Source organism: Microbacterium resistens NBRC 103078 (assembly GCF_001552355.1).
GTDB lineage: Bacteria > Actinomycetota > Actinomycetes > Actinomycetales > Microbacteriaceae > Microbacterium > Microbacterium resistens.
Genome location: NZ_BCRA01000034.1, coordinates 1 through 51,788, shown reverse-complemented (window position 1 = coordinate 51,788; position 51,788 = coordinate 1). Strand labels below are relative to the sequence as shown.

General features: G+C 71.7%; 53 protein-coding genes, 1 tRNA gene and 1 pseudogene. 28 read left to right on the top strand and 27 right to left on the bottom strand.

Going from position 1 to position 51,788, the window contains the following annotated elements; translation table 11 throughout:
• The 5 genes and pseudogenes from MR1_RS20030 to MR1_RS07510 form a co-directional block, all read left to right on the top strand.
• Nucleotides 1–509 (top strand): annotated as a pseudogene (locus MR1_RS20030) (DNA primase); the annotation flags it as partial.
• Between the two features lie 35 nt (nt 510–544).
• Nucleotides 545–1,327, top strand: a complete 783-nt coding sequence (locus MR1_RS07525) for an ATP-binding cassette domain-containing protein (RefSeq protein WP_067244611.1) — start codon at nt 545–547, stop codon at nt 1,325–1,327.
• 101 nt (nt 1,328–1,428) lie between these two features.
• Nucleotides 1,429–1,504: transfer RNA gene (locus tag MR1_RS07520), tRNA-Asn, on the top strand.
• Between the two features lie 102 nt (nt 1,505–1,606).
• The gene (locus MR1_RS07515) at nt 1,607–2,368 is read left to right on the top strand and encodes a class I SAM-dependent methyltransferase (protein WP_067244608.1); all 762 of its coding nucleotides are present in this window, start codon (nt 1,607–1,609) and stop codon (nt 2,366–2,368) included.
• Nucleotides 2,365–3,432, top strand: a complete 1,068-nt coding sequence (locus MR1_RS07510) for a DUF4037 domain-containing protein (protein WP_067244606.1) — start codon at nt 2,365–2,367, stop codon at nt 3,430–3,432. The genes MR1_RS07515 and MR1_RS07510 overlap by 4 nt, the downstream gene beginning before the upstream one ends.
• A 35-nt stretch (nt 3,433–3,467) precedes the next feature.
• Here the strand turns inward: MR1_RS07510 and MR1_RS07505 are convergent, their stop codons facing one another.
• The 3 genes from MR1_RS07505 to MR1_RS07495 are packed head-to-tail and all read right to left on the bottom strand — an operon-like array spanning nt 3,468 to nt 5,331.
• Nucleotides 3,468–4,262, bottom strand: a complete 795-nt coding sequence (locus MR1_RS07505; protein WP_067244604.1) for an ABC transporter permease — start codon at nt 4,260–4,262, stop codon at nt 3,468–3,470.
• Entirely contained in the window at nt 4,259–4,975 is a 717-nt protein-coding gene (locus MR1_RS07500) for an ABC transporter ATP-binding protein (protein ID WP_067244602.1), read from the bottom strand. The genes MR1_RS07505 and MR1_RS07500 overlap by 4 nt, the downstream gene beginning before the upstream one ends.
• A complete protein-coding gene (locus MR1_RS07495; RefSeq protein ID WP_067244600.1) occupies nt 4,972–5,331 on the bottom strand; it encodes a hypothetical protein in 360 nt (119 codons plus the stop codon). Before MR1_RS07495 ends, MR1_RS07500 begins: the two co-directional genes overlap by 4 nt.
• Before the next feature lie 71 nt (nt 5,332–5,402).
• Here MR1_RS07495 and MR1_RS07490 point away from each other — a divergent pair, with 71 nt between their 5' ends.
• Complete coding sequence (locus tag MR1_RS07490) at nt 5,403–5,945, top strand: helix-turn-helix domain-containing protein (RefSeq protein WP_067244598.1); 543 nt, start codon at nt 5,403–5,405, stop codon at nt 5,943–5,945.
• Between the two features lie 68 nt (nt 5,946–6,013).
• Here the strand turns inward: MR1_RS07490 and MR1_RS07485 are convergent, their stop codons facing one another.
• On the bottom strand, nt 6,014–6,688 hold the full coding sequence (locus MR1_RS07485) for a hypothetical protein (RefSeq protein ID WP_217996197.1): 675 nt from the start codon (nt 6,686–6,688) through the stop codon (nt 6,014–6,016).
• A gap of 302 nt (nt 6,689–6,990) precedes the next feature.
• Between MR1_RS07485 and MR1_RS07480 the strand changes: the two genes are divergently transcribed.
• Both MR1_RS07480 and MR1_RS07475 read left to right on the top strand, forming a co-directional pair.
• Nucleotides 6,991–7,548, top strand: a complete 558-nt coding sequence (locus MR1_RS07480; protein ID WP_067244596.1) for a GNAT family N-acetyltransferase — start codon at nt 6,991–6,993, stop codon at nt 7,546–7,548.
• A 118-nt stretch (nt 7,549–7,666) separates the two neighbouring features.
• Entirely contained in the window at nt 7,667–8,572 is a 906-nt protein-coding gene (locus MR1_RS07475; RefSeq protein WP_067244594.1) for a CPBP family intramembrane glutamic endopeptidase, read from the top strand.
• Nucleotides 8,573–8,584: 12 nt separating this feature from the next.
• Here the strand turns inward: MR1_RS07475 and MR1_RS07470 are convergent, their stop codons facing one another.
• Together MR1_RS07470 and MR1_RS07465 are read right to left on the bottom strand one after the other, a co-directional pair.
• Nucleotides 8,585–8,908 carry a hypothetical protein gene (locus MR1_RS07470; RefSeq protein WP_067244592.1) on the bottom strand — a complete coding sequence of 108 codons (324 nt, stop codon included), beginning with the start codon at nt 8,906–8,908 and terminating at the stop codon, nt 8,585–8,587.
• Entirely contained in the window at nt 8,908–9,090 is a 183-nt protein-coding gene (locus MR1_RS07465; RefSeq protein ID WP_067244590.1) for a hypothetical protein, read from the bottom strand. The genes MR1_RS07470 and MR1_RS07465 overlap by 1 nt, the downstream gene beginning before the upstream one ends.
• 71 nt (nt 9,091–9,161) lie before the next feature.
• On the opposite strand from MR1_RS07465, the gene MR1_RS07460 reads away from it, so the two are divergent.
• From MR1_RS07460 to MR1_RS07450, 3 genes are read left to right on the top strand one after another with little or no spacing between them, the layout of a single operon-like run.
• Nucleotides 9,162–9,803 (top strand): RNA polymerase sigma factor, encoded by a 642-nt coding sequence (locus MR1_RS07460; protein ID WP_306304924.1) that lies wholly within the window; start codon nt 9,162–9,164, stop codon nt 9,801–9,803.
• Nucleotides 9,793–10,779: a hypothetical protein gene (locus MR1_RS07455; protein WP_067244586.1), complete on the top strand. Its 987-nt coding sequence runs from the start codon at nt 9,793–9,795 to the stop codon at nt 10,777–10,779. The genes MR1_RS07460 and MR1_RS07455 overlap by 11 nt, the downstream gene beginning before the upstream one ends.
• Before the next feature lie 36 nt (nt 10,780–10,815).
• On the top strand, nt 10,816–11,298 hold the full coding sequence (locus MR1_RS07450; protein ID WP_067244584.1) for a hypothetical protein: 483 nt from the start codon (nt 10,816–10,818) through the stop codon (nt 11,296–11,298).
• Here the strand turns inward: MR1_RS07450 and MR1_RS07445 are convergent.
• Nucleotides 11,279–12,004: an aspartate/glutamate racemase family protein gene (locus tag MR1_RS07445; protein ID WP_067244581.1), complete on the bottom strand. Its 726-nt coding sequence runs from the start codon at nt 12,002–12,004 to the stop codon at nt 11,279–11,281. The two genes, MR1_RS07450 and MR1_RS07445, sit on opposite strands and share 20 nt — an antisense overlap.
• Before the next feature lie 54 nt (nt 12,005–12,058).
• On the opposite strand from MR1_RS07445, the gene MR1_RS07440 reads away from it, so the two are divergent.
• On the top strand, nt 12,059–12,937 hold the full coding sequence (locus tag MR1_RS07440) for a serine/threonine-protein kinase (protein ID WP_067244579.1): 879 nt from the start codon (nt 12,059–12,061) through the stop codon (nt 12,935–12,937).
• A gap of 29 nt (nt 12,938–12,966) precedes the next feature.
• Here MR1_RS07440 and MR1_RS07435 read toward each other — a convergent pair whose 3' ends face one another.
• The 5 genes from MR1_RS07435 to def form a co-directional block, all read right to left on the bottom strand.
• Nucleotides 12,967–13,668 (bottom strand): response regulator, encoded by a 702-nt coding sequence (locus tag MR1_RS07435; RefSeq protein WP_067244576.1) that lies wholly within the window; start codon nt 13,666–13,668, stop codon nt 12,967–12,969.
• Nucleotides 13,665–14,924 (bottom strand): sensor histidine kinase, encoded by a 1,260-nt coding sequence (locus tag MR1_RS07430; protein ID WP_067244573.1) that lies wholly within the window; start codon nt 14,922–14,924, stop codon nt 13,665–13,667. Before MR1_RS07430 ends, MR1_RS07435 begins: the two co-directional genes overlap by 4 nt.
• Nucleotides 14,921–18,613 carry an efflux RND transporter permease subunit gene (locus MR1_RS07425; RefSeq protein ID WP_067244571.1) on the bottom strand — a complete coding sequence of 1,231 codons (3,693 nt, stop codon included), beginning with the start codon at nt 18,611–18,613 and terminating at the stop codon, nt 14,921–14,923. Before MR1_RS07425 ends, MR1_RS07430 begins: the two co-directional genes overlap by 4 nt.
• 234 nt (nt 18,614–18,847) lie before the next feature.
• Nucleotides 18,848–19,357 (bottom strand): septum formation family protein, encoded by a 510-nt coding sequence (locus MR1_RS07420; protein ID WP_067244568.1) that lies wholly within the window; start codon nt 19,355–19,357, stop codon nt 18,848–18,850.
• Nucleotides 19,358–19,452: 95 nt separating this feature from the next.
• The gene (gene def / locus MR1_RS07415) at nt 19,453–20,019 is read right to left on the bottom strand and encodes a peptide deformylase (RefSeq protein ID WP_084344432.1); all 567 of its coding nucleotides are present in this window, start codon (nt 20,017–20,019) and stop codon (nt 19,453–19,455) included.
• Nucleotides 20,020–20,083: 64 nt separating this feature from the next.
• Here def and MR1_RS07410 point away from each other — a divergent pair, with 64 nt between their 5' ends.
• On the top strand, nt 20,084–21,262 hold the full coding sequence (locus MR1_RS07410; protein ID WP_169797664.1) for a DMT family transporter: 1,179 nt from the start codon (nt 20,084–20,086) through the stop codon (nt 21,260–21,262).
• Here MR1_RS07410 and pgl read toward each other — a convergent pair.
• From pgl to tkt, 6 genes are read right to left on the bottom strand one after another with little or no spacing between them, the layout of a single operon-like run.
• A complete protein-coding gene (pgl, locus tag MR1_RS07405) occupies nt 21,256–22,032 on the bottom strand; it encodes a 6-phosphogluconolactonase (protein WP_067244563.1) in 777 nt (258 codons plus the stop codon). The genes MR1_RS07410 and pgl overlap by 7 nt on opposite strands.
• A 4-nt stretch (nt 22,033–22,036) precedes the next feature.
• On the bottom strand, nt 22,037–22,972 hold the full coding sequence (locus MR1_RS07400; RefSeq protein ID WP_067244561.1) for a glucose-6-phosphate dehydrogenase assembly protein OpcA: 936 nt from the start codon (nt 22,970–22,972) through the stop codon (nt 22,037–22,039).
• Entirely contained in the window at nt 22,969–24,516 is a 1,548-nt protein-coding gene (gene zwf / locus MR1_RS07395; protein WP_067244559.1) for a glucose-6-phosphate dehydrogenase, read from the bottom strand. The genes MR1_RS07400 and zwf overlap by 4 nt, the downstream gene beginning before the upstream one ends.
• 13 nt (nt 24,517–24,529) lie before the next feature.
• Nucleotides 24,530–26,146 (bottom strand): glucose-6-phosphate isomerase, encoded by a 1,617-nt coding sequence (locus MR1_RS07390; protein ID WP_067244557.1) that lies wholly within the window; start codon nt 26,144–26,146, stop codon nt 24,530–24,532.
• On the bottom strand, nt 26,143–27,255 hold the full coding sequence (tal, locus tag MR1_RS07385; RefSeq protein WP_067244554.1) for a transaldolase: 1,113 nt from the start codon (nt 27,253–27,255) through the stop codon (nt 26,143–26,145). Before tal ends, MR1_RS07390 begins: the two co-directional genes overlap by 4 nt.
• Nucleotides 27,252–29,348 (bottom strand): transketolase, encoded by a 2,097-nt coding sequence (tkt, locus tag MR1_RS07380; protein WP_067244552.1) that lies wholly within the window; start codon nt 29,346–29,348, stop codon nt 27,252–27,254. Before tkt ends, tal begins: the two co-directional genes overlap by 4 nt.
• Nucleotides 29,349–29,585: 237 nt before the next feature.
• Here tkt and MR1_RS07375 point away from each other — a divergent pair, with 237 nt between their 5' ends.
• Nucleotides 29,586–30,488, top strand: coding sequence for a heme o synthase (locus MR1_RS07375; protein ID WP_067244618.1), 903 nt, complete (start codon nt 29,586–29,588; stop codon nt 30,486–30,488).
• A gap of 33 nt (nt 30,489–30,521) precedes the next feature.
• Here the strand turns inward: MR1_RS07375 and MR1_RS07370 are convergent, their stop codons facing one another.
• Nucleotides 30,522–32,195, bottom strand: coding sequence for a serine hydrolase (locus tag MR1_RS07370; RefSeq protein ID WP_169797662.1), 1,674 nt, complete (start codon nt 32,193–32,195; stop codon nt 30,522–30,524).
• A 92-nt stretch (nt 32,196–32,287) separates the two neighbouring features.
• Between MR1_RS07370 and MR1_RS07365 the strand changes: the two genes are divergently transcribed.
• Nucleotides 32,288–33,265 carry a hypothetical protein gene (locus tag MR1_RS07365; RefSeq protein WP_067244550.1) on the top strand — a complete coding sequence of 326 codons (978 nt, stop codon included), beginning with the start codon at nt 32,288–32,290 and terminating at the stop codon, nt 33,263–33,265.
• Between the two features lie 25 nt (nt 33,266–33,290).
• Here MR1_RS07365 and MR1_RS07360 read toward each other — a convergent pair whose 3' ends face one another.
• On the bottom strand, nt 33,291–33,953 hold the full coding sequence (locus MR1_RS07360; protein WP_067244548.1) for a response regulator transcription factor: 663 nt from the start codon (nt 33,951–33,953) through the stop codon (nt 33,291–33,293).
• The gene (locus tag MR1_RS07355) at nt 33,934–35,217 is read right to left on the bottom strand and encodes a sensor histidine kinase (protein WP_067244545.1); all 1,284 of its coding nucleotides are present in this window, start codon (nt 35,215–35,217) and stop codon (nt 33,934–33,936) included. The genes MR1_RS07360 and MR1_RS07355 overlap by 20 nt, the downstream gene beginning before the upstream one ends.
• A 125-nt stretch (nt 35,218–35,342) precedes the next feature.
• On the opposite strand from MR1_RS07355, the gene MR1_RS07350 reads away from it, so the two are divergent.
• Nucleotides 35,343–36,083, top strand: a complete 741-nt coding sequence (locus MR1_RS07350) for an ABC transporter ATP-binding protein (RefSeq protein ID WP_067244543.1) — start codon at nt 35,343–35,345, stop codon at nt 36,081–36,083.
• On the top strand, nt 36,080–37,423 hold the full coding sequence (locus tag MR1_RS07345; RefSeq protein ID WP_067244542.1) for an FtsX-like permease family protein: 1,344 nt from the start codon (nt 36,080–36,082) through the stop codon (nt 37,421–37,423). Before MR1_RS07350 ends, MR1_RS07345 begins: the two co-directional genes overlap by 4 nt.
• Nucleotides 37,424–37,553: 130 nt before the next feature.
• On the opposite strand, the gene MR1_RS07340 is transcribed toward MR1_RS07345, so the two are convergent.
• The gene (locus MR1_RS07340) at nt 37,554–38,705 is read right to left on the bottom strand and encodes a COX15/CtaA family protein (protein WP_067244539.1); all 1,152 of its coding nucleotides are present in this window, start codon (nt 38,703–38,705) and stop codon (nt 37,554–37,556) included.
• Nucleotides 38,706–38,935: 230 nt separating this feature from the next.
• On the opposite strand from MR1_RS07340, the gene sufB reads away from it, so the two are divergent.
• From sufB to MR1_RS07305, 7 genes are all read left to right on the top strand, one after another.
• Nucleotides 38,936–40,354: a Fe-S cluster assembly protein SufB gene (sufB, locus tag MR1_RS07335; protein ID WP_067244536.1), complete on the top strand. Its 1,419-nt coding sequence runs from the start codon at nt 38,936–38,938 to the stop codon at nt 40,352–40,354.
• Entirely contained in the window at nt 40,355–41,557 is a 1,203-nt protein-coding gene (sufD, locus tag MR1_RS07330; RefSeq protein ID WP_067244533.1) for a Fe-S cluster assembly protein SufD, read from the top strand. It begins immediately after the preceding gene.
• Nucleotides 41,554–41,889 (top strand): non-heme iron oxygenase ferredoxin subunit, encoded by a 336-nt coding sequence (locus MR1_RS07325; protein ID WP_067244531.1) that lies wholly within the window; start codon nt 41,554–41,556, stop codon nt 41,887–41,889. The genes sufD and MR1_RS07325 overlap by 4 nt, the downstream gene beginning before the upstream one ends.
• 54 nt (nt 41,890–41,943) lie before the next feature.
• Nucleotides 41,944–42,714, top strand: a complete 771-nt coding sequence (sufC, locus tag MR1_RS07320; RefSeq protein WP_067244529.1) for a Fe-S cluster assembly ATPase SufC — start codon at nt 41,944–41,946, stop codon at nt 42,712–42,714.
• A gap of 9 nt (nt 42,715–42,723) precedes the next feature.
• On the top strand, nt 42,724–43,053 hold the full coding sequence (locus MR1_RS07315) for a metal-sulfur cluster assembly factor (RefSeq protein ID WP_067244526.1): 330 nt from the start codon (nt 42,724–42,726) through the stop codon (nt 43,051–43,053).
• Between the two features lie 98 nt (nt 43,054–43,151).
• Nucleotides 43,152–44,312 carry a MalY/PatB family protein gene (locus tag MR1_RS07310; protein WP_067244524.1) on the top strand — a complete coding sequence of 387 codons (1,161 nt, stop codon included), beginning with the start codon at nt 43,152–43,154 and terminating at the stop codon, nt 44,310–44,312.
• A 13-nt stretch (nt 44,313–44,325) separates the two neighbouring features.
• Nucleotides 44,326–45,699: an MFS transporter gene (locus MR1_RS07305; RefSeq protein ID WP_067244522.1), complete on the top strand. Its 1,374-nt coding sequence runs from the start codon at nt 44,326–44,328 to the stop codon at nt 45,697–45,699.
• On the opposite strand, the gene MR1_RS07300 is transcribed toward MR1_RS07305, so the two are convergent.
• The gene (locus tag MR1_RS07300) at nt 45,668–46,276 is read right to left on the bottom strand and encodes a TetR family transcriptional regulator (protein WP_067244520.1); all 609 of its coding nucleotides are present in this window, start codon (nt 46,274–46,276) and stop codon (nt 45,668–45,670) included. The two genes, MR1_RS07305 and MR1_RS07300, sit on opposite strands and share 32 nt — an antisense overlap.
• 85 nt (nt 46,277–46,361) lie before the next feature.
• Here MR1_RS07300 and MR1_RS07295 point away from each other — a divergent pair, with 85 nt between their 5' ends.
• The 4 genes from MR1_RS07295 (at nt 46,362) to MR1_RS07280 (ending at nt 49,929) form a co-directional block, all read left to right on the top strand.
• Nucleotides 46,362–46,949: a biotin transporter BioY gene (locus MR1_RS07295; RefSeq protein ID WP_067244518.1), complete on the top strand. Its 588-nt coding sequence runs from the start codon at nt 46,362–46,364 to the stop codon at nt 46,947–46,949.
• Nucleotides 46,939–47,616, top strand: a complete 678-nt coding sequence (locus tag MR1_RS07290; RefSeq protein ID WP_067244516.1) for an energy-coupling factor ABC transporter ATP-binding protein — start codon at nt 46,939–46,941, stop codon at nt 47,614–47,616. Before MR1_RS07295 ends, MR1_RS07290 begins: the two co-directional genes overlap by 11 nt.
• Before the next feature lie 25 nt (nt 47,617–47,641).
• A complete protein-coding gene (locus MR1_RS07285) occupies nt 47,642–48,238 on the top strand; it encodes a CbiQ family ECF transporter T component (protein ID WP_067244513.1) in 597 nt (198 codons plus the stop codon).
• A 92-nt stretch (nt 48,239–48,330) separates the two neighbouring features.
• Nucleotides 48,331–49,929, top strand: a complete 1,599-nt coding sequence (locus MR1_RS07280) for an ABC-F family ATP-binding cassette domain-containing protein (protein ID WP_067244511.1) — start codon at nt 48,331–48,333, stop codon at nt 49,927–49,929.
• Nucleotides 49,930–49,971: 42 nt separating this feature from the next.
• On the opposite strand, the gene MR1_RS07275 is transcribed toward MR1_RS07280, so the two are convergent.
• The 4 genes from MR1_RS07275 to MR1_RS07260 all read right to left on the bottom strand — a co-directional run.
• On the bottom strand, nt 49,972–50,817 hold the full coding sequence (locus MR1_RS07275; RefSeq protein WP_067244508.1) for an SURF1 family cytochrome oxidase biogenesis protein: 846 nt from the start codon (nt 50,815–50,817) through the stop codon (nt 49,972–49,974).
• Nucleotides 50,814–51,011 (bottom strand): hypothetical protein, encoded by a 198-nt coding sequence (locus MR1_RS07270; protein ID WP_067244506.1) that lies wholly within the window; start codon nt 51,009–51,011, stop codon nt 50,814–50,816. The genes MR1_RS07275 and MR1_RS07270 overlap by 4 nt, the downstream gene beginning before the upstream one ends.
• A complete protein-coding gene (locus tag MR1_RS07265; RefSeq protein ID WP_084344429.1) occupies nt 51,008–51,385 on the bottom strand; it encodes a DUF3099 domain-containing protein in 378 nt (125 codons plus the stop codon). Before MR1_RS07265 ends, MR1_RS07270 begins: the two co-directional genes overlap by 4 nt.
• A gap of 36 nt (nt 51,386–51,421) precedes the next feature.
• Nucleotides 51,422–51,788: DUF4190 domain-containing protein (locus MR1_RS07260; protein ID WP_217996196.1), on the bottom strand; the 367-nt coding region annotated here is incomplete at its 5' end.

The following is a 51,788-nucleotide window of genomic DNA, read 5'->3' as shown; positions in this document are numbered from 1 at the left end:
GCGCCGGCCAGGGCGGCGATACGTCGCCGCAGGCCCTCGCCCCGGTGACCCTGGCGGCCCTTCCGCGCACCGGGGTCGCCTCGCTGGAACGGGATGCTCTGACCGGTGCGCTGCAGTACGGCCATCAGGTGGACCATGAGCTTCTCCAGCGCGCGCTGAGCGCTCCGTTCGAGATCCCCGCGCTCGACGCCGTCCGCGAGGCGGTCGCCGCGGCCGGGGACCGCTCTCGTCCCGGGTGGGTCATCGCGGCGGTCGACGCGGTGCGGGAGCCGTACCGGAGTCTTGCCGGCGAGCTCCTGATGCGGGCGTTCCCGGCTCGGGACGAGGCAGGCGCGGTGGCGTCGACGACGGATCTCGCGCGCCGGCTGATCCAGCGGCACCTCGACCGCGAGAAGCACGAGCTGCTGGGCGCGATCCAGCGGGTCCCGCCGGACTCGGACGGCGGGCGCGCCCTGCGCGTGCGCCTCCGGGACATCGACCTCGAACGGCAGCGTTTCGTCGAGTCGTGACGCGTCGACGCCGTCGAACAGGCAGGATGGAGGACATGGCGCGTTTCGAGGGGGACGAGTCGATCGCGATCGACTGCGACGACATCGTGATCGACCGACAGGGACACAGCACGCCCACCCGCGCCGTGGACGGGGTGAGCTTCCGTCTGCAGGCGGGGGAGCTCATGTGCATCGCGGGTGCGACCGGCTCCGGGAAGACGACCCTGGTCGGGGCGCTCGCGGGTTCCACCGACCCCTCGTTGCGGGTGGTCGGCGGAGACGCGCGCGTGTGCGGGATCTCGATCCGTCGCCCCGGGCGTCGGCATCGCGAGCTCACGTACCTCACCGGCTACGTCCCGCAGAACGGCGGGGCGGACCTGAACCCGCAGTTGACCGTTCAGGAGATCATCGCCGAGCCGATCCTTCAGCGGGAGCGTCGCGTGAACACGAAGGCGCTGGCGATCCGGGTGGCGACGCTCCTCGACGAGCTGCACCTGCCGCTCGGCGCGGCGGCGAAGTTCCCCTATGAGCTGAGCGCGGGCATGCGCCAGCGCGTCGCGATCGCCCGGTCCTTCGTGCTGGAGCCGCGCGTCCTGATCGCGGACGAGCCCCTGGCGAACCTGGACCTCGAGGTCCGTCACGTCGTCTTCGACGCCATCTCCCGGCGCCGTGCGGACGAGGGCATGGCTGCGCTCCTGGTCAGCAACGACGCCGCCTTCGCCCGGGAACTGGGCGCCGAGACCCTGATGATCCGGGAGGGTCACGTGGTCGCGCGGGGCGCCGGTGCCGATCTCGTCTGGACGCCGGGGACGGAGCCGGACCGGGCATCGTCGCGGTGAGCAGGACGCCGCGCGGACGACACGCGCGAGGCGCGGCCCGGTTCGGGAGCACGACGCGGATCCTGCTATGATCGATGAGTTGTCCGCGCAGCGGTGAACATTCCCCTGTAGCTCAATTGGCAGAGCAGCCGGCTGTTAACCGGCAGGTTGTTGGTTCGAGTCCAACCGGGGGAGCCAGCAGAAGGCGCCTCGTCCCGTTCGGGACGAGGCGCCTTTCGCCTGTCGCAGAGAAGGTCACAGGGCGACGCCCCGCTCCCGCGCGGATGCGAGACTCGAGGGATGACGGATTCCTTCGAGGCCTTGATCGAGATCGGCGACACGGCCGACGTCTCGGGATGGGACTTCTCCTGGCTCGAGGGTCGTGCGAGCGAGGAGCGGCCGCCGTGGGGATATGCCCGGCTCCTCGCCGAACGCCTGACGAAGGCGACGGCATCGCTCGACATCCAGACCGGCGGCGGGGAGGTTCTCGCGGAGGCCGGCGTCTTTCCGCCGGTCGCCGTCGCGACGGAGTCCTGGCCGCCGAACGTCGCTCGGGCATCGCGTCTGCTGCACCCTCGTGGGGTGGTCGTCGTCGCTGATCCGGACGAGCCGCCGCTGCCGTTCGCGGATGAGGCGTTCGACCTGGTGACCAGCCGGCATCCGGCGACGATCTGGTGGGACGAGATCGCCCGGGTTCTCCGGCCGGGCGGGACCTATCTCGCGCAGCATGTGGGGCCGGCGAGCGTGTTCGAGCTCATCGAGTTCTTCCTCGGGCCCCAGCCCGAGGGGCGGCGCCACCGGCGTCCGGAAGACGAGGCGGCGGACGCGGAGTCCGCCGGGCTGCAGATCACCGATCTGAGGACGGCGACCCTGCGCATCGAGATCCACGATGTCGCGGCGGTCGTCTACCTGCTGAGAAAGGTCGTCTGGTGGGTTCCGGGGTTCTCCGTCGAGCGGTTCCGCCCTCGGCTGCGCGAGCTCCATGACCTCCTTCGCCGAGAGGGCCCGTTCGTCGCGCACGCGACGCGCCATCTCATCGAGGCCCGGAAGCCCCGGCGATGACGGACGACTCGGTCTCCGGCCTCGATCTGGCCCGACGGTTCTACGCCGAGGCGGTCGAGCCTCTCGTCGATGTGCCGCACGCCGCGGCCCTCCTGGGGGAGGGATCCGAGGTGCTCGGCTTCGACACCCTGCGTTCCCGGGACCATGAATGGGGGCCGAGAGTTCAGATCCTCGTGGCGGACGAGCACGTCTCGTCGGTCGACGGTCGGATGCGGGACCTGCCCGCCGAGTTCGCCGGGTTCCCGACTCGCTGGTTCTCGTTGTCCGCGGGCACCGTGACCCACCACGTCGAGGTGGTCACCGTCGACGACTGGGTGGTCCGCACCGTCGGGTTCGACCCGAGACGCGGCATGGATGCGGCCGACTGGCTCGGCGTGCCCCAGCAGCGGTTGCTCCATGCGACCGCCGGGGAGGTCTTCCGGGACGACGACGGCGCCCTCACCGACATCCGCGACCTGCTCACGTGGTATCCGGACGATGTCTGGGCCTGGATGATGCTCACGACCTGGCACTTGATCGGTGCGGCCGAGCCGCTGCGCGGGCGGTGCATCGAGACGGGCGACGTGATCGGATCGCGTCTGCTGACCGCGAGGCTCTGTCGCCTGGCCATGGAGCTCGTGTTCCTGCAGGAGCGCGCGTACTGGCCCTACGACAAGTGGTTCGGGGCGGCCTTCGCCCGTCTCCTTCCCGCCGCCCAGCTCGCACCGCTTCTCGATCGCGCTCTCACCGCGCACGGGCAGGAGGCGGCGACGGCTGCGCTTCACGAGCTGTTCACCCGACTCGGGGAGCGGCAGAGCCGCCTGTCCTTGGGGTCCCCGGTGCGACCCCGCCTCGCGCCGTTCGACGTCGGCATCAACGGCGCGATCCGTCCGTATCTCACGATCAACGCGGGCGAGTTCGTGGAGAGCCTCCGCGGGAGCATCTCGGACCCGTCATTGCGCGCGCTCGTCCCGGTGGGGTCCCTCGATCAGCTCACGCACGCCGATGATGCCGTCGTCACGCACACCGACTGGCCGGCTCGGCTCTCTCGCGAGTATCGCGACGCCCTGACGGGGGAGACCTGACCCGAGGCGCGCCCCGCAGCCGTTGACCGTGCGCCTCAACGGAGATCCCGGCGCAGCGGCGCGATGACCGCGATCCCCGCGGCCCCCAACGCGTAGGCGACGAGGACGCCGGCGCCGGCCATGGGGGGAAGCAACGGAGCCGGCCCCAGAGACGTCTCGGCCGCGATCGCGTCGGTCAGGAAGGTGAACCGCGTGAGGGACGCGGTGGCGCCGCCGGGCAGGAACGGGTACAGGACGTTGACGCCCGGGATGACCATCAGGATGTACTCGACCAGATAGAAGTATCCCAGGACGATGCCCATGGCGACGAGGGTATGCCGGGCCAGTGCCCCGACCGCGACTCCGATCAGCATGTAGGCGGCCGCAGCGAGGGCGAGCTGGGTGAGGATCGTCACGAGCGGTCCCGTCGGCATTCCAAGGCGCACGCCCCGCAGTTGCGCCGCCCCGACGAGGACGAGTCCCGCCGTCACCGACGCGGTCACGCCGTACAGGAGGCCGAGGCCGGTGTAGACGACGAGCTTCGCGGCCAGGACCCGGCCACGGCGCGGGATCATCAGGAACGTCGTGGCGATGGTGCGATGACGGTACTCGGCGGTCACGGCGAGAGTGCCGATCAGCGCCGGGACGAACAGCAGCACGCCGCCGAGGCCGAGGAGGAGAGCAGCCCCTTCCGTCGTGTCCAGACCGGGCATCGGCGGCGAGGCGTTCTCCGGGCCGATGAGCGCGAGGAGTCCGGGGAGCACCCCGCCGACGCCCATCGCGGCCAGGACGGTCCAGAGAGGCAGGTGTGTCGCCGCAAGCCGAGCGATCTCTCCGCGCACGGCGTTCACGCGGCGACCTCCGCCCCGGTCAGGCGGAGGAACGCGCTCTCGAGCGTTTCACCGTCGGACACCAGATCCGCGATCGGCCCCGACCAGGCGACCGCGCCCTGGTCGAGGAGGACGACGTCATCCGCGCTCTGCTGGACCTCCCCGAGCAGGTGGCTGGAGACGAGCACGGTCCCCCCACGTGCGGCGAAGTCGCGCAGGACGCCGCGCAGCCATGCGACCCCGGCCGGATCGAGGCCGTTGGCCGGTTCGTCCAGCACGAGGGCCTCGGGCTCTCCGAGGAGAGCGGCGGCCAGCGCGAGCCGCTGCCGCATGCCGGTGGAGAAGCCGCCGACACGCCGGTCGGCGTACTGTTCGGCGCCGACCGCGCCGAGCACCGCATCGACGCGGGCGCGAGGCAGTCCGCCGAGCGCGCACAGCGTCCGCAGGTGTGCCCGAGCGGTCATCCGGGGGTGGGCGCCGGCGATGTCGAGGACCGCCCCGACGGTGCGAGCGGGCGCGACGAGGTCGCGATACGTGTATCCCGAGATCGTGGCGGCCCCGGCATCCGGGCGAATGAGGCCGAGGAGCATGCGGAGGGTCGTCGACTTCCCGGCGCCGTTGGGGCCGAGGAACCCGGTGACGCGCCCAGGGCGGGCGACGAAGCCGACGTCTGCCACGGCGACGACGTCGCCGAAGGACTTACGCAGCCCGACGAGGCGGATCTCGGTGCTCACCGGTCGCTCCCTTCACGGATCGATCGGGCGAGGGCGTCGGCGTCCGGGGTGCTCACGAGCAGCTCGTCGAATCCCGTCTCGGCACGGTCGAGCAGGATCCGCAGCAGAGGCAGACCCCGCTTCATCGACACCAGCCGCCGCACTCCGGACGGATGGGTGAAGACGCCGAGCTTCCGGAACCCCGACACCACGAGACCGGAACGCATGCCGAGGATCTCGGAGGTCCAGCCGGGCGCTGCCGCGGCGTCCCGGACGACGTCGTTCGATGCGGTGAACGACGCCCGGCCGGCCATCGCGGACTCCCACCCCGGGAACAGCACCCGAACGGCGCGTCCCGTGTACTCCACCTCGGTCATGATCCGTTCCCTTCGTAGAATCGATGCAGTGTCGAGAACATTATCATGCTGATAATAATGGAGGTCGCGACGTGACGGAAGCAACCCCGATCGCCGATGTCGTGCTGCATCCGGTGCGGCTGCGGATCGTGCAGCAGCTGGGCGGACGACAGCTCACGACGGCCCAGCTGCGCGCCGCGCTGCCGGATGTGACGCAGGCCACGCTGTACCGCCATGTGGCGACGCTGGTGGAGGCGGGCATCCTCGTCGTCGTGGACGAACGGAAGGTGCGCGGTGCGGTCGAACGCACGCTGGCGCTGGGCGAGCGGATGGCCCACGTGGACCGGGAGGAGCTGCGTCAGGTGGACGAGGCTGTGCTGAGGACAGCGTTCCTCACCTTCCTCGGCGAGATGTCGGCGGACTTCGATCGGTTCCTCGCCGCGGATCCCGGTCTCCGAGACTTCTCGGGTTTCGGACGGACGGTGCTGTACGTCGACGAGGATGACCTCGCCCGCATCCAGGCAGGCCTGGCCGAACTCCTGTCGCCCTACTTCGAGGCGCGATCGGGTCGGCGCCGGGTCACGCTCTCGACGGTGCTGACGCCCGATCCTGGCGCGACGGTCGAGCTCCGGTAGGCGGTCGGAGCGCTGGCTCTCCGTCATCCGACGCGCGCGATCGACGACGGATGCGCCGCGTGCACCTGTCAGAGGACGGGGAACCCGTGCGGCTCCCCGGTGCACGGGGCGAGCCAGGTGAAGGCGTGTTGGCAGCCCGCTTCTGTCGCGCGGACTGGTGAGCGTACCCGATAGACGACGTAGGCGTCCGCCGCCAGAGGCTCATCGACGCCCATACTGACCAGGGTCGAATCCGGGTCCTCAGGAGAGGGCAGAGCACACCGAGTCGGTTGATGCGCCGGCGGGTCGCCGCTCGGCGTAGTCCACCACAGGCTCGTCGCGTAATCGTCCTTCCCGCCGGCCCCGATGTCTGGGGAGAGAACGTCGAAGAGCGTCTCCGCGCAGGTGGGGGTGCCGGCGGTGTGGCCGCCGAGACGAGCCGCGACCTCGGCGGCGTCGCCGGCTCCGGGGGCGAGCGGGTAGATCTCGTAGGCCACGAGCGCGCACTCCTGCCAGTAGAACATGATCAGATCCTGCTCGCCGTCTCCATCGCTGTACCGCGGCGTGAGCCAGCACGACACTGCGGTCCAGGAACGCGCCGGCGCGCCCAGCACTCGGATCGGGCCGCGGATCTGGGACTGCCGCGACAGCAGCCCCGCTTGCTCCTGCGCGAGTTCGTCGACCAGTCGATGGGCGTTGTTCGTGTTGATGACCCGCAGAATCGGGTCGGGCGCGAATGCGATGACGGCCAGCAGCGCGAACACGCTGATGGTGCCGACGATCCGGCGACGACGCGGGGACCACGGCGCAGACGGAATGCGATCCGGTGTCCCGGTGTCGGTCGCTGGCGACGCGGTCGGAGGATACATGTCGTCTCCCTTCTCCCGGAAGCGGACCACGGCCCCATGCGGGTGCCCTCCCGTTCCTTCCACCGTGCACCGTCGTCGGTCCTCCCGATCACAGGACCGCCCCGACGCGGGCGCGCGGAGCCGATCCCGAAGTTCCGGGGAGAACCGCGTCCGGGAGCCATTGCGCGCGGGGACGGCACTCGGCTACGGTGCGGACCATGACCCCTGCCCCCGTCGTTCGTCTTCGTGCCCGCACCGACGAGGACCTCGACGCGCTCTACGAGATCGCGTCGGATCTGGACACCTGGGAGGAGCGCAACCCGGGCCGGCCCGTGACCGTGACGCGCGAGGCCTGGCGGTCGCGTCTCGCCGAGCGCGAGGCCGAGCCCGGCGGCAACGTCAGCTTCGTGATCGACGAGGCGGGCCAGGCCGTCGGGACGATCGGGCTCTTCGACTTCGACGGGCTCTCCGGGCATGCGGAGGTGGGGATCGCGCTCACGCCGTCGGCACGAGGGCGCGGGATCGGCACGGAGGCCATCGCGCAGATCCTCGAGTTCGCGTTCGTGCGCTGCAACCTGCACCGGGTGCACCTGGAGGTGATCGGGTCGAACGCGCCGGCGATCCGCGCCTACGAGAAGTCGGGGTTCGTCGTGGAAGGTCGCCAGCGTGAGCACGCGTGGGTCCGCGGCGCGTACACGGACATCGTGCGCATGGGGATTCTCCGCGCGGAGTGGTTCGCGCGCCGGACCGACGGCTCCGGCGCCCGGACGGCGTGATCGACAAGAGCCCCGAGGATCCCGTCCCGCGCGAGCTTGCCGCCGCGGGAGGTCGTCTGGTCCCCGCGCGCTGAGCCCGGGGGCGCCGTATCCTGGTTCCGGCGAACGGAGGAGCGCGGTGCGGGCGGACGAGACCGGGAGCGCCCGCAGGACGGAGCTCCGCGAGGACCGAGGCTACTACGCGGGTCTGCGAGGCGTCCGCCATGCCGGCCGTCGCGGGATGCTCGCCGTCGCGGTCGTCCTCGCCGCGTACTTCGCGCTGGCCGGAGCCGGATCCGCTCTCGTGATCCCCACCGTGGAATCGGCGGGATTCCCGGGGGCGCGCACACCGCTGTCCCTGCTGATGATCGCCCTCATGCTCCCCGTCGTCTGGGGGACGCAGCGTCTCGTCTTCGGCGTGCCCGGGCGGTGGCTGCACTCCGTCTCCGGGCGTTTTCGGGCACGGCTCGCGCGGACGGCGGCGCTGGTCACGGTCCCCGCGTTCGGCATCGTGATCGGCACGGACTGGCTGATGGAGGGCGCACCCGCGTTCGCGCCGATCGCGCCCTCGTCCCTGCTCGCCCTCCTCTTGGGGATCCTTGTCGCGCCGTTCCAGGCGGCGGCCGAGGAGTACATGTTCCGCGGACTGATCGGCCGGTCGGTCGCGACCTGGTTCCATCCCGCCTTCGTCGGAACCGCGATGAGCATGGTCGTCACCACCATCCTTTTCGCCTCGTTCCACGGCACCGCGGATCCTTGGCGCCTGGCCTTCTACGCGGTGTTCGGCGCGTGCGCATCGCTCATGACGTGGCGCAGCGGCGGCGTGGAGGCCGCGGTCGTGATGCACACCGTGAACAACATCGCCGCTCTCGTCGGGATGATCGGCGACGGCGGCGCACCGGGATCCTCGGATCAGACCGGCCCGGGGTCGCCGCGTCTTCTTGTGGCGATGGCGGCCTGCGCGGTCGTCACGGGCGTGGTCTGGTGGGCCTCCACACGGGCGGCGCGTCGCGGAACGCCGTCTCGGGCCGAGACGACACCGTAAGACGGATGGGTCTCAGCCCTGCGCGGCCCACATCGCGATCGCGGAGGCGATCGCCAGGGCGAGGGCGACGACGAGGGTGATCCGCGGGATCGCCTTTCGCGCTCGGGGCGAGCGGCGCCCGACGAGCAGGGCTGTGACGGACGCCGCGAGCAGGAGCAGGCCTCCCTGGAGCGCGGCGAGGATCGCGACGTTCTGGGTCGTGGCGCCCGCGCCGATCGTGGGCAGCGCCAGAAGCATGAGGAGGACCGGAGCGACGACGATGACTCCGAGGGAGAGCGACCAGGCACGGCTCGTCCCGTCCTCGGCGCCATCGTCGTGGGGGTGAACGGCGGCCATCACACCGCAGACACGGCCATGGTCGCTCCCAGGCCCACCGTCCCCGCCGCGCCGACGACGGACAGGGCGGCGAACCAGCCCTGCCCCGTCATCATCACCGCGAGCAGCCCGCCGACGGCGACGAGGGCGAACGCTCCGAAGGCGATCCACCAGATGATCCCGCGTCGATCGGCTGCCTGCATGCTGTCCTCCTGGATAACCCACGGCGCCGCCGGGGAGACGGCCCTCACCCTGGTTGTTGCCGGATGAGAGGGTGGGGTTACATCGGATTCCGGATGTAACCTTCCGGGCCGATCCGGCAACAACCAGAAGTGTGGGGTTCGAGATCACGGGTTCACGCCTTCCGCGGCCGGCGTCGGCGGCGGTCGCGCGTGCGTTCGAGGATCTGTTCCGGGCCTACCATGCCGTGATCGTGACGGCGGGCTTCAACCGCCTCGGCGATCTCGGGGCGGCCGAGGACGCCGCCGCAGAGGTGTTCACGGCCGCGTGGCGGCGGCGGAGCGAGCACGAGACCGTGTTCACTCTGCCGTGGCTGTACACGACGCTGCGGAACGTGACCGGGAGCGAGTACCGCCGCCGGGGGAGGGCGTCGCGTCGCTATCAGCGACTGGCGGCGGAGGCTCCCGGTCATCCGACCGTCCTCATCGACGACGACGCCATCGCCGTGCGCCAGGCGGTGGCCCGGATGCGCTCCGACGACCGCGAGGTCATCTGGATGGCGTACTGGGAGGAACTGAGCCGCGAGGAGATGGCGGAGATCCTCGGGTGCTCCGTCGCCGCCGTGAAGGTGCGGCTGCACCGGGCGCGAGAGCGGCTGCGACGGCGGCTCGGCACTGACGAGACGGCGGGCGAGGGGCCCGTCGAGGAGCGGAAGGGGGTGCACGATGGACGATGACGAGCTGACGCGGCGTCTTCGCGCGGCACGCCCCGAGACGCCCCGCCGCAACGCTCCGCCGTCCGTCGCGGCCGAGCGCGTCCTGCGACGGATCGTCGCGGACCCCACGGAGCACCGGGGCGCCGCACGCGGCCGGGTCCCCGCGCGTGGTCGGGTCGGCGGGCCCGTCTGGTTCGCGGCGGCCTCTGTGCTGATCCTGGTCGCCGTCGCCGTCCTGGGAGGGATATCGCTGCTGCGGCCGCCGGCCGCGGTCGCCGCCACTCCCGCCCTGCTCGTGGCGGAGCCCGTCCCCGGAACCGCAAGGGAGAACCTGATGAGCATCAGCGAATCGGTCCGTGCCGACGGCATCGGAGCGAGCGACGTCGTCCGCTTCCAGACCTGGGCGCTCTCGTTCGACCCGGAGTCGGGCGAGCCTCCCTCCCAGATCTTCCCCGAAGAGCATCTGATCCGCCGGTCGGCCGATGGGGCGGTCGAGATCGAGGTCCGCGCAGGGACGCCGACCGCCGCCGACGGCACCGCGGTGCCGGATCCCACGCCCGCGCCCGGCGCCGTCCTGTGGACCGACACCCGGCCGGCGGGAGAGGGAGCGGGCTTCTTCGGCGATGTTCCGGGCTCCGCGGCGGAGATGGCGGAGTTCTTCCGGGCCAGCGGCGTGCTCGTCGGCGAGAGCAGCGGGGAGTACTTCTCGGCCGTGCGCCTCCTCCTCTCGGAACGCACCCTCGACGCCGAACAGCAGGCGGCGCTCGTCGAGTTCCTCGCCACGCTCCCGGATGTCGCGGTCGACGGGAGCGTGACGGACCGTCTCGGACGCCGAGGCGTCTCCGTCAGCACGGACTCTCGTGCCCCGGGGGAGTATCGGGATACCCTGGTGCTCAGCGCCGCTCAGGGTGTTCTCGCATACGAGGCGACCTACATCGGCTCCTCGCGCACGGACATCCCCTCCCCGGCGGTGATCGAATACGTGGCCTGGAGATGACCGAACGCCGGGCGGCCCGAACGGAAGGTCCCGGGTATGCATCGGTTGCGGTCTCTGCTCACCGTCGCGGCGGCTGCGCTGCTCGTCGTCGGCGGACTGTTCGCCCCCATGGCGGCACAAGCGTCCTCGGACGACCTGCAGGAACGAGTGGATCAGGTCTTGGCCGCCTATCCGGGCGGCGAGCAGACCGGTCCCGGGGAGATCACGTGGGACGATGGCGCGGTCGTGCTGACGCTTCTCCCGGGGACGGCGGACTCGGCGTTCGCGCGGGGAGTGGGCTCGTGCGCCGACGGGACGTTCTGCGCCTTCAGCGGCTCCTCGCTCTCCGGCGCCCGGATCTCCTTCACCAGCTGTTCGGGGGCCAACTCCGTCGCTCCGCTGGGGAGCCCCGTCCGCAGCATCGCGAACGCCCGCTCCTCCGGTGTGGTCGTCGCCTACAACGGCTCGTCGGCGGTCGCCTCCGTCGGAGCCGGCGCCTGGACCAACACCTCCGCGACGATCACGCGCCTGGGCTGCTGACCGCGTCCCTTTCACGACCGTCCAGGGCGAGCGACATCGCCGCCTCCACATGGATGGCCGTCGTCGGGAAGACCGGGACGGGGGCGTCCTCGGCCCGGATGAGGAGCTCGATCTCGGTGCATCCCAGGAGGATCCCCTCCGCCCCCTCCCGGACCAGGCGATCGATCACGACCTGGAACCGCCGTCGGGACTCCTCGCGCACCACACCGTGCACCAGTTCGGCGTAGATCACGTCGTGGACGACGGCGCGTTCGCCGGCGCTCGGCACGATGGCGGCGATGCCGTGCCGGGCGAGGCGATCGCGATAGAAGGACTGCTCCATCGTGAATGCTGTGCCGAGCAGGCCCACCGTGCGGAGCCCGGCCGCGGCCACCGCAGCCGCGGCGGCGTCCGCGATGTGCAGGAACGGAATCGCGACCGCCTCCTCGATCCGGTCGGCGACGAGGTGCATCGTATTCGTGCAGAGCACGAGGAGGTCGGCCCCGGCGGCTTCGAGTCGGCGGGCCCGCTCCGCGAGCAGATCCCCGGCAGCCTCCCAGTCACCCCGGGACTGGAGGGCCTCGACCTCGGCGAAATCGACGGAGTCCAGGACGATCCGCGCCGAGTGATGTCCGCCGAGCTCCCGCCGGACGAGTTCGTTCGCCAGGCGGTACCACTCCGCTGACGACTCCCAGCTCATCCCGCCCAGCACGCCCACCGTCTTCATGTCGCCCACGCTACCGTCCTGCGCCCTCCTGACGCCGGTCGCTATCGTCGAGTCATGACCGCGCACGACGCCGCCGGTGCCGAGGATCCGCGCCTGATCGAGATCGCCGTCGAGCTCTATACCGCCCCGCCTGGAGAGTTCGTCGCACGACGCAACTCCCTGGCGCAGGAGGACGGGGAGCGCGACCGCGCCGCGAGGATCCGGGCCTTGAGGAAGCCGTCCGTCGCGGCGTGGGCGGTGAACGTCTTCGCCACGGAGCGCGCGGACCGGCTCGCCACCGCGCTGGAGCTGGCGGCCGAGCTGCGAGAGGCGCAGGAGGACCTCGACGCCAGGTCGCTCGCGGAGCTGGGAAGACAGCGCCGCGCGCTGACGACCCAGCTCGCGCGCGAGGCCGCCGCGCTCGCCACCGCGCGAGGGGAGCGGGTGACGGAGTCCACCGTCGAGGCGGTGCGCCAGACGATCGCCGCGGCGTTCTTCGATCCGCAGGCCGCCATGGCGGTGGCGTCCGGTCGACTCGTCCGGGAGCTCGAGGCCTCCTCGGGAACCCCGGTCGACCCCGCGTCGGTCGTCGGAGGCGGCGCGCCGTCTGTGATCACCGCGGCCGCGGAGGGCCCGCCGACCGACGAGCTCCGCGCACGCCGGGAGCGCAAGGCGGCCGAGCGGGAGGTCCGTGAGGCGGAACAGGAGCTGCAGCGGGCACAGCGCACGCAGGACCGAGCGGAACGGGACCACGCCGAGGCCGTGACCCGGACGGAGCGGCTGACGGCCCGGGCTGCGGAGCTGGAGCAGGAGTTGGCCCGCGTCCGTGCCGACATCGAGGCGAACGCCGCCGCGGTGGAGGGGGTGAGCGCGGAACGCGCGTCCGCCGCGGAACGGGTGGCGCAGGCGCAGGACCGCCTCGACGCGGCACGGTCCGCGCTGCCGGAGCAGTAGTCGCCGGCCGGCGACAGGCCGGAGCAGTGTCAGACGTCGGGCGACGGATCCGTCAGGCCGTTGCGGAACGCGTAGACGACCGCCTGCACGCGGTCGCGCATGCCCAGCTTCTGCAGGACGCGTCCGACGTGCGTCTTCACGGTCGACTCGGAGAGCCAGAGGCGCTCGGCGATCTCGCCGTTCGACAGTCCCTCCACCAGCGCGTCGAACACGTCCCGCTCGCGGTCCGTGAGCACGCGGAGGCGGTCCGATGCGGCGTCTCGCGCCGCCTTCTGGGCGCGCCGGACGGGGTCGTCGGCGGCGCGGGAGAGGGCGCCGAAGCGCCGCAGCAGCTCCGAGGTCACCCGGGGCGCGAGGACGGCGTCGCCGTCGGCGACCGCCTGGATCGCCGCGATGATGTCCTGAGCGTCCGAGTCCTTCAGGAGGAAGCCGCTCGCCCCCGCCTCGATCGCGCCGAACGCATACGCGTCGAGGTCGAAGGTCGTGAGCACCAGCACCCGACCGAGCTCGGCGGACGTGATCTGCCGGGTGGCCTCGATGCCGTCCATCCGTGGCATCTGGACGTCCATGAGGACGACGTCGGGCCGGTGCACCCCGGCCAGAGCGACGGCCTCGATGCCGTCCGAGGCCTCGCCGACGATCTCGATCCCGGTGGTCGCGCCGAGAACCATCGCCAGTCCGGTCCGGATGAGCGCCTGGTCGTCGACGAGCAGGACGCGGATGTCGCTCATCGGTCGTCTCCCGGGAGGATGAGCCGCACGACCCATCCGGCCCCGTTGCGCGGGTCCAGCGGCCCCGCGTCGAGCGAACCGCCGTAGAGGAGCGCCCTCTCGCGCATCCCCACCAGGCCACGGCCGACGCGCGCCTCCTCGTCCGGCGGCGCGGAGACCGGGCGGCCGTCGTCGTGCACCGTCGCGGTCACCTCGGCTCCGTCCACCCGCACCTCGACACCCACGACACCCGGCGCGACGGCATGGCGCATGGCGTTGGTCAACGACTCCTGCACGACGCGGAAGACCGTCATCTGCTTGCCCGCAGAGACCTCGGCCGTGCCGTCGGAGACGACCGACAGCTCCACGGGCAGACCGATGCCGCGGTACACCTCGACCAGCCTCGGCAGATCCTCGATCCCGGTGCTGGTGCGGGATCCGGCGTCGTCCGCGGCACGCTCCAGAACCCCGAGGGCGCGCCGCATCTCGTCCAGGGAGGACCGCGCGACGCCGCCGATCTGCGTCACGGCCATGCCGGCGCGGTCGGGGTCGGCAGCCAGCACGGCCGTGGCGCCGTCGGCGAGCCGGACGATGACCGAGAGCGAGTGCGAGACGATGTCGTGCACGTCCCGAGCGATGCGCGAGCGCTCCGCGAGCGCCGCGAGCTGCGCCTCCTGGTCGCGCTCGTGCTCGAGGATCCGTGCCCGTTCCAGCAGCGCCTCGACGTAGCGCCGGCGATTGCCGGCGTTCTGGCCCCACAGGAGAGCGACCAGGAGCAGGAGCAGGTCGAACACGAGGTAGGAGACGACGGTCGCGATCACGTTCCCGTCGCGGGTCACCGGCAGCAGACCGATCCCGGTCAGCAGGTGGATCCCCGACTGGGCGACCGTGAGCGCGTAGGCGGCTGCGGCGGCGACCCAGGCGCGCCGCACCGAGTCGTAGACCGCCACCGCGAACACGGCGTAGGCCGCGCCGACCGTGCCCGCATTGCTCCAGAAGGGCATCAGCAGCACCGAGGAGACGAACGCCACCGCGAACACCAGCAGCGGACGCCGGCGTCGGAACAGCACGAGCACGGTGGAGAACACGACCACGACGAGGCCCAGCAGGACATAGGCGAGGACGCCCGGCTGCAGGTCCTCGCCGACGCCGGCTCCGAGCGCGGGGAGCACCGTCAGCACCACCCAGCTCAGCGCCGTGACGGCATCCACCGCCCGGGGGTGACGCTGCCAGCGCCCGGCCGCGCGATCCAGCGGGCTCGGCGGGGCGGATGTCACGTCGCCAGTCTCCCACGCGCGGGGTCGGTCCCGTCGTCCGAGGCCCCCTCGATCCCGGCCGCCGCGTCCGTCTGCGTGGTCCTGAAGCCGACCTCCGCCAGCTCTTCGGGGATGTCCTCCCGGCTCTCCGCCTCGGCGCCACGAGCCGCACGCCGCGCCCGACGCTGCCGGCGCCGCTCTCCCCGGCGCTCGTGCAGGACCACGAGGGCGGGCACGAGCAGCAGCGTCAGCAGGGTCGAGGAGACGAGGCCGCCGATGACGACGATCGCGAGGGACTGCGAGATGAACGCGCCCCCGCCCGTGATCCCGAAGGCCATCGGAAGCAGCGCGAAGATCGTCGCGCACGCGGTCATGATGATCGGGCGCAGGCGCAGGCGGGCGCCGTGGACGACGGCATCGTCGAGGGAGGACCCGGCCCGGCGGTAGTGGTTGATGAGATCGATCAGCACGATCGCGTTCGTCACCACGATGCCGATGAGCATGAGCATGCCGATCATGGCCGGGATGCCCAGCGGCGTCCCGGTGAGCAGGAGCCCGCCGATGGCGCCCGTCGCGGCGAACGGGACCGAGACGAGCAGCAGGAGCGGCTGCATCAGGGAGCGGAACGTCGCCACCAGGACGATGTACACCAGCGCGATCGCCGCGAGCATCGCGACGCCGAGCTCGCCGAAGGACTGGGCCTGCTCGGCGGCCGCGCCGCCCTCGTCGAGGGTCACCCCGGCCGGCAGCTCTACGTCGTCCAGCGCGGTCTGGACCGCGAGCGCCGCCGCACCGAGATCCTCGCCCGAGGGGGTGACGGAGACGGTCACGGCACGCGCGCCGTCGATCCGCGTGATCGTCGCGGGGGCGGTGACCACCTCGACACTCGCGACGTCGCCGACGCGGATCGGGGTCGCACGCACGTGCTCCAGGTCGCGCTGCGCTTGCGCGAGCCGATCCGCCTCGGCCTGCTGTGCGGCGCCCTCGTCGATCCCCTCGCGGACCGCGCGGATCTGCTCGTCCAGCCCGGTCAGGCTGCCCTCCGCGGCAGCGACGCCCTGCGACAGCTGCTGCACGGCCTTCTGGTACTCGATCGCCGTGATCGTTCCCTGCGCAGCGGGGTGGGGATCGAACGGCGGGGGAGAGGCGAGGAGGGCGGCGAGCTGATCGCGCAGCGCCGCGAGGTCCTGTTCGCCCTGCGCGCGCGCGTCATACAGGTCGTCCAGCTGTTCCTGGGTCTTCGCCTCGGCGTCGGCGCGCGCGTTCGCGGACATCTCCTCCTGCTCGCGCTGGAGGGCATCGGCGGCGTCCTTCTGGGTCCGCTGCGCCTGCAGGGCCGAGACCGGCAGGGTGAGCGCGCGGATCGCGTCGGGATCGGTCGCCGAGGACTGGGCGCGAAGCACGAGGTCCCTGTTCTTCCCGTCGATCCCGACCTCGCCGAGACGCTCGCCCTCGACGGCCGCGGCGATGGCGCTGCCGATCTCGGGGACCGTGAAGCCCTGCGCCGCGGCGGCGGTGCGGTCCACGGAGACGGCGAGGATCGGAAGCTCGGCCGCGAGGTCGTCGCGCACCTCGCCGACGCCCGAGGCCCCGTCCAGGGCCGCGCTGATGCGCTCGGCCGCCGTCGTGAGCGCCGCCTCGTCCGCGCTCTTCACGATGACGTCGATGGTGGAGGAGGTGGTCTGCGTCGCCTGCGTGGACACGGTGATGTCGTCGGCCGCCGGGAGACCGCGGACGGCCTCGCGGATGCGCGTGAGCGTGCGATCCGGATCCGCGGCCGGTGCGATCACGACGTCGAGCAGGACCGATGCCCCCTGCTCGCCGGCGGTGGTGCGGTAGGAGGCCACCCCGTCCACGGAGTCGATCGCCTTCTCCAGCGCGCCCGCGGCCTCGTCGGCGACGGCGAGTGTCGTGTCCAGCGGCATCTTCTGCTCCACCTGGACGGCGCGCGCGTCGGCGAAGCTGCCGAGCATGTCGGTCTTCAGGAAGCCCGCCGCGACGACGGTGCCCGCGAACACGAGGATCGAGACCATCAGGACCGTGACCGGTCGGCGCAGCGAGAACCGGAGCGCGGGGAGGTAGGCGCGCTGCATCCGGGTGACCCGCTCGGAGGAGTCGGTCTCGCCGAGAGGCGCCGTCGCGCTCGCGCCGGCGTCATCGGGGACGTCCGTGTTCTCCGTCGTCCGAACGGCGTCGCCCTCCGTGCCCTCCAGGACCGAGGCGGGCTCCGTGCGCCGCGAGGGGCGCCGCAGGAACCAGTAGGCGAGCACCGGGACGATCGTCAGCGAGACGATCAGGGACGCGAGCAGCGCGATCGTCACGGTGAGGGCGAACGGCCGGAACAGCTCCCCGGCGACGCCGCCGACGAGCGCGACGGGGAGGAACACGGCGACGGTCGTGAGCGTGGAGGCGGTGACGGCGCCCGCCACCTGCCCGACGGCCGTGCGGACGTCGTCGGTGCTGAGCCCTCCCGGCCCTCGCCGGCGGGCGATGTTCTCGATCACGACGATGGAGTCGTCGACGACGCGCCCGACCGCGACCGTCAGCGCCGCGAGCGTGAAGATGTTGAACGAGAACCCGCCCATGCGCAGCCCGATGACCGCGATCAGCAGCGACAGCGGGATCGACACCGCGGTGATGACGGTCGCCTTCGGCGACAGCAGGAACACCAGGATGATGAGAACGGCGAAGAGCAGGCCGAGACCGCCCTCGACAGCGAGGTCGTGAGTGGACTTCTCGATCATGGTGGACTGGTCGAACAGCGTCGTGACCTTCGCGTCGCCGCCCAGCCCGGGCAGCGCCTCGTCGATCGTCGCCGCGACGGCGTGCGACACCTGGACGGCGTTGGCATCCGGGGTCTTGGTGATCGTCAGCCCGAGCGCCGCGCGTCCGTCGGCGCGCGACAGCGTGGTCTGCGGCACGGGAGCGAGCTCCACGGTCGCCACGGCCGAGAGGGGGACAGGACCGTCCATGGTCGGCAGCGGCAGAGCGGCGAGCTCCTCCAGCGTCGTCCCCTCCTGACCGACCTCGATCGCCATGGCCGTCGTCCCGTCGTCACTCGTTCCGGCGGGGACGACGACACCGGCGGTGCGCAGCAGTGCGGAGACCGCGGACGGGTCGATCGATCGCGCCGAGAGCTCGCCGGGGTTCAGCGTCACGAGCACCCGCTCCTGCACCTGTCCGGTCACCTGGACCTTCCGCACCCCGGGCACATGCTCGATCGCGGGGACCAGGGACGCCTCGACGCGCTCGGCGAAGGCGTCGAGATCCTCGGCGCTGGTGAGGGCCAGGCTGAGCACCGGGATGTCGGAAGAGCTGCCCGCGTAGACCTCGGACTGGACGCCGTCAGGACCGGAGGCGATCACGGAGGAGGTCGTGGTGCGCACGTCCGCGAGGATCTTCTCGTCGTCGGCGCCGAACTTCCACGTCACCGTCACCTGTCCGGATCCGCTCGAGGCGCTCGCGCGGACCTCCTCGACGTCGCCGACCGCCGACAGCGCGTCCGACAGCGGCGCCACGACCTCGCGGTCCAGCGTCTCCGCGGACGCGCCCGGCTTCATGACCGCGACGACGGCCGCCGGCTGCGACATCGACGGCAACAGTTCCTGCGTGGTCGAGGCCGTGGCCCACAGGCCGATCCCCACGACGAGGATGCTGAAGAGGGCGACGACGGCGCGGTTGGCGAGGCTGAGTCTGGTCAGCAGGGTCACGGAACCTCCAGGGCAGGGCGCACCGACGACGCGGACGCGGGGGTGGACTCTGCCACGTTAGGGAGAGGAGGCGACCCGGCACATCGGCTGAGCGGCGGATCCGCCGCCCGCCGGAATGGTCCTTTGGTACCACGGTGGCCGCGCCGGCACGCCCTGAGGACCAGGCGGCGGGGACGACGAAGGGGACCCGCCACGGCGGGTCCCCTTCGTGTGCGGTGCGACGACCGCAGGTTCTTACCGGGCGCTGCCCTTCAGGGAACCGGTGGTCTGCCCTGCCGGGTCGGCGATGATGCACTGCACGACACGGTCGTTGAGCTGCTCCCAGGTGTCCTTGGACGGGGAGATGTAGGCCGCGTCCAGCGACGACGAGTTGTAGTCGAGGCCGACGAAGTCGGTGAACGGCTGGCCGTAGCACTGCGTCTCGGCCGCGGCGGTGATGGCGGCGTCGTCGTACTCCCCGTCATCGACCTTGAACTCGAAGAAGACCTCTTCGTCGTGCGGCTGGTCGCACGGCACCACATCGGTGTCCTCGATCATGCCGGTGCCGCTGGCCATCTTGCAGTCGCCCACCTTGAGGCTGAAGATGTCGATGTTGGAGCTCTCGGTGACCTGACCGCTCTCCTCGTCGCGCGGGGCGTCGCCCTTCCCGCCGAGAATGCCGTCGATCACGCTGCAGCCGCTCAGTGCGACCGCCAGGATCGCCGCCGATCCGGCCATCGCCAGGCGCGTGCGCGTCTTCATCATGTGAGTTTCCCCTCCCAAAGCTGTGAAACAGGACTGAATGTCCCCGGAGAACCGTACCGGTGAGAGGGAGCGAACTCAATTCGTTGAACGGAGATTCAGCCTTCGAGGTCGTCGACGCCGGGAACCCAGCTCGCTCCGGGACGCCCCCAGCCCCGCTTGCGGGCGATCTTCTGGACGGTCTTCCATTCCGAATCGGAGAGACGGTCGATGTAGAGCACCCCGTCGAGATGGTCGAACTCGTGCTGCATGATCCGGGCGCGCCAGCCGTCGACCTCGATCACGACGTCTCGCCCGTCGAGGTCGGTGCCCGTGACTCGCACGCGATCCGATCGCCGCAGCGGGAATCGCTCTCCCGGGAAGGAGAGGCACCCCTCGGACTCCTCGTCCGGGTCCGGGGAGCCGGGCTCCAGCGGTGCCATCCAGAGCACGGGGTTGATGATGACGCCGCGCCAGGGGTTGTCGTCGTCATCGACGTAGGAGTAGGTGAACAGGCGCAGCGGCACGCCCACCTGCGGGGCCGCGAGCCCCACCCCGGGGGCGAGGTCCATGGTCTCGAACATGTCCGCGACGAGGGTGCGGATCTCGTCGGTGATCTCGCCGACGGGGGCGGCGGGGGAGTGCAGGACGGGATCGCCCATGATGCGAATGGGAAGAACGGCCACGCCACAACCCTAGTGCGCGCCCCGAGGCCGGTAGGCTCGACGCGTGCACTGGGACGCGACACGGATGATGACGGAAGACGTCGGGGAGCAGCTCGTCGGCGCCTTCCAGAACCCGGGCCTGCTGATGGGCATCCCGCTCGCGCTGGCCGGGGCCGTGTTCATGTCGTTGGGCGCGCAGTACCAGCACCGCGGTGTCGAGAAGGTGGAGCGCCTCAGCGGCGCCGACGGCGCGACCGGACTCTCGATGACCCAGATCAAGGGTCTGCTCACGCGCCCGTCGTGGATCATCGGCACCCTGATGCTCGGGTTCGCGATCGTCTGCCAGCTCGCGGCGCTCTCCGTCGCCCCGCTGATCGTCGTCCAGCCGCTGGGCGCCATCGCCCTGGTCATGACCACGCTGCTGAACGCGCGGGTGTCCGGGCATTCGCCCACGAAGAAGTCCCTGATCGCGATCGCCGCCTGTGTCGGCGGGATCTTCCTCTTCGTGATGGTGGCCGCGCTGTTCGCCACCGAGCACCAGATCACCCAGACCCAGCTCTTCGTGATCCTGACGATCCTGCTGCTGGTCATCATCCTGCTCGGCGCGTGCTTCCTGGTCCTGCGCCGACGGATGCGGGCATTGTTCTACATCACGGGCGCCGGCATCCTGTACGGCTTCGTCGCGACCCTCGCCAAGGTCGTCATCACGCGGATCAAGGACCAGGACTTCGACTGGCTCACGGTGGTGTGCGTGATCGCGCTCCTCGCGGCCGGCGCCGTGGGCGCCTACTTCGTGCAGACCGCGTACAGCTCCGGCCCGCCGGATCTTGTGATCGCCGGGCTCACCGTCATCGACCCGATGATCGCTGTCCTCATCGGTCTGCTGGTGCTCGGCGAGGCCTCCGCCGCGCCGCTGTGGGCGCTGATCGCCTTCGGCATCTTCGGCGCGGTCGCCACCTGGGGCGTCGTGAGCCTCGCCCGATACCATCCGCAGGTCCTCAGCGAGAGCCAGGAACTGCCCATCGAGCGCGGAGGCGGCTCCGCCGGAGGAGCCACGGGGACGACGTCGTCGTCGCGGGCGCCGCTGTCGCCCGAGTCGCCGATCGAGACCTCCGCCCCGGAGGGCGACGGGGAGGGGCGCCCGCCCGGGGGGCACACCGACGCCGGTGCCTGGCCGAACAACGTCGCACCGCTCCGTCGGACCGAGCAGAGCGGGTACTCCGACGATCCCGGACGCGGGTCGGGCACCCGCGGAGGTCAGTAGCTCGGGTCGATGAGGTCGGGGGAGACCTCGCTGGCCGCCGCCTCGTCGATGAAGAAGACCGTGCGCTTGCGCCCCTTGGCTCCGGCCGCGGGCACGTTCGCGTAGTTGGCGCCGGCGAGGGCGAGTCCCAGCGCAGACGCCTTCTCCGCCCCGGTCGCGACGAGCCAGATCCGCTTCGAGGCGTTGATCACCGGGCGGGTCAGGGTGACGCGCTCGGGCGGCGGCTTGGGGGAGTCCCGCACGGCGAGGGCGGCGCGGTCGGTCTCGTTGATCTCCTCCCGATCCGGGAAGAGCGAGGCGATGTGCCCGTCCGGACCGACGCCGAGGAAGCAGACGGCGAACGAGGGCCAGCGCTGTTCGTCGGTGCCGAAGCGGCCGAGCTCGGCGGCGTAGGCCTCGGCGGCCTCGTCGAGGCCGAGCCCGGAGTCGCTCGCCGCGATCTCGTGGATGTTGGCGGCGGGGACCTCGATGCGATCCAGCAGCGCGGCCCGCGCCTGTCCGGCATTGCGCTCCGGGTCGTCCGCGGGGACGTACCGTTCGTCCCCCCACCAGAAGTGGACGAGTGACCAGTCGATCTCGCCGGCGTCGGGACGCTCCGCGACCTCGCGCAGGACGGCGGCGCCCATGGATCCGCCGGTGAGGGCGACGTGCGCGAGGCGTCCGTCCTTGGTGCGGGCACGGATGCGGACGAGGAAGCGTTCGGCGACGAGGCGAGCGAGCTCGGCGGGGTCGTCCGCGATCACGACGCGGCGCGCGGTGGAGTCGGCCATGCGGTCAGGCCCCCGACTCCGGCGGAGCGAGACGCTCCCAGCCCTCCGTGATGACCCGGCCGTAGAGCAGGTCGGGGTCGAGCCGGCGCAGCTCCTCGGCGAGGCACTCACGAAGCGTCCGCCGGGGCAGGTGCAGTTCGTGGTCGGGCTGCCCGGGCTGCGTGAGGACCGCCGTCCCGGGAATGGGGCGCTCCAGGAGGATGTCGCCGCCCGCGCGCGTCAGACGGACGGACTTGATCCCCTCCTGCCAGTGCTCGGGATCCTCGTAGGACCAGCGGACGGGGACGTCGAGCGCGAGCTGGAGCCAGCCGGCCAGCAGCGCGGTCGAGGGAGACGCCGCCGCGCCCCGGACCTCGACCGCCGTGACCTCCTGGAAAGGCGGCTGATCGAGCACGGCGGCCAGCTGCTCGCGCCAGTGGGTGAGCCGGGTCCAGGCCAGGTCCGTGTCGCCGGGGGCGTGTGTGCGGCCCAGCAGCGCGAGGCGATCGCGCACGTCGGGTGTCGTCGCCGCATCCGTGATGCGGCGCTGGGCGATGCGTCCCAGGGGCGAGGCAGCCGGGTCGGTGGGCGCCTCCTCGGGCCACCAGGCCACGACGGGCGCGTCCGGGAGCAGGAGGCCCGTGACCAGGCTCTCCTGGTTGCTCGCGGCGTCGCCGTAGGCGTGGAGGACGACCACCTCGCTGGCGCCGGCGTCGCCGCCGACGCGGATCTGCGCGTCGAGGTGCGCGTCGCCGTCGCTCGTGGTCAGCACGATCACGCGCATGGGGTGCTCGCGGGAGGCGTCGTTGGCGGCGTCGATCGCGGCCTCTGCCACGCCGTTGCGCGCGGAGATCACCAGGGTGAGCACGCGGCCGAGGGCGACGGCGCCGCCCTCCTCCCTCACCTTGACGAGCTGCTTCGCGACCTGACTGACGGTGGTGTCGGGAAGGTCGATGATCACGGTCGTCTCCAGACTCGTCCGTCGCGGGCCAGCAGGGCGTCCGCCGAGGCGGGGCCCCAGGACCCGGGGGCGTACTGCTCGAGCGGGCCGCTCTGCGCGGCCCAGTACTCCTCGACCGGGTCGAGGATCTTCCAGGACAGCTCGACCTCCTCGTGCCGCGGGAACAGCGGCGGGTCGCCGAGCAGCACGTCGAGGATGAGACGCTCGTACGCCTCGGGGCTGGCCTCGGTGAAGGCGTGGCCGTAGCCGAAGTCCATCGTGACGTCGCGGACGTTGGAACCCGCGCCGGGAACCTTGGAGCCGAACCGGATCGTGACGCCCTCGTCGGGCTGCACCCGGATCACCAGCGCGTTCTGCCCCAGCTCGGAGGTCTGGGAGCGGCCGAACAGGTGCTCCGGCGCGCGCTTGAAGACGACGGCGATCTCCGTCACTCGGCGCCCGAGCCGCTTGCCGGTGCGCAGGTAGAACGGGACGCCGGCCCACCGGCGGGTGTTGATCTCCAGCTTGACGGCCGCATACGTCTCCGTCGTGGAGTCGGGGTTCATCCCTTCCTCGGCGAGGAAGCCGGCGACCTTCTCGCCGCCCTGCCATCCGCCGGCGTACTGGCCGCGGGCGGTGGCCTCGGCGAGGTCGTCGGGAAGGCTCACCGCGGCGAGCACCTTCTCCTTCTCCGCGCGCAGGTGATCGGCGCCCAGGCTGATCGGCTCCTCCATGGCGGTCAGCGCGAGCAGCTGCAGCAGGTGGTTCTGGATGACGTCGCGGGCGGCGCCGATCCCGTCGTAGTAGCCCGCGCGGCCGCCCACGCCGATGTCCTCGGCCATGGTGATCTGGACGTGATCGACGTAGTTGCGGTTCCAGATCGGCTCGTACAGCTCGTTGGCGAAGCGCAGAGCCAGGATGTTCTGGACCGTCTCCTTGCCCAGATAGTGGTCGATCCGGAAGATGGAGTCGGCCGGGAACGTCCCTTCCAGCGCGTCGTTGAGAGCGCGCGCGGAGGCGAGGTCGTGCCCGAACGGCTTCTCGATGACCACGCGGCGCCATCCCTGGGTCCCGCGCCTCTCGTCCACCAGGCCGGAGTCCCGCAGCTGCTTGGCCACGAGGGGGAAGTCCTTCGGCGGGATGGACAGGTAATAGGCGTGGTTGCCCATCGTTCCGCGCTCGACGTCGAGCTTCTCGACGGTCTCGCGCAGGCGCCGGAACGCGTCCTGGTCGCCGAACTCGCCCTGCACGAAACGGATGCCCTGCAGGAGCTGCTGCCAGGTCTCGTCACGGAACGGCGTGCGCGCGTGCTCCTTGACGGCCTCGTACACGACCTGGGCGAAGTCCTGGTCCTCCCAGTCGCGCCGGGCGAACCCGACCAGCGCGAAACCGGGGGGCAGGAGCCCCCGGTTCGCGAGGTCGTAAACCGCCGGCATCAGCTTCTTGCGGGACAGGTCGCCGGTGACGCCGAAGATCACGAGCGCGCTCGGGCCCGCGATGCGGCTCAACCGCCGGTCGTCGGGATCACGCAGCGGGTTGTTCCCGGCGGAGATGGGGACGGTCATCGGGAGGCTTCTCCTACTGGGCTGCTTCGAACAGGTCGAGCACGTCGTCCTGCGCCTCGGTCAGGGTGAGGGTCACCACCGGGCGGCCGTGGTCGGCCAGGACCGCGGCGTCGCCGGCGGCCTGGGCCTCGATGAGCTGGCCGAAGGTGAACGGCCGCTCGGGGATCTCCAGGTCCACGTCGGTGCGCTCGAGGATCTGCAGGAACACGCCCTGCGCGGGACCGCCCTTGTGATACTGACCGGTGGAGTGCAGGAACCGCGGGCCCCAGCCGAAGGTGGTGGGCCGGCCGGAGTCGGCGGCGACCATCTCGCGCAGCCCCTGCAGCTGCGGCATCTCGAGGCGGTTCACGTAGGCCTGGATCGAGACGTAGCCGTCCGCCGGGAGCTGCGCCCACAGCGCGTCGAGCACGCCGGCGATCGTCCCGGACGCGGCGAGGGCGGGATCCGTCACGCGGACCTCGACGCCGTCGACCGTGAACGCCGGCGCGGCCGGCTCGGGGCGGGCGTCCAGCAGGCCGCGGGCAGCGATCTTCGCGGACTCCACGTCGGGCTGGTCGAACGGGTTGATCCCGAGCAGGAAGCCGGCGACCGCCGTCGCGTACTCCCACACGACGAACTGGGCGCCGAGCGTGCCCGAGACGAGGATCTCGCCGGGATGACGCTCGCGCAGGTGGAACTCGTCCGCCTCGTCGACGATCCGGACGATCTGGAGGTCGTCGGGGCGTTCCTCGACCTCCGGGGAGACGGGGAGGAGCACGACCGGCAGGACGCCGGTCCCCTCCTTGCCGGTGGACTCGGCGACGAGCTGCTCGATCCAGTCCGGCAGCCCGACGATGTGGGTGCCGTCGGTGATCAGGCCGATCTTGTCGCGCCGGGCGCCGCCGGCGCCGACGGTGCGGGCGATCGCCGCGCCGAGGCGGAGTCCGGGGTTCTCGGCGGAGTCCACGGCGACCTGGAGGAGCGTGGCCTCGGCCTCGTCCAGCAGCTCGGCGATGTCCGCGCCGGCGAGGCCGGAGGGCACGAGGCCGAAGGCGGTGAGCGCCGAGTAGCGCCCGCCCACGTTCGGATCGGCGTTGAACACCCGGTAGCCGGCGGCGCGCGCCGACTCGTCGAGCGGCGAGCCCGGATCGGTGACGACCACGATGCGGCCGCGCGGGTCGATGCCGATGTCGCGGAACGCGGCCTCGAAGGTGCGCCGCTGCGAGTCGGTCTCGACGGTCGAGCCGGACTTGGACGAGACCACCAGGACGGTGCGGTCCAGCCCCGCGTCCAGCGCGGCGAGGACCTGCCCCGGGGACGTCGAGTCGAGAATCGTGAGCTCGACGCCGGCGGTCTGGGAGATCACCTCGGGCGCGAGCGAGGAGCCGCCCATCCCGGCGAGGACGACGCGGTCGACGCCCTGGGCGCGCAGCTCGTCGCGCAGGGCGACGATCTCGGCGACGAGCGGGCGGGACACGCTCACCGCGTCCACCCAGCCGAGCCGCTTGCTCGCCTCCTCCTCGGCGGCCGCGCCCCAGATCGTCGCGTCCCCGCTCGTGATCCGCGACGCGATCAGGTCGCCGACGAGGCCGGGGACGACCGTCTCGATCGCCTCGGCCGGGGCGCCGGTCGTGTGGATCTCGAAGCTCATCGCTGAGCCTCCAGGCCCTGCTCGACCTGGGCGAGCAGACCGTGCCAGGAGTCGATGAACTTCGCGACACCCTCGTCCTCGAGCACCTGCGTGACGTCGGCGAAGTCGATGCCCGCCTCCGCCAGGGCGGCGAAGACCTCGCGGGAGGCCTCGTACTCGCCGGTGATCGTGTCGCCCACGACCTCGCCGTGGTCGAACGTCGCCTCCAGCGTCTTCTCCGGCATGGTGTTGACCACGCCCTCGGCGACGAGACCGGTCACGTACAGCGTGTCGGGCAGCGACGGGTCCTTGACGCCCGTGGAGGCCCACAGAGGGCGCTGGGCGTTGGCCCCCGCCTCGAGCAGCGCGGTGGCACGGTCGCCGGCGAACGTCTTCTCGTAGAGCTCGTAGGCAAGACGTGCGTTGGCCAGGCCCGCCTTGCCGCGCAGGGCCGTCGCCGCCTCGGTCCCGATCGCGTCCAGGCGCTTGTCGGTCTCGGTGTCCACACGGGAGACGAAGAACGACGCGACGGAGTGGATCGTCGACAGGTCGATGCCTGCGGCCTTGGCCTGCTCCAGGCCGGTCAGGTAGGCATCGATGACCTCGGCGTAGCGCTCGAGGCTGAAGATCAGGGTCACGTTGACGCTGATGCCCGCCGCCGTCGCGGCGGTGATCGCCGGGAGCCCGGCCTTGGTGGCGGGGATCTTCACCAGGAGGTTCGGACGGTCCACCTTGGCCCACAGCTGCTCGGCTTGGGCGATCGTGCCCTCGGTGTCGTGGGCCAGGTCGGGGGAGACCTCGATGGAGACGCGTCCGTCGACGCGGCCGGTGGACTCCCACACGGGGCGGAAGACGTCCAGCGCGTCCCGGACGTCCTGGGTCGTCGCCTCGAAGATGGCCTCCTCGGCGGTGGCGCCGCGGCCGGCCAGCTCGGCGACCTGCGCGTCATACGAGGTGTCGTCAGGGTTGGTGATGGCGCCGGCGAAGATCGTCGGGTTGGTCGTGACGCCGACCACGTTGCGGGACGCGATCAGCTCCGCGAGGTTCCCGGAGGTGATGCGGGTCCGGGACAGGTCGTCCAGCCAGATGCTGACGCCGGCGGCGGCGAGCTCGGAGGTGGGGGTGCTCATGCGTTCTCCTTGAGGGTCTCGCGGGCCGCCTCGACGACGGCGTCGGCGGTGATGCCGAACTTCTGGAACAGGGTCTTGTAGTCCGCCGAGGCGCCGAAGTGATCGATGCCGACCGAGCGACCGCGGTCGCCCACGATGCCCCGCCAGCTGAGCGGAGAGCCGGCCTCGACGGAGACGCGGGCCGTGACGGCGGCGGGGAGGACCGACTCGCGGTACGCCTCGTCCTGCTCGGCGAACCACTCCAGCGACGGCGCCGACACCACGCGGGCGTTCACGCCCTCGGCGGCCAGCGTCTCGCGGGCGCTGAGGGCCAGCTGGACCTCGGAGCCCGTGGCGATGAGCAGCACGTCGGGGGTGCCGCTCGGCGCCTCGGCGAGGACGTAGGCGCCCTTGGCCACGTGATCGGCGGAGGCGAGGACGTCGCCGCTCGCCTCACCGTCGCCGCGCTCGAACACGGGGATGTTCTGGCGCGTCAGGGCGATGCCGGCCGGCCCCTCGTGTCGGCGGAGGATCTCCAGCCAGGCGGCTGCCGTCTCGTTGGCGTCCGCCGGACGCACCACCGTGAAGTTCGGGATCGCGCGGAGCGTCGCGAGCTGCTCGATCGGCTGGTGGGTCGGGCCGTCCTCGCCGAGCGCGACGGAGTCGTGCGTCCAGACGAAGATGCTCGGCACGTTCATCAGCGCGGCCAGACGCACCGCCGGGCGCATGTAGTCGCTGAAGATGAGGAACGTGCCGCCGAAGGGCCGGGTGGGGCCGTGCAGGACGATGCCGTTCACGATCGCGCCCATGGCGTGCTCGCGGATCCCGAAGTGCATCACACGGCCGTACGGGTTCCCCGACCACTCGTGGGTCGACCACTGCTCCGGGATGAAGGACGGGGCGTCCTTGATGGTCGTCAGGTTCGACTCGGCGAGATCCGCCGAACCGCCCCAGAGCTCCGGCAGGCGTGCGGCCAGGGCGTTGATCACCTGGCCGGACGCGGCGCGCGTGGACACGTCCTTGCCCGCCTCGAAGACCGGGAGCGCGGAGGACACGTCGTCCGGCAGGGCGTGGGCCTCGAGCCGGTCGAGGAGCGCCTTGCGCTCGGGGTTGGCCGCCGCCCATGCGTCGAAGGAGCGCTGCCACTGCGCCCGCTCCTCGGCCGCCCGCTCGGCGAGGCCGCGCGTGCGGGCGAGGACGTCGTCGGCGACGACGAACGTCTTCTCCGGGTCGAAGCCGAGCACCTTCTTCGTAGCGGCGAGCTCGTCGGCGCCGAGGGCGGAGCCGTGGATCTTGCCCGTGTTCTGCTTGCCGGGGGAGGGCCAGCCGATGATCGTCTTGAGGATGATGAGCGACGGGCGGTCGGTCTCGCCCTGGGCCGCCGTGATCGCGGCGTGCAGCTCGGCGACGTCCTCGACGTACTCGCCGGACTTCTTCCAGTCCACGACCTGCACGTGCCAGCCGTAGGCGGCGTAGCGCGCGGCGACGTCCTCGGTGAAGGCGACGTTCGTGTCGTCCTCGATCGAGATCTGGTTGGAGTCGTAGATGGCGATCAGGTTGCCGAGCTGCTGGTGGCCGGCGAGGGACGACGCCTCGCTCGTCACGCCCTCCTGGAGGTCGCCATCGCCGGCGATGACGTAGACGCGGTGGTCGAAGGGGCTCTGCCCGGCCGGGGTCTCCGGGTCGAACAGGCCGCGCTCGTAACGGGCGGCGTAGGCGAACCCGACCGCGGAGGCCAGCCCCTGACCGAGCGGTCCGGTCGTGATCTCGACACCGGCGGTGTGTCCGTACTCCGGGTGGCCGGGCGTCTTCGACCCCCACGTGCGCAGTGCCTTGAGGTCGTCGAGCTCGAGCCCGAAGCCGCCCAGGTAGAGCTGCACGTACTGCGTCAGGGAGGAGTGCCCCGCGGAGAGGATGAACCGGTCCCGGCCGATCCAGCCGGTGTCGGCGGGATCGTGGCGCATCACCCGCTGATACAGCAGGTACGCGGCGGGGGCGAGACTCATCGCCGTTCCGGGGTGGCCGTTGCCGACCTTCTCCACGGCGTCCGCTGCCAGCACGCGGGCGGTGTCCACCGCGCGCCGATCGATCTCATCCCACTGCAGTTCCGACACGCCAGAGCCCTTTCTGAGAGTTTCGAGAGCACCCGCGTCCCTGCGCGTTCCGCGACATCACGGAATGGCCTGGGGACGATCATCGGGCGCGCAAGCGGTTCTCAGCATAGTGCGGATGGATCCGGCGGTCGCCGGTGCGACGCGAACTGTTTCGGCGGTTCGACCCCGCATTCCGGTGGCCTAGACTGGGAATGTTCCGTGTATGCGCAGGAGGAGGCGATCAGCATCTCGACGATCATGAAGCCGGTCGGTGCAGATCGCTCACTGAAGCGGACGATCAAGGCGTACATCGTTCTGACCAAGCCGCGCGTCCTTGAGCTTCTGCTCGTGTCCACGGTGCCCGTGATGTTCCTCGCCCAGGGCGGCCTGCCGAACCTCTGGCTCGTCGCGGCGACCGTCATCGGCGGCTCGCTCAGCGCCGGCTCGGCGGCCGCCTTCAACATGTACCTCGACCGGGACATCGACGCCCACATGCAGCGCACGGAGAACCGACCGCTGGTCACCGGGGAGGTCTCGCCGCGCGGAGCGCTCATCTTCTCGTGGGCCCTCGCCATCGTCTCCACGGTCTGGCTGTGGCTGACGACGAACCTGCTCACGGCGGCGCTGTCCGCGACCGCGATCTTCTTCTACGTCGTCATCTACACGATGATCCTCAAACGGCGCACGGAGCAGAACATCGTCTGGGGCGGGATCGCGGGCTGCTTCCCGGTGCTCATCGGGTGGAGCGCGGTCACCGGCTCGCTGGACTGGCCGCCGTTCGTGCTGTTCATGCTGGTGTTCCTGTGGACGCCGCCGCACTACTGGCCGCTGTCGATGAAGTACAAGAACGACTACGACGACGTCGACGTGCCGATGCTGGGCGTCACGCGCTCGGCCCCGCAGGTCGGGCTGCAGGTCATCCTCTACGCGTGGGCGACGGTCGCCTGCTCGTTGCTGCTGGTCCCGGTCGCCGGCATGGGCCTCGTGTACACGGTGTCCGCGGCGGTCTTCGGCGGCTGGTTCATCTATGAGTCGCACAGGCTCTACGCCCAGGCCGTGCGGGGCACCTCCCCGAAGCCGATGCGCGTCTTCCACGCCTCCATCACGTACCTGACGCTCATCTTCCTGGCTGTCGCCGTCGATCCGCTCCTGCCGTTCTGACGCGGGCCGGGCCGTGCCATCGGCCCGATCCGCTCAGCCGGCCCTGGTCCACGTCCCGAAGCCCTGCGCGTCGAAGGACGACAGACGCAGGGTGCGGGCCGTGCCCCCGTCGAGGACGAACTCGGCGGACGCCCGCGATCCCGCCGGCTCGTTCTCGGCGGACGGGGAGTATGCGAACACGGGGCCGTCCCAGTCCTCGAGGAGGAGCCGAGCCCTGCCGTCCGGGCCGATCGACGCCACCAGGCCGTCGTCCGTGCGACGGACCGTCGCCTCCCCGAAGTACGGATTGAGGTAGCGACCGACGAGGGCGGAGTCCGGGGCGGCCGGTGCGGGATCCGCGGGGCGCGGAACGCCCACGAGATCACCGTCGGGCGCCGTGTACGGGGCGAACGCGGCCTCGGCGTCGGCAACCCAGTCGCGGGTGACCTTGCCGAACTGCACGAGATCGAGGAACGCGGCGGCGACGGCCTCCGGCAGGCCCACCGGAGCGCCGTTCGTGAGCACGACGATCCCGAGGTCGAGGTCCGGGACCACCTGGAAGGCGGTGGCGGCGCCGAGCGAGAAGGCTCCGGAGTGGGACACCGCCATGCGGCCGCTGACGAGCGGCGAGGCGTTGAAGCCGAAGCCGTAGTGCCCGGGCCGCTGATCGGTCGACCCGGAGGGGGAATTGACGATCTGCGGCGTCATGGCCTCTCGGAGCAGATCCGGATCGGCCACGGTGCGGGTGCCGAACGAGCCGCCGGCGAGCAGCAGGCGCATCCAGGCGCTCATGTCGTTCGCCGTCGAGGAGACCCCGCCGGCGGGCGACTGCGGGTCCGGGTCACGGTCGTACAGCGGCTCGAAGGAGCCGTCCACGAGGGCGTGGAGCCGGGCGCGATCCGGGTGCGAGAGGTAGTCCTCGTGGCGGGCGCTGCTCGAGGTCATGGCGAGCGGCTCGAAGACGGCTCGGTCGATGAGGTCCTCCCACGGCTCGCCGGCGGCCTCGGCCACCGCCTCGGCGCCGACCGTCAGGCCGAAGTTGGAGTAGTGGTACGAGGAGCGGAACGGGGCCAGGGGAAGCAGGCGGAGGCGCGACAGGATGGTGTCGCGGTCGTAGCCGATGTCCTCGAGGTCGTCGCCGGATCCGGTCGCGAGGCCCATGCGGTGGCTGAACGCGTCGCCGATCGTCGCCCGCTCGGACACGACGGGATCGGACAGCTCGAAGTCGGGGAGCACGGATGAGATCGGCGTCGACCAGTCCACGCCGATCTCGCGTCCCACCGCGGCGACGGCGGTGGCCGAGAGCGGCTTGGAGATCGAGGCGATCTGGAACACGGTGTCGGCGGTGACGGGCTGTTCGCCGCCCTTCTCGATGAGGCCGTAGCCGTCCGAGAAGAGCAGTCGATCGTCGTGCACGACGGCGATCGACATCCCGGGGACACCGGTGCGGTCGAGACCGTCCCTGGCGAGCTGGGGCAACGCCCGCACAGCGTCGGCGATGCGCTCCTCGAGCGGCGCCCCCAGGGACACCGCGTCCTGGGCGGGGCTGTCGCCGGTCGCGACCGCAGGGCCCGTGACGGGAGCGGTGCACGCGGTCATTCCGCTCGTGAGGATCACCAGGACGAGGGCGGCGCTGAGGGTCCGTCGCGGTCGCCGCGACGCGTGGTCCCGGCGGTGGAGTGCCGGGACCTGCGTCCCCAGCGGATGCCGTCGGAGCCCTATCCCCATCTCGATCCTCCTGCTAGCGTCCAGACTCATCCAAGTGACCGGAACAGGACGATGCAAGGACCCTTTCGTGCATTGTCCGCTTGAGGACAGACATGTCGGACGACGACCTCCTCGATCTGCTCCACCGCGATCGGCTTCCCGACGTGCCGACGGTGACGGCACGCACCGGGATGGACACGGAACGGACGGTGCAGGCGCTGCGCCGGCTGTCCGCGGAAGGGCACCTGACGCTCCAGGAGGGCGTGATCCTCCTGCACGCGCCGGCGCAGGCCGCCGCGCTCGCGATCGAACGACTGCTCCACCGCGAGCGGGCCGAGGCCGAGGCGCGCAGCATGCGCCTGGCGTCGATCGTGGACGGCGTGGCTCGCCGGACGGCGTCGTGGACGTTCGGCGAGGCCGTGGCGCGGGGGCGGCTCCCGATCCAGACGGCGCACGGCCCGCACGCGGCGGAGGACCTGTGGTTCGCCGTGCAGGCGTCGCGCGTGGCCCCCGGTGGGAGGGTCAGTGCGGTCCTCACCGACATCGACCGGTACCGGGTCAGTAGTCCGGAGCGCTCTCGCGCGTTCGCCCAGGCGATGGGGGCGTACGCGTCGGTGCGCGCGATCATCCCCGCCGTCGAGCTGGACGACCGCCTCACCGCGATGGTCGAGGCCTTCCGGGCATCGGACGTCGAGTTCCGGGTGCTGCCGAGCCCGCCGGGTTGGTTCTGGGTCGACGACGAGGGCGTCACGGCGCTTCCGCTCGTCTGGGGCGAGACCGCGCCGCAGAGCGTGCTGGCCGTGTCGAGTCCCGTCATCGCGGGACTCGCGCAGGACTACTTCGCGCGCCTCTGGCAGCAGGCGCAGCCCGTCGCAGCCGACACCGCCGGATACGGAACGCTGCTGCACCGCATGCGGCGGGGGATGACGCTGGACGCGGCCTCCCGATCCCTGGGGATCACTCCCCGCACCGGACGCCGCCGGATCGCCGCGGCGATGGAGCGGTACGGCGTGGAGACGCTGTTCGCCCTCGGCGTCGCCTGGGCGGAGGACGGCTGTCCCGGTGCGCCGGTGCGCGCGACGCCTCGGTGAGGGGCACGGGAGGCCCTCCTGTCCGTCAGCCCGTCGTGGACTGCAGGTAGGCGAGGACGGCCTTGACGCGGCGGTTCTCATCGACGGGGGTCAGGTCGAGTCCGCGGAACACGTTGCCGACGTGCTTGCTCACGGCCGCGTCGCTGAGGACCAGCCTGCCGGCGATCTCGGCGTTCGACAGGCCGTCCGCCATGAGGGCGAGGACCTCCCGCTCGCGCGGCGTCAGCCGGGTCAGCGGTCCCTCGCGGCGCGGCCGGAGAAGATGCTGCACCACCTCCGGGTCGATCACGGTGCCGCCGCTGCGGACACGCTCGAGAGACCGGTCGAAGTCGCGGACGCGGTTCACCCGGTCCTTGAGGAGGTACCCCACCGCTCCCTCGGGCAGCGTGAGGAGTTCCCGCGCGTACGTGTCCGCGATGTACTGAGACAGCACGAGCACCGGCTGCCCCGGGTTCCGCCCGCGGATCCGCAGGGCGGCGGCGAGGCCGTCGTCGCGGTCGCCGGGCGGCATCCGGACATCGGTGAGCACGAGCTCGGGAGGGGACCCGTCCCGCTCCAGCGAGAGATAGGCGTCCAGGAGCTCGGTGGCGGAGGCCGCGGTCGCCACGATCCGGTGACCGAGGCGTTCCAGCAGAGCCACCAGCGCCTCGCGGAGCAGGCCGGAGTCCTCAGCGAACAGGATGCGCATGCGTGTCCTCTCCCGCTGTCGGGATCCGCATCCCCACCCGCGTCGGCCCGCCGCGAGGGCTGCTCACCTGGAACTCGCCGCCGATCGTCTCCACCCGCTCGCGGAGTCCCCGCAGCCCCGTCCCCGCGTCCTCGGCGACCCCGCCGGGCCCCTGGTCCACCACGTCGAGCGCGAACACGGCGGCGTCCCATCGAGCGGTCACGTCCACCCGGGCGGATGCGGTGTGCTTGGCGGCGTTGGTGACGGCCTCCGTCACGAGGTAGTAGGCGGCGGTCTCGACCGGCGCCGGGAGCCGCCGCGCATCGAGGCCGGTCAGGTCGAGGGTCATCGGGACCGGGGTGCGGTCCGCGAGCTCCGACAACGCCGCGCGGAGCCCGTGGTCGGTGAGGACGGCGGGATGGATCCCTCGGACGGTCCGGCGCAGCGTCCCCAGTGCGTGCTCGGTCTGCTGCTGCGCCGCCGTCAAGGCCTGGAGCGCCGCGTCGGCGTCCGCTCCCGCGGTCTGCAGCTGTTCCAGCTCCAGGCCGACCATCCCGAGCCGGGCGGCGACGGTGACGAGCTCCTGCTGCACGCCGTCGTGGAGGTCGCGCTCGATCCGCCGGCGCTCGTCCTCCAGGGCCTGCACCAGCACGATCCGGGAGCGGGTGAGCCGTTCGACGTTCCGCGTCAGCTCCTCCTCGCGCGGACCGCAGAGGAACCGCAGCAGCGACGCATGGCCGCCGGCGAGCGCGGCGTTCAGATAGCCGAACAGCCCGAGCGCCGCCAGGCCGAGAGGGATCGTCAGCCACCAGGTGCTCGGCGAGGGCGAGACGACGCCGCCCTCCCACAGGGTGATGGTCGTCTCGCGGCGGATCCCGGTCGCGCCGACGGCGACGAGGAGGACGAGGGCGACGGCCTCGGCGAAGAGAAGCGCGAGGGAGACGCCGCCCAGCAGCACGTCCAGCAACAGCGCGCCGACCTCCCGCCAGGTGGCGGCCTCGGACAGCCGTACGGACAGCCAGATGTGGCGCTGCTCCGGCTCGAGGCGCACATGCGCGGAGCGTTGCACGGGAAAGCCGAGGATCCGGGTCCTCCGGCGCTCGAGCGCCCCGAGCGGCAGGGCCCAGAGCGGCACCAGCAGGAGGGTGAGGACGACCACGGGGAGCAGGATCACGGCGAGCGCGGCGCTGGTCAGCAGGTACAGCAGCGCGCGCCACGGCCAGGCGCTCCCCAGGAACCGCCAGGGCGAGCGCACCAGCGCGCTCCACAGCCGGGGTCCGTTCATGCGATCAGCCTACGGATGGCGCTGGTCGGGAGCGGTCCCGTCGAGCAGAAGGTAGAACCTGCTCTACCCCGAGGGAGGAGCCTGCCCGGTGGCCCCGCCGGAGGCGCCCGGGATCGAATGGCGGCATGAACCGACACCTCGTCCAGGCGCACGACCTCCGCAAGTCCTTCCCGGGAGCCGGCCGCGGCGCGACGGCCACAGAGGTGCTCCGCGGGGTCTCGCTCACGGTGGCGCCGGGGGAGATGGTGAGCATCGTGGGCCCGAGCGGATCCGGCAAGAGCACGCTGCTGTACTGCCTCGCCGGGCTGGAGCCGTACGACGGCGGGTCGGTCCGCCTCCTCGGGACCGAGCTGGGCGGGCTGCGTCGCCGAGCGCTGGCCGCGCTGCGCCGGGAGCACGTCGGATTCGTGTTCCAGTCGTACAACCTCATCCCGTCGTTGAGCGCCGGGGACAACGTCGCGCTGCCGGCGCGCCTCGCCCGGCGCGGCGTCCGGGCGGCGGAGGTGGATCGCGCGCTGGAGGAGGTCGGGCTCGCCGGCCGCTCCTCGGTCCTTCCCGGCCGCCTCTCCGGAGGGCAGCAGCAGCGGGTGGCCCTGGCCCGCGTCCTCGCGCAGCGTCCCGACGTCGTCTTCGCCGACGAGCCGACCGGCGCGCTCGACACGCGCACGGGCGCGTCGGTTCTGCGGCTGTTGAGGACGGCCGCGGCAGAGGAGCGGAGCGTCGTCCTCGTGACGCACGACCTGGAGGCCGCCGCCCAGGCCGATCGCGTCCTGGTGCTCCGGGACGGCGAGATCCATCGCGAGCTCGGGCGCGCGACGCCGGATGAGGTTCTCGACGCTCTCGCCGCCGCGGGGGAGCGGCCATGATCCGGCTCATGGCGGCGGACCTCGTCCGTCAGGCACGGATCTGGAGCGGGCTGTTGCTCCTGGCCGTCGTGGTGGGGTTCGTGGCCGGCTTCGCCGCGATGCTGGTGGAGACCGGGCTGGTCCAGGGCGGCGCGGTCAGGCAGACCCTGGAGGGCGCGAGCAGCATGGTTCTGGTCTTCACCGGGATCAGCGCCGTCGTCGTGATCGCGGGCGCGGCGAACCTGACCGTGGCCCTCCAGCAGCGCGGCTACGCCCTCTGGCAGGTCGTCGGGGTGTCACCCTCGCGCGTCGGCGTCGTGGTGCGGGCCCAGCTCGGCCTCGTCGGGATCGGCGGCGGTCTTCTCGGCTGCGCGCTCACGACGACGGTCATGCGGCCGCTGTTCGCGTACTTCTTCCAGACCTGGGGCGACGAGGTGCTGTCGACCCCGCTGCGCCTGGGGCCGGTCTCGTTCCTCTGCGTCGGGGTCGGCGTCGGCGTCCTCTGCATGACCGGAGGGCACGGCGCGGCGCGCCGGGCGAGCCGTGTCCCGCCGGTCGAGGCGCTGCGCGAACCCGAACCGCCCCGGATCCGCATGGGCGTCCTGCGTGGAGTGCTGGTCGTCGCGACCCTCGGCGGGGTGACCGCCCTTGCCTGGCGGCTCGGCGACGGGGACTTCTCATCGATCGTGAACCGAGGGATGTTCCTGACGCCTGCCGTCGTCGCGCTGATGGCGGCGTGGGGGCCCGTGCTGTATCCCGCGGCCCAGCGGATCTGGTCGGCGCTGGTGCCGGCCCGGATGTCGGGGGCGTGGTTCCTCGCCCGGCACGATGCCCGCTCCCGCGTGAGCCAGAGCACCGCGGTGATCGCACCGCTGATGGTCGCGATCGCCCTGGTCGGCGGGCTCTACAGCGGAGCGGCGACGCTCGGGGCGGCGGCGCCGACGTGGACGGGGCAGCAGGGCGACTGGACGATCCAGACCGAGGCGGTCGCCGTGATGCTGGGCGGCCCGCTGCTGGTGGGGACGACGGGGGCGGCGGTCGCGGTGTTCATGGCCTCCGGGGCCCGCGAGCGCCAGGTCGCGCTGTTGCAGGCGGCCGGCGCCGACCGCGGCGTCATTCTGCGGGCGGCGTGGGGGGAGGCGACGATCCACGCGGCGACGGCGGTTCTCCTCGGCGCGGCGGCGACGGTGATCGGCAGCGGGTTCCTGGCTGCGGGCCTGGGGTTGTCGGCCCCGGTCGTGGCGTGGGGACCGATCCTGCTGGTCGGCGCGGTCGGCGCCGGGCTGATCACGCTCGCGACGCTCGTCCCGACGGCCGCCGCGCTGCGCATGCCGGTGTCGCGGGTGCTCGCCGCTGAGTGACGGCAGCCCGGATCCTCGCTCCTCCACACCGCCGAAACCCCCTCTCCCCGTCGAAACCCCCTCTGGGATACGTGTGCCCGAGGGGGTCTCGACGGGGAGAGGGGGTTTCGAGGAAGGGGACGCCGGAGGATCAGGGGGCGGCAGGGGCGTCCGGGGCGGTGGAAGCGACGGGGCGCTTCAGGCGCAGGACGACGACGGTGTAGGCGGCGGCGGACAGCGCGGCGAGCACCATGTGGGTCCCGACGAGCACCTCGGGCAGCCCCGTCCGCGCCTGGATCACGCCGACGGCGACCTGGACGCCGATCGCGACGATCAGGGCCAGGAGCCAGGCGCGGGGCCGGAGCCGGCGGACCCCGGCGATCACCGCCAGGAGCAGCACGAGCGCCGCGAGCACGTACCCGGGCCAGGAGTGCACGTGCGCCATCACGGACGCGTCGAACCCGCGCCGGACGATGTCCGCATCGCCGGAGTGGGGTCCGGATCCGGTGGTGAGGACTCCCACGACGATCGTCACGGCGAGCACGAGCCCCGTGACGTGGGTGAGCGCGGCGAACCAGGACGGGACGACCCGCTCTCGCGGCCCGGCCGGTTCGCGCATCCGGACGAGGAACGCGGCGGTGATGCAGACGAGGACGAGGGAGGAGGCGTAGTGGAAGCCGACGATGAAGGGATTGAGTCCCGTGACGACCGTGATGCCTCCGACGAAGGCCTGGGCGATGATGCCGATCACCGTGAGCCACGCGAGGGCGGTGAGGTCGCGTCGGGTGCCGTTCGCGCGGAGCGAGAAGACTGCCGCGACCACGACGGCGAGGAGCAGGGTCGCGTTGAGGAACATGAAACCGGGAAGGCCCGCCGCGGTGCCGATCCCGTAGGCGATCAGTGCGGCGACGATGCCGCCGCCGGCGAACCAGAGGGTGGAGCGCACCGCGCGGCGGCCACCGACCGCGTGCAGGAGCAGCAGCAGGACGGCGAGCGCCAGCAGGCCCACGACGCCCGTCATGGTTCGGTTCCCGAACTCGATGATCCCGTGATAGCCCTGCTCGGGCGTCGGCACGAGCGAGTCCGGGGTGCACATCGGCCACTCCGAGCAGCCGAGGCCGGAACCGCTGAGCCGCACGGCGCCGCCGGTCCCGATGATGATGACCTCCGCGAGGAACGAGAGCCATGCGAACACGCGCAGGGGCCTGGCCGGGAACGGTGCGGCCTCCGCGCCGCCGCCGGGACGGGGAGGAGCCTCGCGGAGGCGGTGCGGGGCGGCAGGCGAAACGGTGCTCTCGGGCATGGGTCCTCCGGATCCCGCCGGCGGGACGGAAACGGTCCGCATGTCGGAGGGAACCTGTAGAATCGGGGGTGTTGCGATGCGCGCGCTCGTGCGCGTGACATCGAGAACAGTCTAGGCGCGAAGCGTCCATGAGAGGGCCCACCAGCGGCACCCCCATCCCCGCAGACACGACGGGGATGCGGCGTGCCGGGGCGGATGACACCGTTGCGGCCCGATGAGGAGAGTGTGTGATGTCGGATGTGCTGATCGATCGCCCGGAGCTCGATGGTCTGGGGGTGTACGAGTTCGGCTGGCACGACCCCGATGCCGCCGGCGCCAGCGCGAAACGCGGTCTGAGCGAGGCGGTCGTCCGGGACATCTCGGCCCTCAAGAACGAGCCCGAGTGGATGCTGAAGACCCGTCTCAAGGGGCTCCAGCTCTTCGGGCGCAAGCCGATGCCGACCTGGGGCGCCGACCTCAGCGAGATCGACTTCGACAACATCAAGTACTTCGTGCGCTCCACCGAGAAGCAGGCCCAGTCCTGGGAGGACTTGCCCGCGGACATCCGTGAGACCTACGAGCGCCTCGGCATCCCGGAGGCGGAGCGTCAGCGCCTCGTCGCGGGCGTCGCCGCACAGTACGAGTCCGAGGTCGTCTATCACCAGATCCGCGAGGACCTGGAGCAGCAGGGCGTCATCTTCATGGACACCGACACGGCGCTGCGGGAGCACCCCGAGTTCTTCGAGGAGTACTTCGGGACCGTCATCCCGGCCGGCGACAACAAGTTCGCGGCGCTGAACACGGCCGTCTGGTCGGGTGGCTCGTTCGTGTACGTGCCGAAGGGCGTGCACGTGGAGATCCCGCTGCAGGCCTACTTCCGCATCAACACGGAGAACATGGGCCAGTTCGAGCGGACGCTCATCATCGCCGACGAGGGCAGCTACGTCCACTACATCGAGGGCTGCACCGCGCCGATCTACAAGAGCGACTCGCTGCACTCGGCCGTCGTCGAGATCATCGTGAAGAAGAACGCCCGCGTGCGCTACACGACGATCCAGAACTGGTCGAACAACGTCTACAACCTCGTCACCAAGCGTGCGGTCGCCCACGAGGGCGCGACCATGGAGTGGGTCGACGGCAACATCGGCTCCAAGGTCACCATGAAGTACCCGTCCATCTACCTGATGGGCGAGCACGCCAAGGGCGAGACCCTCTCGGTCGCGTTCGCGGGCCCGGGCCAGCACCAGGACGCTGGCGCGAAGATGATCCACATGGCGCCCTACACGCAGTCGTCGATCGTCTCGAAGTCGATCGCCCGCGGCGGCGGACGCGCGGGGTATCGCGGCGAGGTCCGTGTGGACGCGAACGCCCACCACTCGGCGAACACGGTGCGCTGCGACGCTCTGCTCGTGGACACGAAGTCCCGCTCCGACACCTACCCGGCGATCGACATCCGGGTCGACGACGTGCAGCTCGGGCACGAGGCCACGGTGTCGAAGGTCAGTGAGGAGCAGCTCTTCTACCTGCAGTCCCGCGGCATGCCCGAGGACGAGGCGATGGCGATGATCGTGCGCGGCTTCATCGAGCCGATCGCGCGGGAGCTGCCCATGGAGTACGCGATGGAACTGAACAAGCTCATCGAGATGGGCATGGAAGGATCGGTCGGCTAGATGACGGCCTCGACGACGGCGCCCTCTGCGGCGCAGGACACGCACGCCCACATCGACCCCGCGGCACAGGTCGCCGCGGCGGGGAGCTTCGTCCCCGTCCAGACCCGCTCGGAGCGCCCGCACTCGTTCGATCCCGCGGACTTCGACGCTCCGACGGGCCGCGAGGTCAACTGGAAGCACACGCCGGTGGAGCGCCTGCGCGCGCTGCTCGCGGACGAGCCGGGTGACGACGACGCGGTCTCGATCGACCTCGACGCGGCGGAGGCCTTCCTCGTCCCCGACGAGGAGGACGCATACGGGCAGTTCTTCCGTCCGGAGGACCGTGTCAGCGCCCTCGCCTGGAAGCACGCCCGCCGCGGTCTGCACCTGCGCATCGAGGAGAGCGACGAGGTGGCGGAGCCGATCGTGCTCCGCATCGACGGGACGGGCGCCGGCAAGCGCGCCTTCGGCCAGCTCCTCATCGAGGCGATGCCGAACGCGCAGGCCACGGTCGTGCTCGACCACCACGGGTCGGCGCAGTACGCGCAGAACGTCGAGATCATCGCGCGGGAGGGATCCCGCCTCACGGTGGTCTCCGTGCAGCGCTGGGCGGACGACGCGATCCACGCCGCGGCGCACCAGGCGCGGGTGGACCGCGATGCGGCGCTCACGCACTTCGTGGTGAGCTTCGGCGGGGGCGTCGTGCGCGTCAACCCCAGCCTGGAGCTCGCCGGCGCGGGCTCCGAGGGCCGTATGTACGGGCTCTCCTACGCGGACGCCGGTCAGCACCTGGAGAGCCAGGTGTACCTGCACCACAAGGGCCCGCACACGACCGGCGACGTCCTCTACAAGGGCGCCCTCCAGGGGGAGAGCGCCCACAGCGTGTGGATCGGTGACGTCCTGATCGGCCCGGACGCGACCGGCACCGACTCGTACGAGGCGAACCGCAACCTGGTCCTCACCGAGGGCGCCCACGCGGACTCGATCCCGAACCTCGAGATCGAGACCGGCGACATCCTCGGTGCGGGGCACGCGAGCGCCACGGGGCGTTTCGACGACGAGCAGCTGTTCTACCTCCAGGCCCGGGGCATTCCGGAAGAGGAGGCGCGCCGGCTGGTCGTGCTCGGCTTCCTGAGCGACATCGTGCAGCGGCTGCGCATCCCCGCCCTTGAGGAGGAGCTGCTCGCCGCGATCGAGGCGGAGCTCGCCGAGGTCTCCGCATGAGCGCCCAGCGCGCCTGCGGAGTGAGCGACCTCGAACAGGACACCCCGCTGCGGGTCGAGCTCGACGGCGTCCCGATCGCCGTCGTGCTCGACGCGGAGGGCACGATCCACGCGATCGGCGACACCTGCACGCACGGCGACATCTCGCTGTCCGAGGGGTTCGTCGAGGGGCAGACCCTCGAGTGCTGGGCGCACGGCTCGGCGTTCTCGCTGTGCACGGGCAAGCCGCTCAACCTCCCCGCCTACGAGCCCGTCCCCGTCTACGTCGTCGAGATCGATGGCGACGACGTGCTCATCGACCCCGCCGTCACGAAGGACGTCTCCGCGCTCTGACCAGCGCGCCGTCCCGACGCACCACGACGTAAAGAACCGACGAAGGAGAACAGAATGTCTGTCCTCGAGATCCGCGACCTCCACGTGACGGTCGAGACCGATGCAGGGACCACCCCGATCCTCAACGGGATCACCCTGACCATGCGCACGGGCGAGACCCACGCGATCATGGGCCCCAACGGCTCCGGGAAGTCCACGCTGGCCTACACGATCGCAGGCCACCCGAAGTACACCGTCACGAGCGGATCGATCACGCTCGACGGCGAGGACGTGCTGGAGATGAGCGTGGACGAGCGCGCCCGCGCGGGCCTGTTCCTCGCGATGCAGTACCCGGTGGAGATCCCCGGCGTCACCGTGACGAACTTCCTGCGCACGGCCAAGACCGCCCTCGACGGCGAGGCGCCGTCGATCCGGCAGTGGACCAAGGACGTCAAGGCCGCGATGGCGAACCTGCGCATGGACGGCAAGTTCGCGCAGCGCAACGTCAACGAGGGCTTCTCCGGCGGCGAGAAGAAGCGCCACGAGATCCTTCAGCTCGAGGTGCTCAAGCCGAAGATCGCCGTGCTCGACGAGACCGACTCGGGCCTCGACGTCGACGCGCTCAAGATCGTGTCGGAGGGCGTCAACCGCGCCAAGGCGGAGACGAACCTCGGTGTGCTGCTCATCACGCACTACACCCGGATCCTCCGTTACATCCGCCCGGACTTCGTGCACGTGGTCGTCGCGGGCAAGATCGTCGAGGAGGGCGGCCCCGAGCTGGCCGACCGGCTCGAGGACGAGGGCTACGACCGGTTCCTCGACCCCTCCGCGCCGATCGAGGCGTAGGCTGAAGCCATGACCGCGACCCTCACCGAGGAGAAGTACGACGAGGTCACCGAGGCGCTCAAGGACGTCATGGATCCGGAGCTCGGGATCAACGTCGTCGACCTCGGACTCATCTACGACCTCGCCTGGGACGACGAGAACGACGCCCTCGTGATCCACATGACGCTCACGAGCGCCGGCTGCCCGCTCACGGACGTGCTCGAGGAGCAGACCGCGCAGGCGCTGGACTCCGTCGTCGAGCGATTCCGCATCAACTGGGTGTGGATGCCGCCGTGGGGTCCGGAGCGGATCACCGACGACGGGCGCGACATGATGCGCGCGCTCGGCTTCGCGATCTGACCCGGCCCTGACGAAGGCCCGACGCCGCCTGGGCGTCGGGCCTTCGTCATGCTCCGTCCGCGCGGTCGCGACCGCTCCCGGATCGCTAGGCTCGGAGGATGACGTCCGCTCCGCTCCAGGCCCTGCCGATCGACCAGCTCCGTCAACGATCCAGCACCAAATGGCGGACGTATCCCGATGACGTCCTGCCGCTGTTCGTCGCGGAGTCCGACTTCCCCCTCGCCCCGGCGATCACGGAACGCCTCATGCGCGCGGTGGAGCTGGGCGACACGGGTTACACGCCGCCGGACCCGGGCGTCCGCTCCGCGTTCTCCGCGTTCGCGGCGCGCCGATTCGGCTGGACCGTGGACCCGACGCAGGTCCGCACCACGGGCGACGTGATGATGGGCGTCGTCGAGATCCTCCGCGCGGCGCTGCAGCCGGGCGACCGCGTCGTGATCGCACCGCCGGTCTACCCGCCCTTCGTCGACTGCATCGAGGAATCGGGGGCGGTCGTCGAGCCGGTGCCGCTGCGCGACACGGGCGACGGATGGGAGCTGGACACGGCGGGCATCGAACGCGCCCTCGCCGGCGGCGCGCGGGCGGTGCTGCTCAGCAATCCGCACAACCCGACCGGCACCGTGCACGCGCGGGAGGCGCTCGCACGGGTGGCTGAGATTGCGGCCGCGCACGGTGCGATCGTCGTGAGCGACGAGATCCACGCGCCGCTGGTGCAGCCGGGCGTCGCGTTCACACCGTTCCTCGCCGCCTCCGCGCAGGCGGCGGAGGTCGGCTTCACCGTCACGAGCGCGAGCAAGGCGTACAACCTCGCAGGACTCAAGTGCGCCGTGATGGTGACCGCGGGGGAGCGCCCCGCAGCCGTCGTCCGGGGTCTTCCCGCCGAGGTCGAGTGGCGGACCGGCCTGTTCGGCGCGCTGGCCGCCGTCGCGGCGTGGGCGCCGGAGAGCGACGCCTGGTTGGACGGACTCCTCGCGGCGCTCGATCAGAACCGCCGACTCCTCGCGCGCCTGCTGACCGAGCTGCTGCCCGAGGCGGAGTACCGCATCCCCGATGCCGGCTATCTCGCCTGGGTCGACCTGCGCCCGCTCGGCTGGGGCGACGACCCGGCCGGACGGATCCTGCGGGAGGCGAAGGTCGCCCTGAACCGCGGCCCGACCTTCGGCGCGGAGGGCGCCGGACACGTCCGGATCAACATCGCCTGCTCTCCCGAGGTGCTGACGGAGGCCGTCACGCGGATCGCCGCGCTGCGGTCGTCATGAGCACGAGGGCGTCGTGACGGCGGCCGAGGCCGCGCCCCGCGCGGACTCGATCTGGAGCGCGCGATACGCCGGCGTCACGCTCGGGGCCGTCGCACTGATCTTCCTCGCCGCGATCGAGGCGCTCGCGGTCACGACGGTGATGCCGGTGGTGAGCGCCGAGCTGCACGGCGAGTCGCTCTACGCCGTCGCGTTCGCCGGGACGCTCGCGACCGGGGTGATCGGCATGGTCGCCACGGGCGCCTGGTGCGATCGCGCCGGTCCCCGGCTCCCGGTGTACACGGCGACCGCGCTGTTCGTCGTCGGGCTCGTGATCGCCGGATCCGCGACGGACATGACGGTGTTCCTGATCGGCCGCCTCGTGCAGGGGCTCGGCGCCGGAGGCCAGACCGTGGCGCTGTACGTGGTGGTCGCGCGGCTGTACCCGTCGAGACTGCACGGGGCGATCTTCGGCGCCTTCGCCGCCGCGTGGGTGGTCCCCTCCATGATCGGTCCCTTCCTGGCGGGCGCGGTGACCGAGTACCTGCACTGGCGCTGGATGTTCCTCGGCGTCGCGGTCCTCGCGCTGCTGGCGCTGCTCCTGGTGGCGCTCCGCCTGCACGGCGTGGACCTCGGGCAGGGGGAGGCGGAGGGCACCCGAGGGATCGGGTCCCGGCTGATGCTCGCGGTCGTCGTCGCGGTCGCCGCCGTCGCGGTCGGGCTGGCCGTGGACGCGCCGCCGCAGTGGCGCTGGCCCGGGGCCGTCCTCGCCGTCGCCGTGATCGGGGTCGCGATCCTTCCCCTCCTGCCGCGGGGGACCCTGCGAGCCGGGAAGGGACTCCCCAGCGTGATCCTCATGCGCGGGCTCGTCGCCGGGGCGTTCTTCGCCGCGGAGGCCTACATCCCGTACGCCCTGATGGACCGCTTCGCGTTCCCACCGACCCTGGCCGGGCTCGCGCTCACCGGGGCGGCGCTCGCGTGGTCGGGGGCGTCCTGGCTCCAGGGGCGGATCGGGGATCGGCTGGGCAGCACGCGCATCGCGGTGATCAGCCTCGCCGCCGTGCTTGCGGGCGTCCTCATCGTTCTCGCGACGGTGAGCGTACCGCTGCCGCCGTGGCTCATCGTCGTGGGCTGGACCTTCGCCGGCGGAGGCATGGGCCTGGTCTATCCGCGCCTCAACGTGCTCATGCTCGCGTACTCCACCCGAGGGAACGAGGGCTTCCACTCCTCGGCGCTGTCCATCGCCGACTCGACGGGATCGGCGGTGGCGTTGGCGGTCGCCGGCCTGCTGTTCGGGGCTGCCGCGGCCGGCGCTGCCGCGTTCTCGGCCGTGTTCCTGCTGTCGATCGCGATGCTCCTGATCGCGCTCCTCCCCGGGCTCAGGCTCGGGAATCCGCCGTTGCGGGACTGACCGCCGAAGCCGCCTCGCCTCGGAGGCCCGCGCCGAGCATCCGGATCCCGAGGTCGAAGACGACGGCGTCGGCGGCGGCGCCGTCGTGCTCCGCCGCCGCACCGTGGCTCTCGGCGTGCATGCGCTGCTGCACGAGATTGGTGTGCCCGAGGATGAACTGCAGGATCGCCGTCGCGGCCGGAGCGTTTCGGGCGTCGACCCCCGGGAGGGCGTCGACGATGGCGTCGTGCGCGCGGGAGGCTCCCCGTCGCATCGCCGCCGTGCTGAGGACGACCTCGGCGCCGTCGCGACAGGCGAGCAGCGCGTCACGGATGCCCCGGGCGACCGTGAGGAGCCGGTCGTCGGGCCCTGCGCCCGGAGGCGACGGCGGAAGCGGCCGTTCGAGGATGCGGTCCGCCACCGCAGCGAGCAGGTCCTGCTTGCTGGAGAAGTGCCAGTACAGCGCGCTGGCCTGAACGTCCAGCTCTCCGGCGAGTCTCCGCATGGTGAGGTCGGGGAGTCCCACCCGGTCGAGGAGGTCGACGGCGACCGAGACGATGCGCTCCCGGTCGTGCCGCCCGGGGGAGGGAGGGGTCATGCCCCTCACTATACTGAACAGCGTTCTAGTGAACGCTGTTCAGGAGATCGCGTCTCGCGATCCGCATCCGAGTCGAGGAGGAATCATGACCTCACCCACCCGTCCGCTGGGGGCCGAGGCCGCACGCATCGCGGTGTTCGCCGCTCTGATCGTCGCGCTCGGCTTGGTCATCGTGCCACTGCCGGCAGGCGTGCCGATAACGGGACAGACGCTCGGCGTCATGCTCGCCGGGCTGGTGCTCGGTCCGCGGGTCGCACCGTTGGCGGTGCTGACCGTCCTCGCCCTGGCTGCGGTCGGCCTCCCGGTGCTGGCCGGAGGACGAGGGGGACTCGGCGTGTTCGTCGGCCCGAGCGCCGGATACCTGCTCGGGTGGGTCGCGGGCGTGGTCGCGATCGGCCTCATCGCCGGAACGGGGCGGCGGAGCGTCTGGCGGACGGCCCTCGCGACGCTCGTCGGCGGCGTCGGGGTGGTGTATCTGTTCGGGATCCCCGTCCAGGCCCTGGTCACGGGGGTGCCGCTCGGGGCGACGGCGCTGGCGTCGCTGGCCTTCCTCCCGGGCGATCTGCTGAAGGCGGTGGCCGCGACGGCGCTCGCGCTCGCGCTCCGCCGGGCGTACCCCCGTGCCTTCGCTCCCTCGCCGAGGCGCCCGGACGCGCCCGCCCATGTCGGCTGACATCCGGCTCGACGGGGTCGGGGTCCGCGCGGACGGCCGGTGGATCCTCCAGGACGTGAGTCTCCGCGTGACCGCACCGCGCACCGCCGTCCTCGGCGCGAACGGATCGGGCAAGTCGACGTTCGCCCGCCTGCTGAACGGTCTGCAGCACGCCACGACCGGGTCGGTGCGCGTCGGAGGGCTCGATCCCGTCCGCGACGCGCGGGAGGTCCGGCGTCGGGTGGGATTCGTCTTCGCCGATCCGGAGGCGCAGATCCTCATGCCCACGCCCGCGGAGGACGTCGCCTTGTCCCTGCGCGCCGGACGGCGAGGGGCCGCCGATCCCCGCGTCGGCGCCGTTCTCGACCGCTACGGCCTCGGGGGCCTGGCCGACGCCCCGGCGGCCGAGCTGTCGGGCGGCGAGAAGCAGCTGCTCGCGCTGGCGGCGGTGCTCGCGACGGAGCCGGACCTCGTCGTCGCCGACGAGCCCACGACGCGTCTCGATCTGCGCAACACCCGTCGGATCGCCGAGCTGCTCCTCGGGCTGCGCCAGCCCCTGGTGCTGGTCACGCACGACCTGGACCTGGCGCTCCGGTGCGACGAGGCGGTCCTCTTCGAGGACGGGCGGGTCGTCGCCGTCGGGTCGCCGGATGCCGTCGTGTCCGCCTACGTCGCCCAGTGCGCATGAGCACCGGCGAGAGGAGGGACCGCCCGTGAGACAGCTCTATCGCCCGGGGCGGAGCATCGTGCACCGGACGCCCGCCGGGGCCAAGATCGCGCTGCTCGCCGGCGCGGCGCTCCTGCTCGCTCTCGTCCCGCTGAGCGCCGTCGGCGTCGGCGGCGTCCTCGTGCTCGTCTCGCTGCTGTACCCGCTCGCCCGGCTTCCGCTGTCGGCGCTGGGCGCGGCGTGGTGGCGGCTGCGCTGGATCGTCGTGGTGCTCGGCGGCGCGCTCGGTCTGCTCGTCTCCTGGGAGGCGGCCGCCGTCAGCACCGGCCGAGTGGTCGCGCTCATGCTCCTTGCGGAGCTGGTCACGGCGACCACGACGATGGCGGCCGTGACCGAGGTGCTGCGCAGCGTGCTGACGCCGCTCCGGGCCATGGGCGTCGACCCCGATGCGGCCGCCCTGGTTCTCGCCCTGACGATCGCGACGGTGCCGGTGGTGTCCGGATTCGTCCAGCAGACGCGCGACGCCCACCGGGCGCGGGGCGTGCGGATGGGTCCGCGCGGTGCGGTGCCGATCCTGGTGCGGACCCTGCGGCATGCGGACGCGGTGGGGGAGGCGCTGACGGCGCGCGGCCTCGCCCCCTGACCGCGGACCGGTCGGCGTCCGCACGGCGCGGCGCCCTATACTGGGAGGCTGGCCATCCGGCCGCTCACCCTCTTCCAGAACGGACGTCTGCTGTGCTCGCCGTGCACGACCTCGAGATCCGCGTCGGAGCGCGCCTGCTCATGGAGAACGTCTCCTTCCGCGTCGCCGACGGCGACAAGATCGGCCTCGTCGGCCGCAACGGCGCCGGCAAGACCACGCTGACGAAGGTCCTCGCCGGGGACACGCTGCCGTCCGACGGCCGGGTGGACCGCAGCGGCGAGATCGGCTACCTGCCCCAGGACCCGCGCTCCGGGGACCCGGAGATGCTCGCGCGGACCCGGATCCTGGACGCCCGCGGGCTGGGATCGCTGACCCTGGGCATCCGTGAGGCCTCCGAGCTGATGGGCTCGGACGACCCGGCGGTGGCGGAGAAGGCCATGCGTCGCTTCGGGAACCTCACCGAGCGGTTCGAGTCCCTCGGCGGCTACGCCGCGGAGGCGGAGGCCGCGTCCATCGCACACAACCTCTCTCTGCCGGACCGCATCCTCGACCAGCCGCTGAAGACCCTCTCCGGCGGACAGCGGCGGCGCATCGAGCTCGCACGGATCCTGTTCTCGGACGCCGACACCATGATCCTCGACGAGCCGACCAACCACCTCGACGCCGACAGCGTGGTGTGGCTGCGCGAGTTCCTCAAGGGCTACAAGGGCGGCCTGATCGTGATCAGCCACGACGTGGAGCTCGTCGGCGAGACCGTCAACCGCGTGTTCTACCTCGACGCGAACCGCCAGGTCATCGACATCTACAACATGAATTGGAAGAACTACCTGCGTCAGCGCGTCGCCGACGAGGAACGGCGCAAGAAGGAGCGCGCCAACGCCGAGAAGAAGGCGACCCAGTTGCAGCTGCAGGCGGCGAGGTTCGGCGCCAAGGCGTCGAAGGCCGCCGCGGCGCACCAGATGGTCGCCCGCGCCGAGAAGCTGCTGTCCGGGCTGGAGGAGGTCCGGCAGGTGGACCGCGTGGCCAAGCTCCGGTTCCCGAAGCCGGCGCCCTGCGGCAAGACCCCGATGAAGGCCTCGGGGCTGTCGAAGTCCTACGGGTCGCTCGAGATCTTCACCGACGTGGACCTGGCGATCGACCGCGGGTCCAAGGTGGTCGTCCTGGGGCTCAACGGTGCGGGAAAGACCACCCTGCTGCGGATCCTCGCCGGGGTGGATCAGCCCGACACCGGTCAGCTGGAGCCCGGGCACGGCCTGAAGATCGGATACTACGCCCAGGAGCACGAGAACCTCGACGTGTCGCGATCCGTGCTGGAGAACATGGTGTCGGCCGCGCCGGACCTGACGGAGACCGAGGCGCGCAAGGTGCTCGGGTCGTTCCTCTTCACCGGAGACGACGTCCACAAGCCCGCGGGCGTCCTCTCCGGAGGGGAGAAGACGCGGCTGTCCCTCGCGACCCTCGTCGTCTCCTCGGCGAACATGCTGCTGCTGGACGAGCCCACGAACAACCTCGACCCCGCGTCCCGCGAGGAGATCCTCGGCGCCCTGGCCCACTACGAGGGAGCCGTCGTCCTCGTCTCCCACGATCCCGGTGCGGTGGAGTCCCTGAACCCCGAGCGGGTGCTCATCCTCCCGGACGGCGTGGAGGACATCTGGAGCCGCGAGTACCAGGACCTCATCGAGCTCGCCTAGGGGCGTGGCCGCTCGGGTCCGCCCCTTTCACCGTCGGTACGGTCAGCGGTGGCCGGCCGCGTCGAGGAGCTCGTCCTCGTCGTGCATGTCGCGATCGCGTCGGCGGCGCGGCTCGCGGGCGGGCCGCCCCTCCGCCTCCTCGCGGTGCTTCACGACCTCGGTGCGGATGATGTACCCGATGAAGATGAAGCCCATGAGGGCGAACAGGATCCACTGGATCGCGTAGGACAGATGCGGTCCCGGGTCCTCGGACGGCGCATCGAAGCCGTGCGGTCGTGCGGACGGTGCGGGGTCCTCCGACACGAGCGCTCCGTATGCGCCGGCGTCGACCGGGGCGGACGGGTCCTGAAGGCCCTCCGACTCCAGGAGGTCGGCGACGAAGCCGAGGTTGATGCTGGGGACCTGCCCCTCCGGCGCGCCGCGGCCGGAGGGCGGCAGGGGCTCCTGCGGGCGCAGACGCACGACGGCCTCGACGGGGCCCGTCGGGGCGGCGGGGACGACGTCGGGAACCTCGCCCTCGCCGGGGGCGACCCACCCGCGGTTCACGATGAGGGTCCGGCCGTCGTCCGTGCGGAACGGCACGAGCACCTCGAACGCGCTGGTGCCGCCGTGCGGACGGTTCCGGACGAGGAGCTGACCCTCGGGGACGTACTCGCCGCGCAGGAGCACCGGGCGCCACTCGTCCTCGGGGTCGAGGGCGGCGCCGGCCGGCAGCAGGTCACCCAGGGGCACCGCCGGGGCGTCATAGTTCTCCTCGACGAGGCGGATCTGCGTCTCTCGCCCTTCGTTGCGCGCGAACTGCCACTGGGAGAGCAGGACGCAGACGACGGCGAAGACGAGGGCGACGGCGACGTACCCCGCCCATCGCAGGAGCCGACGGCGCATCATGAGAACCCCTTCCGCACGTCCACCGGGAAGTCCCGGGCACGCAGGTAGTCGCTGAGGAACGCGACGTGTTCGTCGCAGGCCGTCCACACCTTCTGCCGATCCGGGGCGTGGATGCGCGGATTGCGCCAGAGCACGCGGTGGGTGGCGACGGAGCGGCACCCCGCGCGCGAGCACTCGGGGGCGGGGTCCGTCATCGGGCGGCTCCGGGATCGGGGTCCGCCGGCGTCGATCCGGTCTCCTGGATCCTCAGCGTGGGGCGGCCCTCGTCCGAAGCCGGGGGAGCGGGCTCGGTCGGCGCGGCGGTGATCCCGAGCTGGGGCGACTCGATGACGGTCTCGGTCGAATCGTCCCCGGCATTGGCGAACACCACGGCGATGTAGGGCAGCACGATCGCGGCGAGCGCGAAGAGCCAGGTGTACCAGCCGTACGGGGTCACGACCACCATGAGCAGCAGGCAGGCCACGCGGATCGACATCGTGACGATGTACTGGCGGGCTCGCCCCTTGGCCTCATCGCGCGGCGCGCGCGGCAAGGAGGTCAGCGAGGGGGCGGTGCGGGACTTTCTCACGGTGAGTCCAGCCTACGCCGCCGCACCGCTCTCGGATCACGACATGAGCGGGATCATCGACAGCGAGAACGCGCCGAAGAAGAGGAAGCTGATGATCGACAGGGCCACGATCACGATGAGTCCCGCCACCCCGATGTAGCCCAGGATCAGCCCGGCGATCGCCATGCCCCGTCCGCCCAGCTGCGGGTTGCGCTTGCACTGGCCCAGGGCGATGTGTCCCGTGATGACGGCCGCGATTGAGGCGAGCAGCGGGACGACCACCCAGATCAGCACGAGGCCGGCGATGCCGAGGATCATCGAGGTCACGGCGAGCCCGCTGGTCGGCGCGGGCGGAGCATACGGCGCCGCGTACCCGTACGCGGGCGGCGTGCCGTGCGCCCCGGGCCCGCCGTATGCCGACGGG

Excerpts from the sequence above, each read along its gene's own strand:
- MR1_RS07290 (WP_067244516.1), top strand. The coding sequence starts at position 46,939 with ATGTCGGCTGACATCCGGCTCGACGGGGTCGGGGTCCGCGCGGACGGC.
- MR1_RS07340 (WP_067244539.1), bottom strand. The coding sequence starts at position 38,705 with ATGCCCGAGAGCACCGTTTCGCCTGCCGCCCCGCACCGCCTCCGCGAG.
- MR1_RS07355 (WP_067244545.1), bottom strand. The coding sequence starts at position 35,217 with ATGAACGGACCCCGGCTGTGGAGCGCGCTGGTGCGCTCGCCCTGGCGG.
- MR1_RS07495 (WP_067244600.1), bottom strand. The coding sequence starts at position 5,331 with ATGACCGAGGTGGAGTACACGGGACGCGCCGTTCGGGTGCTGTTCCCG.
- zwf (WP_067244559.1), bottom strand. The coding sequence starts at position 24,516 with ATGACCGTCCCCATCTCCGCCGGGAACAACCCGCTGCGTGATCCCGAC.
- MR1_RS07300 (WP_067244520.1), bottom strand. The coding sequence starts at position 46,276 with ATGACCCCTCCCTCCCCCGGGCGGCACGACCGGGAGCGCATCGTCTCG.
- MR1_RS07435 (WP_067244576.1), bottom strand. The coding sequence starts at position 13,668 with ATGAGCGACATCCGCGTCCTGCTCGTCGACGACCAGGCGCTCATCCGG.
- MR1_RS07345 (WP_067244542.1), top strand. The coding sequence starts at position 36,080 with ATGATCCGGCTCATGGCGGCGGACCTCGTCCGTCAGGCACGGATCTGG.
- MR1_RS07450 (WP_067244584.1), top strand. The coding sequence starts at position 10,816 with ATGCATCGGTTGCGGTCTCTGCTCACCGTCGCGGCGGCTGCGCTGCTC.
- MR1_RS07465 (WP_067244590.1), bottom strand. The coding sequence starts at position 9,090 with ATGCAGGCAGCCGATCGACGCGGGATCATCTGGTGGATCGCCTTCGGA.
- MR1_RS07275 (WP_067244508.1), bottom strand. The coding sequence starts at position 50,817 with ATGATGCGCCGTCGGCTCCTGCGATGGGCGGGGTACGTCGCCGTCGCC.
- MR1_RS07510 (WP_067244606.1), top strand. The coding sequence starts at position 2,365 with ATGACGGACGACTCGGTCTCCGGCCTCGATCTGGCCCGACGGTTCTAC.
- MR1_RS07325 (WP_067244531.1), top strand. The coding sequence starts at position 41,554 with ATGAGCGCCCAGCGCGCCTGCGGAGTGAGCGACCTCGAACAGGACACC.
- MR1_RS07375 (WP_067244618.1), top strand. The coding sequence starts at position 29,586 with ATGAAGCCGGTCGGTGCAGATCGCTCACTGAAGCGGACGATCAAGGCG.
- MR1_RS07360 (WP_067244548.1), bottom strand. The coding sequence starts at position 33,953 with ATGCGCATCCTGTTCGCTGAGGACTCCGGCCTGCTCCGCGAGGCGCTG.
- MR1_RS07410 (WP_169797664.1), top strand. The coding sequence starts at position 20,084 with ATGATGACGGAAGACGTCGGGGAGCAGCTCGTCGGCGCCTTCCAGAAC.
- MR1_RS07365 (WP_067244550.1), top strand. The coding sequence starts at position 32,288 with ATGTCGGACGACGACCTCCTCGATCTGCTCCACCGCGATCGGCTTCCC.
- MR1_RS07515 (WP_067244608.1), top strand. The coding sequence starts at position 1,607 with ATGACGGATTCCTTCGAGGCCTTGATCGAGATCGGCGACACGGCCGAC.
- MR1_RS07420 (WP_067244568.1), bottom strand. The coding sequence starts at position 19,357 with ATGATGAAGACGCGCACGCGCCTGGCGATGGCCGGATCGGCGGCGATC.
- MR1_RS07470 (WP_067244592.1), bottom strand. The coding sequence starts at position 8,908 with ATGGCCGCCGTTCACCCCCACGACGATGGCGCCGAGGACGGGACGAGC.
- MR1_RS07310 (WP_067244524.1), top strand. The coding sequence starts at position 43,152 with ATGACGTCCGCTCCGCTCCAGGCCCTGCCGATCGACCAGCTCCGTCAA.
- MR1_RS07455 (WP_067244586.1), top strand. The coding sequence starts at position 9,793 with ATGGACGATGACGAGCTGACGCGGCGTCTTCGCGCGGCACGCCCCGAG.
- MR1_RS07350 (WP_067244543.1), top strand. The coding sequence starts at position 35,343 with ATGAACCGACACCTCGTCCAGGCGCACGACCTCCGCAAGTCCTTCCCG.
- MR1_RS07525 (WP_067244611.1), top strand. The coding sequence starts at position 545 with ATGGCGCGTTTCGAGGGGGACGAGTCGATCGCGATCGACTGCGACGAC.
- MR1_RS07270 (WP_067244506.1), bottom strand. The coding sequence starts at position 51,011 with ATGACGGACCCCGCCCCCGAGTGCTCGCGCGCGGGGTGCCGCTCCGTC.
- MR1_RS07390 (WP_067244557.1), bottom strand. The coding sequence starts at position 26,146 with ATGAGCTTCGAGATCCACACGACCGGCGCCCCGGCCGAGGCGATCGAG.
- sufC (WP_067244529.1), top strand. The coding sequence starts at position 41,944 with ATGTCTGTCCTCGAGATCCGCGACCTCCACGTGACGGTCGAGACCGAT.
- MR1_RS07440 (WP_067244579.1), top strand. The coding sequence starts at position 12,059 with ATGACCGCGCACGACGCCGCCGGTGCCGAGGATCCGCGCCTGATCGAG.
- MR1_RS07445 (WP_067244581.1), bottom strand. The coding sequence starts at position 12,004 with ATGAAGACGGTGGGCGTGCTGGGCGGGATGAGCTGGGAGTCGTCAGCG.
- MR1_RS07370 (WP_169797662.1), bottom strand. The coding sequence starts at position 32,195 with ATGGGGATAGGGCTCCGACGGCATCCGCTGGGGACGCAGGTCCCGGCA.
- sufD (WP_067244533.1), top strand. The coding sequence starts at position 40,355 with ATGACGGCCTCGACGACGGCGCCCTCTGCGGCGCAGGACACGCACGCC.
- sufB (WP_067244536.1), top strand. The coding sequence starts at position 38,936 with ATGTCGGATGTGCTGATCGATCGCCCGGAGCTCGATGGTCTGGGGGTG.
- MR1_RS07295 (WP_067244518.1), top strand. The coding sequence starts at position 46,362 with ATGACCTCACCCACCCGTCCGCTGGGGGCCGAGGCCGCACGCATCGCG.
- MR1_RS07480 (WP_067244596.1), top strand. The coding sequence starts at position 6,991 with ATGACCCCTGCCCCCGTCGTTCGTCTTCGTGCCCGCACCGACGAGGAC.
- pgl (WP_067244563.1), bottom strand. The coding sequence starts at position 22,032 with ATGGCCGACTCCACCGCGCGCCGCGTCGTGATCGCGGACGACCCCGCC.
- tal (WP_067244554.1), bottom strand. The coding sequence starts at position 27,255 with ATGAGCACCCCCACCTCCGAGCTCGCCGCCGCCGGCGTCAGCATCTGG.
- MR1_RS07315 (WP_067244526.1), top strand. The coding sequence starts at position 42,724 with ATGACCGCGACCCTCACCGAGGAGAAGTACGACGAGGTCACCGAGGCG.